This window comes from Rhizobium sp. BK602 (assembly GCF_014195095.1).
Classification (GTDB): domain Bacteria; phylum Pseudomonadota; class Alphaproteobacteria; order Rhizobiales; family Rhizobiaceae; genus Rhizobium.
The window spans coordinates 57,672-115,342 of sequence record NZ_JACIBC010000011.1; the positions used below are offsets into that span (position 1 = coordinate 57,672).

The 57,671-nt window shown below is 58.5% G+C and carries 55 protein-coding genes (2 of these 55 cut by a window edge); 29 read left to right on the plus strand and 26 right to left on the minus strand.

Annotation, left to right across the window (positions count from 1 at the left end; genetic code table 11):
* The 3 genes from FHX11_RS27285 to FHX11_RS27295 all read right to left on the minus strand — a co-directional run.
* Positions 1–243: the start of an ABC transporter permease gene (locus FHX11_RS27285; protein ID WP_184363720.1), read on the minus strand. The gene continues 879 nt to the left of window position 1, outside the view; 243 of the gene's 1,122 nt are visible here — the first part of the coding sequence; the start codon lies at positions 241–243; its stop codon lies beyond the left edge, outside the window.
* 9 nt (positions 244–252) lie between these two features.
* Complete coding sequence (locus FHX11_RS27290) at positions 253–1,239, minus strand: ABC transporter permease (RefSeq protein WP_184363723.1); 987 nt, start codon at positions 1,237–1,239, stop codon at positions 253–255.
* Positions 1,240–1,363: 124 nt separating this feature from the next.
* Complete coding sequence (locus FHX11_RS27295) at positions 1,364–3,307, minus strand: ABC transporter substrate-binding protein (protein ID WP_184363726.1); 1,944 nt, start codon at positions 3,305–3,307, stop codon at positions 1,364–1,366.
* A gap of 219 nt (positions 3,308–3,526) precedes the next feature.
* Here FHX11_RS27295 and FHX11_RS27300 point away from each other — a divergent pair, with 219 nt between their 5' ends.
* From FHX11_RS27300 to FHX11_RS27340, 9 genes are all read left to right on the plus strand, one after another.
* Entirely contained in the window at positions 3,527–4,234 is a 708-nt protein-coding gene (locus FHX11_RS27300) for a FadR/GntR family transcriptional regulator (protein WP_184363978.1), read from the plus strand.
* Between the two features lie 95 nt (positions 4,235–4,329).
* Positions 4,330–5,271, plus strand: a complete 942-nt coding sequence (locus FHX11_RS27305; RefSeq protein WP_184363729.1) for a dihydrodipicolinate synthase family protein — start codon at positions 4,330–4,332, stop codon at positions 5,269–5,271.
* 73 nt (positions 5,272–5,344) lie between these two features.
* Positions 5,345–6,931, plus strand: a complete 1,587-nt coding sequence (locus FHX11_RS27310) for an ABC transporter substrate-binding protein (protein WP_184363733.1) — start codon at positions 5,345–5,347, stop codon at positions 6,929–6,931.
* Between the two features lie 6 nt (positions 6,932–6,937).
* Positions 6,938–8,035 (plus strand): ABC transporter permease, encoded by a 1,098-nt coding sequence (locus tag FHX11_RS27315; RefSeq protein ID WP_184363736.1) that lies wholly within the window; start codon positions 6,938–6,940, stop codon positions 8,033–8,035.
* Between the two features lie 5 nt (positions 8,036–8,040).
* Complete coding sequence (locus tag FHX11_RS27320) at positions 8,041–8,976, plus strand: ABC transporter permease (RefSeq protein ID WP_184363739.1); 936 nt, start codon at positions 8,041–8,043, stop codon at positions 8,974–8,976.
* Positions 8,973–9,830, plus strand: a complete 858-nt coding sequence (locus tag FHX11_RS27325) for an ABC transporter ATP-binding protein (RefSeq protein WP_184363742.1) — start codon at positions 8,973–8,975, stop codon at positions 9,828–9,830. Before FHX11_RS27320 ends, FHX11_RS27325 begins: the two co-directional genes overlap by 4 nt.
* On the plus strand, positions 9,827–10,585 hold the full coding sequence (locus tag FHX11_RS27330) for an ABC transporter ATP-binding protein (RefSeq protein ID WP_184363745.1): 759 nt from the start codon (positions 9,827–9,829) through the stop codon (positions 10,583–10,585). The genes FHX11_RS27325 and FHX11_RS27330 overlap by 4 nt, the downstream gene beginning before the upstream one ends.
* A 21-nt stretch (positions 10,586–10,606) precedes the next feature.
* Positions 10,607–10,894, plus strand: a complete 288-nt coding sequence (locus FHX11_RS27335) for a type II toxin-antitoxin system ParD family antitoxin (RefSeq protein ID WP_246781166.1) — start codon at positions 10,607–10,609, stop codon at positions 10,892–10,894.
* A complete protein-coding gene (locus FHX11_RS27340; protein ID WP_184363748.1) occupies positions 10,891–11,220 on the plus strand; it encodes a type II toxin-antitoxin system RelE/ParE family toxin in 330 nt (109 codons plus the stop codon). Before FHX11_RS27335 ends, FHX11_RS27340 begins: the two co-directional genes overlap by 4 nt.
* Here FHX11_RS27340 and FHX11_RS27345 read toward each other — a convergent pair.
* The 3 genes from FHX11_RS27345 to FHX11_RS27355 are packed head-to-tail and all read right to left on the minus strand — an operon-like array spanning position 11,217 to position 13,191.
* On the minus strand, positions 11,217–11,996 hold the full coding sequence (locus FHX11_RS27345) for an inositol monophosphatase family protein (RefSeq protein ID WP_184363751.1): 780 nt from the start codon (positions 11,994–11,996) through the stop codon (positions 11,217–11,219). The genes FHX11_RS27340 and FHX11_RS27345 overlap by 4 nt on opposite strands.
* Positions 11,993–12,877, minus strand: a complete 885-nt coding sequence (locus tag FHX11_RS27350; RefSeq protein WP_184363753.1) for a glycerophosphodiester phosphodiesterase family protein — start codon at positions 12,875–12,877, stop codon at positions 11,993–11,995. The genes FHX11_RS27345 and FHX11_RS27350 overlap by 4 nt, the downstream gene beginning before the upstream one ends.
* Positions 12,878–12,918: 41 nt before the next feature.
* Positions 12,919–13,191, minus strand: coding sequence for a hypothetical protein (locus FHX11_RS27355; protein ID WP_184363756.1), 273 nt, complete (start codon positions 13,189–13,191; stop codon positions 12,919–12,921).
* Between the two features lie 149 nt (positions 13,192–13,340).
* Here FHX11_RS27355 and FHX11_RS27360 point away from each other — a divergent pair, with 149 nt between their 5' ends.
* Positions 13,341–14,489, plus strand: coding sequence for an ROK family protein (locus tag FHX11_RS27360; protein ID WP_184363759.1), 1,149 nt, complete (start codon positions 13,341–13,343; stop codon positions 14,487–14,489).
* A 30-nt stretch (positions 14,490–14,519) separates the two neighbouring features.
* Here the strand turns inward: FHX11_RS27360 and FHX11_RS27365 are convergent, their stop codons facing one another.
* Positions 14,520–16,604, minus strand: coding sequence for a bifunctional diguanylate cyclase/phosphodiesterase (locus FHX11_RS27365; protein ID WP_184363762.1), 2,085 nt, complete (start codon positions 16,602–16,604; stop codon positions 14,520–14,522).
* Positions 16,605–16,856: 252 nt separating this feature from the next.
* Positions 16,857–17,963 carry an ABC transporter substrate-binding protein gene (locus FHX11_RS27370; protein ID WP_184363985.1) on the minus strand — a complete coding sequence of 369 codons (1,107 nt, stop codon included), beginning with the start codon at positions 17,961–17,963 and terminating at the stop codon, positions 16,857–16,859.
* A 166-nt stretch (positions 17,964–18,129) separates the two neighbouring features.
* On the opposite strand from FHX11_RS27370, the gene FHX11_RS27375 reads away from it, so the two are divergent.
* Together FHX11_RS27375 and FHX11_RS27380 are read left to right on the plus strand one after the other, a co-directional pair.
* Complete coding sequence (locus FHX11_RS27375; RefSeq protein WP_184363766.1) at positions 18,130–18,933, plus strand: class I SAM-dependent methyltransferase; 804 nt, start codon at positions 18,130–18,132, stop codon at positions 18,931–18,933.
* Between the two features lie 176 nt (positions 18,934–19,109).
* Positions 19,110–19,436 (plus strand): type II toxin-antitoxin system RelE/ParE family toxin, encoded by a 327-nt coding sequence (locus FHX11_RS27380; RefSeq protein ID WP_184363769.1) that lies wholly within the window; start codon positions 19,110–19,112, stop codon positions 19,434–19,436.
* Between the two features lie 386 nt (positions 19,437–19,822).
* Here the strand turns inward: FHX11_RS27380 and FHX11_RS27390 are convergent, their stop codons facing one another.
* The 8 genes from FHX11_RS27390 to FHX11_RS27425 form a co-directional block, all read right to left on the minus strand.
* Positions 19,823–19,990, minus strand: coding sequence for a hypothetical protein (locus FHX11_RS27390; RefSeq protein ID WP_184363775.1), 168 nt, complete (start codon positions 19,988–19,990; stop codon positions 19,823–19,825).
* A gap of 88 nt (positions 19,991–20,078) precedes the next feature.
* Entirely contained in the window at positions 20,079–20,915 is an 837-nt protein-coding gene (locus FHX11_RS27395) for an AraC family transcriptional regulator (protein ID WP_184363778.1), read from the minus strand.
* Between the two features lie 58 nt (positions 20,916–20,973).
* Positions 20,974–21,195 (minus strand): DUF1127 domain-containing protein, encoded by a 222-nt coding sequence (locus tag FHX11_RS27400; RefSeq protein ID WP_184363781.1) that lies wholly within the window; start codon positions 21,193–21,195, stop codon positions 20,974–20,976.
* Between the two features lie 77 nt (positions 21,196–21,272).
* On the minus strand, positions 21,273–22,271 hold the full coding sequence (locus FHX11_RS27405; RefSeq protein WP_184363784.1) for an ABC transporter permease: 999 nt from the start codon (positions 22,269–22,271) through the stop codon (positions 21,273–21,275).
* Between the two features lies 1 nt (position 22,272).
* A complete protein-coding gene (locus FHX11_RS27410; protein ID WP_184363786.1) occupies positions 22,273–23,295 on the minus strand; it encodes an ABC transporter permease in 1,023 nt (340 codons plus the stop codon).
* The gene (locus tag FHX11_RS27415) at positions 23,285–24,835 is read right to left on the minus strand and encodes a sugar ABC transporter ATP-binding protein (protein ID WP_184363790.1); all 1,551 of its coding nucleotides are present in this window, start codon (positions 24,833–24,835) and stop codon (positions 23,285–23,287) included. Before FHX11_RS27415 ends, FHX11_RS27410 begins: the two co-directional genes overlap by 11 nt.
* Before the next feature lie 53 nt (positions 24,836–24,888).
* A complete protein-coding gene (locus tag FHX11_RS27420; RefSeq protein ID WP_184363793.1) occupies positions 24,889–25,896 on the minus strand; it encodes a sugar ABC transporter substrate-binding protein in 1,008 nt (335 codons plus the stop codon).
* A 230-nt stretch (positions 25,897–26,126) separates the two neighbouring features.
* The gene (locus tag FHX11_RS27425; RefSeq protein ID WP_184363796.1) at positions 26,127–26,390 is read right to left on the minus strand and encodes a DUF982 domain-containing protein; all 264 of its coding nucleotides are present in this window, start codon (positions 26,388–26,390) and stop codon (positions 26,127–26,129) included.
* A 296-nt stretch (positions 26,391–26,686) separates the two neighbouring features.
* Here FHX11_RS27425 and FHX11_RS27430 point away from each other — a divergent pair, with 296 nt between their 5' ends.
* The 4 genes from FHX11_RS27430 (at position 26,687) to FHX11_RS27445 (ending at position 31,778) form a co-directional block, all read left to right on the plus strand.
* Positions 26,687–28,024: an MFS transporter gene (locus FHX11_RS27430; protein WP_184363799.1), complete on the plus strand. Its 1,338-nt coding sequence runs from the start codon at positions 26,687–26,689 to the stop codon at positions 28,022–28,024.
* Between the two features lie 104 nt (positions 28,025–28,128).
* Positions 28,129–30,018 carry a sugar phosphate isomerase/epimerase and 4-hydroxyphenylpyruvate domain-containing protein gene (locus FHX11_RS27435; RefSeq protein WP_184363802.1) on the plus strand — a complete coding sequence of 630 codons (1,890 nt, stop codon included), beginning with the start codon at positions 28,129–28,131 and terminating at the stop codon, positions 30,016–30,018.
* Between the two features lie 74 nt (positions 30,019–30,092).
* A complete protein-coding gene (locus tag FHX11_RS27440) occupies positions 30,093–30,761 on the plus strand; it encodes a TetR/AcrR family transcriptional regulator (protein WP_184363805.1) in 669 nt (222 codons plus the stop codon).
* A gap of 129 nt (positions 30,762–30,890) precedes the next feature.
* Entirely contained in the window at positions 30,891–31,778 is an 888-nt protein-coding gene (locus FHX11_RS27445) for a shikimate dehydrogenase (RefSeq protein ID WP_184363808.1), read from the plus strand.
* A gap of 60 nt (positions 31,779–31,838) precedes the next feature.
* Here the strand turns inward: FHX11_RS27445 and FHX11_RS27450 are convergent, their stop codons facing one another.
* Entirely contained in the window at positions 31,839–32,783 is a 945-nt protein-coding gene (locus FHX11_RS27450) for a glyoxylate/hydroxypyruvate reductase A (RefSeq protein ID WP_184363811.1), read from the minus strand.
* A 23-nt stretch (positions 32,784–32,806) separates the two neighbouring features.
* Positions 32,807–33,220: a VOC family protein gene (locus FHX11_RS27455; protein ID WP_184363814.1), complete on the minus strand. Its 414-nt coding sequence runs from the start codon at positions 33,218–33,220 to the stop codon at positions 32,807–32,809.
* A 92-nt stretch (positions 33,221–33,312) separates the two neighbouring features.
* Between FHX11_RS27455 and FHX11_RS27460 the strand changes: the two genes are divergently transcribed.
* The 13 genes from FHX11_RS27460 (at position 33,313) to FHX11_RS27520 (ending at position 49,123) form a co-directional block, all read left to right on the plus strand.
* Positions 33,313–34,197, plus strand: a complete 885-nt coding sequence (locus FHX11_RS27460; protein ID WP_184363817.1) for a LysR substrate-binding domain-containing protein — start codon at positions 33,313–33,315, stop codon at positions 34,195–34,197.
* 204 nt (positions 34,198–34,401) lie between these two features.
* Positions 34,402–35,403, plus strand: coding sequence for an ABC transporter substrate-binding protein (locus FHX11_RS27465; protein WP_281411649.1), 1,002 nt, complete (start codon positions 34,402–34,404; stop codon positions 35,401–35,403).
* On the plus strand, positions 35,400–36,422 hold the full coding sequence (locus FHX11_RS27470) for an iron ABC transporter permease (RefSeq protein ID WP_184363824.1): 1,023 nt from the start codon (positions 35,400–35,402) through the stop codon (positions 36,420–36,422). The genes FHX11_RS27465 and FHX11_RS27470 overlap by 4 nt, the downstream gene beginning before the upstream one ends.
* Entirely contained in the window at positions 36,412–37,200 is a 789-nt protein-coding gene (locus FHX11_RS27475; protein WP_348649742.1) for an ABC transporter ATP-binding protein, read from the plus strand. Before FHX11_RS27470 ends, FHX11_RS27475 begins: the two co-directional genes overlap by 11 nt.
* Positions 37,197–37,928, plus strand: a complete 732-nt coding sequence (locus FHX11_RS27480) for a molybdate ABC transporter substrate-binding protein (RefSeq protein WP_184363826.1) — start codon at positions 37,197–37,199, stop codon at positions 37,926–37,928. Before FHX11_RS27475 ends, FHX11_RS27480 begins: the two co-directional genes overlap by 4 nt.
* A gap of 455 nt (positions 37,929–38,383) precedes the next feature.
* Positions 38,384–39,400, plus strand: a complete 1,017-nt coding sequence (locus FHX11_RS27485) for a diguanylate cyclase (RefSeq protein ID WP_348649743.1) — start codon at positions 38,384–38,386, stop codon at positions 39,398–39,400.
* A 122-nt stretch (positions 39,401–39,522) separates the two neighbouring features.
* Complete coding sequence (locus tag FHX11_RS27490; RefSeq protein WP_184363832.1) at positions 39,523–40,515, plus strand: IS481 family transposase; 993 nt, start codon at positions 39,523–39,525, stop codon at positions 40,513–40,515.
* A gap of 445 nt (positions 40,516–40,960) precedes the next feature.
* Positions 40,961–42,073: an NAD-dependent epimerase/dehydratase family protein gene (locus FHX11_RS27495; protein WP_184363835.1), complete on the plus strand. Its 1,113-nt coding sequence runs from the start codon at positions 40,961–40,963 to the stop codon at positions 42,071–42,073.
* Between the two features lie 88 nt (positions 42,074–42,161).
* Positions 42,162–43,892, plus strand: a complete 1,731-nt coding sequence (locus tag FHX11_RS27500; RefSeq protein ID WP_184363839.1) for a glycosyltransferase family 2 protein — start codon at positions 42,162–42,164, stop codon at positions 43,890–43,892.
* A gap of 54 nt (positions 43,893–43,946) precedes the next feature.
* On the plus strand, positions 43,947–46,103 hold the full coding sequence (locus tag FHX11_RS27505; RefSeq protein WP_184363842.1) for a hypothetical protein: 2,157 nt from the start codon (positions 43,947–43,949) through the stop codon (positions 46,101–46,103).
* Positions 46,104–46,173: 70 nt separating this feature from the next.
* Entirely contained in the window at positions 46,174–46,986 is an 813-nt protein-coding gene (locus FHX11_RS27510; protein ID WP_184363845.1) for a hypothetical protein, read from the plus strand.
* The gene (locus tag FHX11_RS27515; RefSeq protein WP_184363848.1) at positions 46,983–48,053 is read left to right on the plus strand and encodes a GSCFA domain-containing protein; all 1,071 of its coding nucleotides are present in this window, start codon (positions 46,983–46,985) and stop codon (positions 48,051–48,053) included. The genes FHX11_RS27510 and FHX11_RS27515 overlap by 4 nt, the downstream gene beginning before the upstream one ends.
* A gap of 326 nt (positions 48,054–48,379) precedes the next feature.
* On the plus strand, positions 48,380–49,123 hold the full coding sequence (locus FHX11_RS27520; RefSeq protein ID WP_184363851.1) for a capsular biosynthesis protein: 744 nt from the start codon (positions 48,380–48,382) through the stop codon (positions 49,121–49,123).
* Positions 49,124–49,152: 29 nt separating this feature from the next.
* Here FHX11_RS27520 and FHX11_RS27525 read toward each other — a convergent pair whose 3' ends face one another.
* The 8 genes from FHX11_RS27525 to FHX11_RS27560 all read right to left on the minus strand — a co-directional run.
* Entirely contained in the window at positions 49,153–51,453 is a 2,301-nt protein-coding gene (locus FHX11_RS27525; protein WP_184363854.1) for a hypothetical protein, read from the minus strand.
* A gap of 109 nt (positions 51,454–51,562) precedes the next feature.
* On the minus strand, positions 51,563–52,513 hold the full coding sequence (locus FHX11_RS27530) for a sugar kinase (RefSeq protein WP_184363857.1): 951 nt from the start codon (positions 52,511–52,513) through the stop codon (positions 51,563–51,565).
* Positions 52,513–53,571 (minus strand): sn-glycerol-3-phosphate ABC transporter ATP-binding protein UgpC, encoded by a 1,059-nt coding sequence (gene ugpC / locus FHX11_RS27535; RefSeq protein WP_184363860.1) that lies wholly within the window; start codon positions 53,569–53,571, stop codon positions 52,513–52,515. The genes FHX11_RS27530 and ugpC overlap by 1 nt, the downstream gene beginning before the upstream one ends.
* Before the next feature lie 36 nt (positions 53,572–53,607).
* Positions 53,608–54,429, minus strand: coding sequence for a carbohydrate ABC transporter permease (locus FHX11_RS27540; RefSeq protein WP_184363863.1), 822 nt, complete (start codon positions 54,427–54,429; stop codon positions 53,608–53,610).
* On the minus strand, positions 54,429–55,367 hold the full coding sequence (locus tag FHX11_RS27545) for a sugar ABC transporter permease (RefSeq protein ID WP_184363866.1): 939 nt from the start codon (positions 55,365–55,367) through the stop codon (positions 54,429–54,431). Before FHX11_RS27545 ends, FHX11_RS27540 begins: the two co-directional genes overlap by 1 nt.
* Positions 55,367–56,698, minus strand: coding sequence for a sugar ABC transporter substrate-binding protein (locus tag FHX11_RS27550; protein ID WP_184363869.1), 1,332 nt, complete (start codon positions 56,696–56,698; stop codon positions 55,367–55,369). Before FHX11_RS27550 ends, FHX11_RS27545 begins: the two co-directional genes overlap by 1 nt.
* Positions 56,699–56,749: 51 nt before the next feature.
* Positions 56,750–57,409, minus strand: coding sequence for a GntR family transcriptional regulator (locus FHX11_RS27555; RefSeq protein ID WP_184363872.1), 660 nt, complete (start codon positions 57,407–57,409; stop codon positions 56,750–56,752).
* A gap of 24 nt (positions 57,410–57,433) precedes the next feature.
* Positions 57,434–57,671 carry the final stretch of a dihydrodipicolinate synthase family protein gene (locus tag FHX11_RS27560; protein ID WP_184363875.1) on the minus strand. Its footprint extends 647 nt past the window's final position, so 238 of the gene's 885 nt are visible here — the last part of the coding sequence; its start codon lies beyond the right edge, outside the window; it ends in the stop codon at positions 57,434–57,436.

The window sequence follows — 57,671 nt, forward strand, 5'->3', positions numbered from 1 at the left end:
GCCATTGTCGGTATCGATGAAATGCAGCCTTTGCGGCGGGTGGAAGGTTGCCCGCGCATTCTGCAGGTATGGATCGTTGATGGCGAAGAAGCCGGGGACGAGGGCGACGATATACATCGCCACCGTGACGAAGAGGGCCACCATGGCAAGCCGGTGGCGGCGGAAGGCCCACCAGATGAGCTGCCATTGCGAGGCGACGGCTGCGCGGTCGGGACGCAGGTTTGTGACGGATATGTCGGCCATGGGCGGCTCCTATTCCAACCGGATTCGGGGGTCGACGAGCGCCAGCAGGATGTCGCTGATCAGCGAGCCGATCAGCGTCAGCGCGCAGATCAGCAGCACGAAGGCACCGGCGAGATACATGTCCTGCGCCATCAGCGCCTGCAGCAGCAGCGGCGCCGCCGTCGGCAGATTGAGGACGATGGCGACGACGACGGAGCCGGAGATCAGGTTCGGCAGCAGCCAGGCGATCGTCGAGATGAAGGGGTTGAGCGCGATGCGCAGCGGGTACTTCATCAGCAGGCGGAACTCGGAGAGGCCCTTTGCCCGCGCCGTGGTGACATAGGGCTTCGGCAGCTCGTCGAGCATGTTGGCGCGCATGACGCGGATCAGGCTCGCGGTCGAGGATACGGCCAGGATGATGACCGGCAGCCACAGATGCTTCAGGAGGTCGACCATCTTGGCGATGCTCCAGGGCGCCGTCTCGAATTCGGAGGAAAACAGGCCGCCGACATCCTGGCCGAACTCGACTGCCGCGACGTACATCAAGACCAGCGCCAGCAGGAAAGAGGGAATGGCGAGGCCAAGGAAGGTGAAGGCGGTGAAGAGATAATCGCCGATCGAATATTTCTTCACGGCGGAATAGACGCCGATCGGCAGGGCGATCGCCCAGGTGGCGATCAATGTTGCCAGCGCCAGCACCAGCGTCAGCGCCATGCGCTCCCAGATCAGTCCCGAGACCGGCTGCTGCCATTCGAAGGAGATGCCGAAATCGCCGCGTGACAGGATACCCCACATCCATTTGAGATATTGGATGATCATCGGCTGATCGAGGCCGAAGCGCTCGCGCAGTTGCGCCGCCGTGTTCTGATCGACGACCTCGTTCGAGGAGGCGAGGGTAGCGATGTAGGTCGTCACATAATCGCCCGGCGGCAGCTGGATCAGCACGAAGGCCAGGAAGCTGATGGCAAAAAGGGATGGGATCATCCACAGAAGCCGTTTGGAGATGAAGACCAGCATGAAGCGTCCTTATCCGTGTAGGGAACGCCGCTCTTTGCGTGGGAGGGGAAGGACCCATCGCTCGCGTCGAGAGCGGCGCGCTTGAGGGGAGCGCCGCCCATGGGGCGGCGCCGAACCGGCTGGATCAGCTCGTGAAGGTGAATTGCTGCGGCAGCGCCGGTCCCGGATTCGGCCAGGACCAGCTGTCCGGTTCCTTTTCCGGGACGTTGCGCAGATTGTTGCGGATGATGCCGAAGCCGCCGACCGCAAGGCAAAGCCCGACGGTCTCGAATTCGTCCGCGGCGATATCGAAGATCTGTTTCATGACCGCACCGCGCTTGTCGAGGTCGGCTGTGGAGCGGGCATCGTCGAAGAGCTTCATGCGCTTCTTCTGGCTTTCCGGCGGTTCCTCGCCCTTCTTGCCGTTCGAGGTGTACCAGAGGGCCCAGGGAATGGCATAGCGCGAGCCCTGCGGATGGAAGGCGAAGAAGTCACGCGGGTCGAGCATCGGATCGAGGCCTCCGGGGCCTGGCCAGACCTGCGCGTCATGGGCATTGTCGTCGCCGCGCGTGTAATAGAGCGCGCGCTCGATCGTGTTGACCTTCATGTCGACGCCGATCTGCGCCCAATGTGCCTTGACCAGCTCCAGCGCGTCGACGAGGTCGGGATAGAGCGTGGGGATGACGTCGACGGCGAAGAAGACTTTCTGTCCGTCCGGCCTGAGGCGGAAGCCGTTGGCGTCCTTCTTGTCGTAGCCCGCTTTGTCCAGCAAGGCGCCAGCCTTGTCGGGATCGTATTCGGTGAACTGCCGTGCGAGCTTTTCGTGATACCACGGATGTTCCGGGCGCGGCCCGGCCTGATAGCCTTGGCTCTGACCGAAATAGACGATGTCGATCACTTCCTGTCGGTTGATGCCGAGCGACAGTGCCTGACGCACCGATTTGTCCACAAACATCTTGCGCATGGCCGGATCTTTGTGGGTCATGTTGAAATAGATCTGGCATTGCTGCGAGGTGGAAGGCACAAGCGTCAGGAGGCGATAGTCGCCTTTCTTCATGTTCTGCGAGAGCGTCGGCTTGTTCGCCAGCACGCTGATATGGCGCTCCTGAATGTCGATCTTGCCGGAGATGACGTTCAGCATCAGCGATTCGACATCCTGCGAAATGCTGAAGTTGAGCTCATCGATATAGGGAAGCTGGTTGCCCTCGGTGTCGACCTGCCAGAAATACGGATTGCGGGTCATGACGACGCGCGTCGCGCCGCCGCTATAGGGCTCCTTGATGACCCATGGATCGAGCGTCGGCTTGTCGGGATTGCCCCAGCGTGACGGGATCTCGATATCGCCGCAGCGTGCACGGAAAAGCTCCGGCCAACTGCTGACGCCGGCCTTCTTCACGTCCTCGGCGATGTTGGAATTGTATTTCGGCAGGAACTGGCTGCAATAATGCTTCGGAAACAGCGTCGGATGCTGCCCGAGCGGTGTGGCTAGATTCTCCAGATAGAGCGCGTTGGCTGCGGCGAAGGTGAATTTCACCGTGAAATCGTCGATCTTCTCGACATTGACCGCCTTGCCGGCCACCGAAAGCTGCGCCGGCGTGGCGCTGTAAAGTTCGCTGTTCTTCACGCAGTCCTCGATGGCGAAGACGATATCGTCGGCCGTGAATGGATGGCCGTCCGACCAGCGCGCACCTTCTATGAGATGGAAGGTGAATTGCGAGGCGTCGTCGTTGACCTCCCAGCGCTCGGCGAGGTTGGGCAGGACCTTGGTGAATTCCATGTTCCAGCGCACCAGGCTCTGATTGCCCACCATGCGCAGGATGCCGTTATGGTCGGACGAGCCGCGCAGACCGCGCCGCAACGTGCCGCCATAGGTGCCAACCTTTTCGAAGGGGGTGACCACCATCGGCTTTTTCGGCAGCCGATCGGCAAGCGGTGGCAGCTTGCCACCCTTGACGAGTTCGGCGAGTGCCGGGGCTTCGCCGCCGGCTGCCGCTGCCGCCCGACCGGCAAGAGACAGGGCCGCCACTCCGGCCATTCCGCCAAGAACGGCGCGTCGTGTCACGCCGCGAGACAGTATTTCATCGCGCATCGATATCCTCCCGTTTGACGCCGGCCGCATATTTGCCTGCCGGCGCGACAAGCTCCCCAACTCGCCGCAAAAACGCCTTTCCCGGCGCCGGAAGCGACCATAGATACGTTCTCAGATAATTACAAGAGTTGACAGATATTTACAGATTTAGTAGCCCTTGCCCTGAAGAAATGGGGTGAAAGCCGTCATCTGGCGGCGGGGAAAAGGACGAGGATGAAACTGCCGGCCGCCATGGATACGGACGCAGGTGCGACGCGTTTCGGCGACATCATCTACGAGAGGATCGTCGGCATGATTGCGGATGGAAACTTCCCGGTGAATGAAAGATTGCCGTCGGAGGAAAAGCTTGCCGTCATGTTCGGGGCCTCAAGGCCGGTCATTCGCGAGGCTCTGGAACATTTGCGCAGCGATGGTCTGATCGTCTCGCGCAAGGGTTCCGGTTCCTATGTGCGGCAGAGGCCGGATTCGTCGATGCTGAAGATGGTTCCGGTCGGTTCGCTTGCCGATGTGCAGCGGTTTTTCGAGTTTCGCGCCGGCCTTGAGGCCGAAGCGGCGGAACTTGCCGCCCGCAATTGGCAACCGGCCGACAAGGAGCGCATCACGGCCGCACTTCTCGATATCGAGCAGTGTCTGCGGGACGGCAAGCTTGGTGCGGAAGAAGATCAGGCCCTGCACGACGCAATCGCCATGGCGACCGGAAACCAGTTTCACATCACGGTGCGCGAATGGTTTCGGCCGCATTTCGCCATCGGTCATTCCGTCACGCGCAGCCTCAGCCTGAAGCGGACGGAGGAGCAGATACGCAGCGTCCAGGACGAGCATGCGGTGATCGTCGAGGCGATCCTGGCACGGCGCGAGGCGGATGCGCATGACGCGATGAAGAGGCATATTTTGAACGCCCGCGCCCGCATGTTCCAGGGGGTGTGAGGGACAATTGGCGAAGGGCAATGCGGCTGTCGGCTCCGGCCGGTGCCGTCGTCCTCCGCGTCAATGATTGATCGAGATGGAACAAGGGGATGAAGATGAGCATCGCAACCATGCGCCAGGCGCTCAAGGGCGTGTCGGGTGTTCCTGTAACGGCCTATGACGCCAAGGGAGAGGTCGATGCCGGGATCACGGCGAAGGTCTATGACCGCGTCGCGACCGCCGGCATTCACAATATCGTTGCGGCGGGCAATACCGGCGAGTTCTACGCCCTGACGCCTTACGAGATCCGCCAGGTGCATGAGGCGGCGGTCGCAGGCGTTGCCGGCAAGGCGCCGGTGACGGCGGCGATCGGCAGGTCGCTGCGCGAGGCGATCGCCATGGCCAGGGACGCGGCGGCGATCGGCGCATCGGCCGTCATGTCGCACCAGCCCGTCGATCCCTTCGCGGCTCCCGCCGCCCAGATCGGCTATTTCTGCGATCTCGCCGAAGCCTCCCCTTTGCCGCTGGTCGCCTATGTGCGCGCAGACGGCTTCAGCGTCGACGATATGGTGCGGCTTTCCAGCCATGCCAATATCGCCGGCATCAAATTCGCCACCACCGACCTGATGCTGCTGTCGCGCGCCATCGCGGCCTCCGACCCGGCCGGCGCGCTCTTCGTCTGTGGTCTTGCCGAAAGCTGGGCGCCGACCTTTACGGCTGCCGGTGCGCGCGGCTTCACCTCCGGCCTCGTCAATGTGGCGCCGCAGCTGTCGCTTGCCGTCCTCGATGCGCTGGACAGGGGCGATTTCGCCGCCGCCCGTGCCATCGTCAATAAGCTCGAGCCGTTCGAGCGTATGCGCACGAAGTTCCGCAACGGCGCCAATGTCACCGTGGTCAAAGAGGCGGTGACCTATTCGGGTCTGAATGTCGGCCCCGTGCGCGTGCCGGGATTGCCTCAGCTCGATGAGAAGGATCGCGAGGAGCTGCATCGCCTGCTGCGGGAATGGCAGTCGAGCGATACGGCCGGGAGGCAGGCTGCCGCGCAGGCCGCGGGCTGAGCCCGCTCGATTCCAGCAGTTTCAAAGGAGGCATGCGGGCATCGCCTGCACGACAAGATTGGGAGGTCTTGATATGCTGAAAAGCCTACTGACGTCGGCCGCAATAGCCGCGGCCCTGGCCGTCGCCCAACCGTCCTTCGCGGCATCGCCACCGAACATGCTGGTGATCGGCACCAATCTTACCGGTATTCGCACGCTCGATCCCGCGCAGAACAATGCCCGCACGGTCTCCGAGCTGATCTCCAATCTCTACGACAATCTGGTGCAGCTGTCCCCGGACGATCTCAAGACGCTGAAACCGATGCTGGCGACCAAATGGAGTGTGTCGCCGGACGGCAAGATCATTACGCTCGCGCTGCGTGACGATGCGACCTTCCAGAGCGGCAATCCGGTGACGGCCGATGATGCCGCCTGGTCGATCCAGCGCGTCATCAAGATGGGACAGGTCGGCTCGACCGATATCGCGCTCTGGGGATTTACGACTGAAAACGTCGACAGGCTCGTGCGCGCCAAGGATGCGCACACGCTGGAAATCGAGCTGCCGCAGGCCGTCAATACCGATCTCGTGCTCTATTCCCTGGCCGGCTCGTCGATCGGTATCATCGACAAGAAGACGGCCCTGTCGCATGAGGCCAATGGCGATTTCGGTGGTACATGGCTTTCGGCCAATTCCGCCGGCAGCGGGCCGTTCGCGCTGGCGCAATGGCGGCCGAACGACGTTGCGATCTTCAATGCCCGCAAGAATTACTGGGGCGGGGCGCCGGCCATGGCGCGCGTGGTGGCCCGCCATATCCCGGAATCGGGCAATCTGCGGCTACAGATCGAAGCCGGCGACGTCGATGTCGGGCAATATCTTTCAAGCGGCGATCTCGACGCGCTGGCCAGCAACAAGGCCGTGGTGATCGACAATGTGCCCGGCCTCGGTTTTTACTATATTGCCCTCAATCAGAAGGACCCGGACCTGCAGAAACCCAAGGTCCGCGAGGCGTTCCAGCATGCCTTCGACTGGAAGGCGATTTCCGACAACATCATGCGCTATACCGGTTTTCCGTGGCAGTCGATGATCCCGCGCGGGATGATCGGGGCGCCTGACAATGCGACGTCGCGCTATGATTATGATCCGGCCAAGGCCAGGCAGTTGCTGGCGGAGGCGGGTTATCCGAACGGTCTGAAGAAGGTGCTCAATCCGTCCGGCGCGGCAACCCTGCCTTTCACCGAGGCGCTGCAGGCAAGCGCGCGCGCCGCCGGCATCGATCTCAATCTGGTGCCGGGCGAATTCATTCCCGCTTTCCGCGAACGTAAATATGAGGTCCTGCTCGGCAATTCCGGTGCCAGGCTTCCCGATCCTTTCGCGGTTGCCACCCAATATGCCTACAATCCCGACAATAGCGACGAGGCGCGTCTCGGCAGCTATTATCTCTGGCGGGCCGGCATGAAGGTGGACGACCTCAACACGCTTGTCGATCAGTCGATGAAGGAGCGCGATACCGCCAAGCGCACGGAAATCTTTGAGAAGATGGATGGCATCTACAGCGGCATGGCCTCGCCGCTGGTCATCTTCTTCCAGCGCACCGATCCCTATGTCATGCGCGCCAACGTCAAGGGCTATCACGGGCATACGACCTGGTCGACGCGCTGGCATGACGTGACGAAGGAGTGAGGAACCGTGGCGAGCGCTGACCTGACATCCAAACGCGGTTCGCATGGCGGCGTGGGGTCCGACGGCTTTGCCGACACCCCGCCGCATCCGCTGGCCGCCTTGCTGCGGCGGCTGGCCGGACGTGCCATTGCGGTCGTCACCACTTTGCTCGGCCTGCTCTTCCTGACCTTCTCGATGGGGCGCCTGCTTCCCGCCGATCCGGTTCTCGCCATCACCGGGGCGGAGGTCAGCAAGGCCGTCTACGACCGCGTCTATAATGAGCTGGGGCTGGGACAGCCGATCTGGATGCAGTTCCTGACCTATGTGGGAAAGGTGGCGACCGGGGATCTCGGCACTTCGGCTACGACCGGCCAGCCCATCCTGTCCGATCTCATGACCATTTTCCCGGCGACCATCGAGCTTGCCGTCATCGCCATGATCGTCGGCGTCCTGATCGGGGTCCCGCTCGGGGTGACGGCGGCCGTCCGGCGTGGCACGGTCCTCGATCACATCGCCCGCATTGTGGCGCTTGCCGGCCATTCCGTTCCGATCTTCTGGACCGGGCTGATGGCGCTCTTCATCTTCTATGCCAAGCTCCAGCTCGTCGGCGCGTCGGGCCGGGTCGACGTTCTCTATGAAGGGCTGGTGACGCCGGTCACCGGCTTCCTGCTGATCGATTCGGCCATGGAAGGGCAGTGGGACGTCTTCCAGAGCGCGCTCGGCCATATCATCCTGCCCGGAGCCATCCTCGGCTATTATTCCGTCGCCTACATCTGCCGCATGTCGCGCAGCTTCATGCTGGAGCAGCTCGGCCAGGAATATATCGTGACGGCGAGAGCGAAGGGGCTCGGACGCCGCACGGTCGTCTGGCGGCATGCTTTCCGCAATATCCGCGTGCAGCTGCTGACGATCATGGCGCTGACCTTCGGCGGCCTGCTGGAGGGCGCGGTGCTCATCGAGACCGTCTTCGGTTGGCCGGGGCTCGGCCAGTATCTGACACGTGGGCTGCAGATGAACGACATGAATGTCGTCATGGGCGCCGTGCTGACGATCGGCGCCGTCTTCCTGACCATCAACATTATTTCGGATGTGCTCTACCGCATTCTTGACCCGAGGACACGGTGACGCCGATGACGATTTCCGCCGAACACACAGATCACAGCAGCGCCACCAGCTTCCGCAAATGGCTCCTCGCACCCGAGCCGACGGGCTGGTTCCAGTCGTCCGTGCAGCAGTTCCATCAGGGCTGGCTGAAGTTCCGCCTGCATCCGCTCGGTCTTATCGGTCTTGCCATCATCGTTCTACTGATCGTCGTCGCCATCGCCGCGCCTTTGCTGACCGGCTACGATCCGATCGCGCAGGACATGGCGGGACGGCTTGCGCCGCCATCGGCCGAGCATTGGCTCGGTACCGACAATTTCGGCCGCGACGTCTTTTCCCGCATCGTCTATGGCGGGCGAACGACGCTCTATATCATCATGCTCGTCTCGATCATCGTCGCACCCCTGGGGCTGCTGATCGGCACCTGCTCCGGCTATTTCGGGGGGATTGTCGATGAAATCCTAATGCGGATCACCGATATCTTCCTGTCCTTTCCCGGTCTGGTGCTGGCGCTCGGTTTTGCCGCCGCACTCGGCCCCGGCATCACCAATGCGATCATAGCCATATCCTTGACGGCATGGCCGCCGATCGCCCGGCTTGCCCGCGCCGAGACGCTCAGCCTGCGCAAGGCCGATTTCATTGCCGCCGTGCGCCTGCAAGGGGCGACGCCATTGGCGATCATCACACGCCATATCCTGCCGATGTGCATCCCCTCGGTGATCGTGCGCGTGACGCTCAACATGGCCGGCATCATCATCACTGCCGCAGGCCTCGGCTTTCTCGGGCTGGGCGCGCAGCCGCCTTGGCCGGAATGGGGCGCGATGGCGGCCACCGGTCGCGAGTTCATGCTCGACAGCCCCTGGGTGATTGCCGCGCCCGGCATTGCGATCGCGCTGGTGAGCCTTGCCTTCAACCTCGTCGGCGATGCCCTGCGCGACGTGCTCGATCCGAGAGGTTCGCAATGAGTTCTTCCCTCATCGATGTGAGCAATCTCGAGATCGCTTTCGGCGGCGGCGCCGTGAAGGCGGTACGCGGCGTCAGTTTTTCCCTCGGACAGGAAAAGCTCGGCATCGTCGGCGAATCCGGCTCGGGCAAGTCGACGGTCGGCCGCGCCATCATGCGGCTGCTGCCGCCCACGGCGGTCGTCAAGGCCGAGCGGATGACCTTCGCCGACGTGAACCTGCTGACCGCCGACGAGCGCATGATGATGGCGATACGGGGAAGGCGGATCGGCCTGATCCTGCAGGACCCGAAATATTCGCTCAATCCGGTGATGCGCATTGGCGAGCAGATCGCCGAGACCTACCGCCTTCACTATCCGAAGGCGAGCGCGAAGCAGGCATATCGCCAGACGCTCGATATGCTCGAGGCCGTCCAGATCCGCGATGTCGAGCGGGTTGCCCGCCTTTATCCGCATGAAATATCCGGCGGCATGGGCCAGCGCGTGATGATCGCCATGATGCTGATCGCCGAGCCGGAGGTCCTGATCGCCGACGAACCGACATCCGCGCTCGATGTCACCGTGCGGCTGGAGATCCTGGCTCTGCTGGACGAACTGGTGGCCCGGCGCAATCTCGGTCTGATCTTCATCAGCCACGACCTGAACCTCGTGCGTAATTTCTGCGACCGAGTGCTGATCATGTATGCCGGAAGGGTGGTCGAGGTCCTGGAGGCGTGCGATCTCGACAAGGCGAGACATCCCTATACGCAGGGGCTGCTCGCCTCCCTGCCGTCGATCGACGCTCCGCCGGCACGCCTGCCGATCCTCAAGCGCGATCCGTCCTGGCTCGACGGCAAAACTCTGGAGCAGTCGCGGTGATTGAAATCGACGACCTCACCATCCGTTTCGGCGCTGGCCAGAGGCCGGTTGTCAGACATGTCGGTCTTGCCGTCGAAAAGGGAGCGGCATTCGGTCTGGTCGGCGAGTCCGGCTGCGGCAAATCCACGGTGCTGCGCGCCGTCTCAGGGCTCAATCCGCATTATGAAGGCACGATCAGGCTGAATGGCGAGCCGCTCCATCGACACCGGGACCGGCCATTCTTCCGTCGCGTGCAAATGGTGTTTCAGGACCCTTACGGATCGCTGCATCCGCGCAAGACGATCCGTTCGCAGCTGAAAGAGCCGCTCCGCAACCAGGGTCTTGCGACCGGATCGGTGGATGTCGACGCCCTGCTGCGTTCGGTCGGCCTCGATCCCGCGCTGAGCTTCCGCTTTCCGCACCAGCTCTCCGGCGGCCAGCGCCAGCGCGTCGCCATCGCCCGCGCCCTGGTTCTCAATCCCGAGGTGCTGTTGCTCGACGAACCGACCTCGGCCCTCGACGTTTCGGTGCAGGCCGAAATCCTCAATCTGCTGGACGACCTGCGCAAGGAGCGCGGCCTGACCTATCTGCTCGTCAGCCACGATCTGGCCGTCGTTTCCCACATGTGCGACCGCGTGGCGATCATGGAAGCGGGTGAGATTGTCGAGCAGGTCGAGATCGAGACGCTGCGAAAGGGCGCGGTCGAGCATCCCTATTCGCAGCGTCTGCTCAGGGCGAGCAGGATGTATGGCAAGGGGCGGGAGGCGCTTGCGTAGATTTCAAGCGGCGGAGGCCAGTTGCCAGATATTCTTGCCAATTTTTGCCATTACCGCTATCGTGCCGACATGAGCACCATGAACATTTCACTGCCGGAGAGCCTCAAGCACTTTGTCGATGAGCAAGTGTCGGGACGCGGCTATGGCACGAGCAGCGAATATATCCGCGAATTGATCCGCCGCGATCAAGATCGGCTTGGCCTGCGCAAACTTTTGCTCGATGGAGTATCGTCCGCGGCCACCGAACCGGCCGACGCGGATTATTTTACCAGCTTGCGTGATCGCGCGCGCAGCCAGCCCGGCAAATGAACGGCAAGACGATTATCCCGCGGGAATTGGCCCGTCTGGATGTCGAGACGGCCGTGGACCATTATGCGCGCGAAGCCGGAATGGAGATCGCGTTGGGCTTTGTCGATGCTCTGCAGTCGGCTTACGAGCACATCGCCCATCATTCCGGCTCCGGCTCATTACGATATGCCTACGAACTGGGGATAGCCGATCTTCGGACTGTTTCGCTGCGACGATACCCATATCTGGTTTTTTATCGTGACCAAGCGACACATATCGACGTCTGGCGCGTGCTTCACGCCAAACGCGATATTCCGCAATGGATGCGGGAACTGGAACAGCCCTAACTATCCGATCTGATCTCCGGCCAGAGCGGCTCGGTCGCGGCCAGCAGAGTGGGCGTTCCCGCCGCGATCCACGGTATGCGGCTTGCCGAATCCTCGCCGATCCGCACCTCCAGCCCGGCCTCGCGCGCCAACACCGCGCCGCCGGCGATGTCCCACATCGTCGTTACCTTCTGCAGGTGCCCGTCGAAAATGCCGCGCGCGGCAAAGAGCAGCGAGATCGAGGTCGAATGCAATGCTTCGACCACCCAGCCGGCACGCCTGAGGCCGGTTTGCAGCCGGGCGGCGGCGTCAAGATCGTCGCTGAGGCTGTCGCCGAGCGACATGACGCGAACATCCTCCATCGGCACGGTGCGGGCCAGCGGCTTGCCGTTCATCAGCAGGCCGGTGCCATCGGCCGCCGCATAGATCTCGCCCATGACCGGCATGGCGACGACGCCGAGTTCGGGCCGGCCTTTGCGCACGAAACCGAGCGAGATTCCCCAGAGCGGCGAGCCGCGCAGGAAGTTCGAGGTGCCGTCGATCGGATCGATGATCCAGTAGGCGGCTTCGGATTGTCCGCCGAATTCCTCGCCGACGACCGCCTCGCCAGGGAAGGCGCCGGCAAGCCTCTCGCGGATCAAGGTTTCGACGGCCGTATCAGCCTCGGAGACGAAATCCTGCGCGCCCTTGGAATGGGTTTCGACGGTCTGGCGCGCGGCAAAAAAGTCCAGCGCCAGTGCGGTAGCCTCCTCGATAATCGCACTGGCTCGGAAGACGCGTTCATGAAGGACGCTCATCGCGACGCGCCCTTTGCCGGGCGGCCGGCGAGCCAGCGTTTGAAGTCGGCCACTGTATCCGTCTGAATGGCGCCGACGCCGGCTTCGGCAAGCACGCCCCAGACGCGGTTGGGATCGGTAAGCGCTCTGCTGTCGTTGAAATCGCGGCTGTGGGCAACATCCAGCGTGTTGATCCAGAGGCGAATGTTCTGGCGCTCCAGCTCCTCGCGTCCGCCGTCCAGATCGGCGATGTCGGAGAACTTCACTTCGACCATCGGCGTGCGCAGCGCTTCGATCAGCCGCAGATCCTCGGCGAAGCGACCAGGGCGGATGCGGAACATCGGCATGTGGGGAATGGTGCCGAACCAGTCGGCGTCGAGCACCGGGAATTTGCCGGATGCCGGCTCGACATCGGTCTTGATGATGACCTGGCCCTGTGCACCGAGCCGCTTGACCGTGGCGATCACCAGCGGCAGGTCACGGGGATATTTGGTGTCGATATTGACGAAGACGCGTCCGCGTGCCTCCTCCAGTGCTTCTTCGAGCGTTGGAACGCGTTCGCCGGTCACCGCCGCGGCTGCTCCTCCTCCGCCTTCGCGAAGCCGCGCGCTGCGGATGGTGGCGAGATCGCTGGCACTCACGACCCCCGTACCGCTGGTGGTCCTGTCCAGTGTCGCATCATGGATGACCACGAGCTTGCCGTCCGCTGTCACCTGCGTGTCTATTTCGACGATCTCGACGCCGAGTTCCGCCGCCGCGCGGATCGATGTCAGGGAGTTTTCCGGCGCGGCCGTCCACAGGCCGCGATGTGCGATGGTGAGAATATCCGGGTTTTCGCGCGAGATGAGCGAGAAGATGTCCGGAAAACGGACGGAGATGGAACGGGCGGTCTGGCTGGGCATGGAGGCAACTTTCAGGTCTTGGTTGGTCTGGAGGGGGAGGGTCAGATCTTGCCCATTCCGGCCGCCATCAGATCGGCGCGCAGGATGCGGCTGGCGAGGACGGGATCGTAATGATCCATGTTCGGCAGGATCTTCGTCAGCGCGACATTGCCGACGACACCGGTGGAGGAGAGGAGCGGATAGGCGCCGCCGGCGAAATCATACATGGTGACGGTGTCTTCGGCTTTATCCAGGTTCTTCAAATTCGTATCGGCCGCATGTGCTGGCAGCGTTGCAAGCGCCAGAAAAATGGCGCCTGCGGCAAGACGTTTCATGATTATGCCGATCTTCCAACGAGAAGGACTATGTTCTCGTCACAATTAATACACTTTAAGTGTAGTATTTATGACAAGTCCGGCGAAAAGATGATCAGGCCTTTGCAAGCCGGATTGCGACCGCTCGTGCGAGCGGCTAAGCCAGAGCCATGACACCTCCGACCGCCTCCGCGATGAAGTTCGACAGGTCGCCGCTTGCCAGCGACAACGAACGGATGATCCTCGATATCGTGCGACGCCATGAGCCGATTGCGCGTTCGACGATCACCGGTCATACCAATCTGACCCAGCAGTCGGTGCATCGCCTCGTCGAGACGCTGATGGAGGGCGGGTTCCTGCGTGCCGGTGCGCCCTTGAAGGGAACGCGCGGCCAGCCGAGCCCGACGATCGAACTGGTGCGGGAGGCGGTCTATTCGGTCGGCGTCTCGATCAATACCGATTCGGCGACCCTGTGCCTGGCCGATTTCGCCTGCAATGTGGTTGCGGAAGAGGCGCTTGAAATGGTGCCGAGCGACCGTCAGGCGACCACGGCCGCGCTTTTGCAGACGCTCGAATCTATCCTGAAAAAACATTCCATTGCGCGTGAGCGCCTTCTGGGGCTCGGCTTCTCGATGTCGGGCTTCTTTGTCTCGGACAATCGCGAGTTCAATGCGCCCGAGCCCCTGCGCGACTGGTCGCTCATCGATCTGCGCCCAGATCTTGAACGCGCCTTTGGCCTGCCCGTTTGGCTGGAGAACAATGGAACGACGGGTGCCATCGGCGAGAGCCTGCGCGGCGCCGGCCTCTGGTGCTCCACCTTCGCCTATCTGTCCTTCAATTATGGTTTCGGCGGCGGCCTGATCCTGGATGGCAAGCCCTTTCACGGCTTTCACGGTAATGCCGGCGAATTCAGCACCATCTTCACGCCGGATGAATCGCTGAGACGGCCCGCCCTGCAATATCTGATCGCGACGCTGCGCGACAATGGCATCGACATTCATTCGATCAATGAGCTGCAGCAGCGGTTCGAGCCGTCCTGGCCCGGTGTCGAGGCATGGCTGGACAGGACGATGCCACAACTGGACCGGCTGATCGCGACCCTGACCGGGGTGATCGATCCGCAGGCGATCGTCTTCGGCGGGCAGTTGCCACAGGCGCTCGGGCGCATGATGATCGCACGCGCCCATATGCCGTCGCAACGCGCTCACCGCTATGGCGTCGGCTCGCGGGATGCACGACTGGTGCTCAGCGAGATGCAAGGCGACGCCGCGGCGATCGGGGCCGCGCTGCTACCGCTGAAACTGCGTTATTTCCTCTAACCGTTCAGTCGCGTGCGGCCCTTAGCCGCCTCAAGCGATCGATCGGCGCCTGACGCGAACGGGCGGGATGCGGCCCGAAAACGATGCCGGAAAATCTGCGCCGATGGTTTGGTCCGGCAAAAATATCTGCCCGACCGGCTTGGGGCGTCCGAGGAAAAAGCCTTGGGCTTCGTCGCAGCCTTCAACGCGCAGGATTTCGAGCTGATGATTGGTTTCCACGCCTTCGGCAAGCACCGGAATTGCCAGGCTGCGGCCAAGTGTCAGGACGGCCCGCACGATGGCTTTCGCCTGAACGCTTCCCTCCACCTCGCTCATGAAGGAGCGGTCGAGCTTGATCTTGTCGAAAGGGAAGGAGCGCAGCGTATCGAGTGACGAATAGCCCGTGCCGAAATCATCTATCGCGACGGTGACGCCGAGAGCCTTGATCCGGCGCAGCATGTGCAGCGTGCGGCTCTTGTCGGCGATGATGGTGGACTCGGTGATTTCCAGTTCCAGCCTGTTCGGCGCCAGGCCCGTCTCCTGCAGGATATCTTGCACCAGGCGGGCGAGGTCGGCATGCGCGAACTGCACGGGTGAAAGATTGACGGCGATCTTGTAGGGCTTGCCCCATGAAGCGGCCTGCGCGCAGGCCGTGCGCAGCACCCATTCGCCGATCGATAGGATTGTGCCGCTTTCCTCGGCGATCGGTATGAATTCCGCCGGCGGCACCTGACCGCGCTCCGGATGGTTCCAACGCAGCAGCACTTCGTAGCCGCAGGCCTCGCCGGTCCGGACCGAGGTCTGGACCTGATAATGCAGCTCGAGCTGATCGAGTTCCACGGCCCGGCGCAGATCCTGCGCGAGCGTGTGACGTGCACGGGCGGCTTCATCCATCCTGGATTCATAAAAGCATACGACACGGCCGATATCGGCCTTGGCGCGGTACATCGCCAGATCGGCATTGCTGACGAGGCGCTCCTGGTCGAGGCCATCGTCGGGATAGACGGCAACGCCGATGCTGGCACCCGTCACCGTCTCGAAATCGTCGATCCGGATCGGCTCGAACATGGTCTTTTCCAAACGGGCCACGAAATCGAGAAGATCGTTCTGCCGTTTGAAGCGCTTGACCGCCGCAAACTCGTCGCCGCCGACGCGGGCAGCGAACTCGCCGTCCTTCACCAGTCGCGCCAGCCGGCGCCCGATCGTCTTCAGGGCCTGGTCGCCTGCCTTATGCCCGCGAAGATCGTTGATCTCCTTGAAGCGGTCGAGATCGATGCCGATGACGGCAAGTTTGGTCTCTCCGTCCGCCTGTTCCATCTCCTGCTTGAGGTGCTCGCTGAAGCTGCCGCGGTTGGGAAGGCCGGTCAACAGGTCATTGAGCGCCATATGCTGGAGCTTTTGGATGGATTCCCGCGTGGCGCGTTCGTCGATCATGTAGCTGGCAACGCCGGTGCCGACGATCAGCAGGCCGACACCCGCAACGGCAATGGCCATCGCCTCCAGGACATGCGGGTCGGTTGCTGCCGATCCCGTTGCCATCGGCGTGACGGAAAGAGCGGTCATGGCGGTGAAGTGCAGCGTGACGACGGCAAGTACGAAGAGAAGGAGAGCGATGAGCGGCGAGTAGCGCCAGGGGCGGCGGATGGCCTGGCTGAGAGCCGCCGCCGCCAGGACCGTCGAAAGCACGATCGACGCGATCACGTAATCCGCATTCCATTCGATGATGCCGTCGACGCGGTAGGCCATCATCCCGGTGTAGTGCATGGCTGCGATCGCCAGGCCGATGATGGCGCCGCCGATTTCCGGAGCGGATCGGACACTGCGCAGCGATACCGTCGCGGAACCGACGGCAGATCCGGCAACGGCCACAAGCAGGGAGGCCATCGTCAGGATCGGATCGAAGGTGATCGGCGCCTGGACCTCATAGGCGAGCATGGCGATGAAATGCGTGCACCAGACGGAAGAGCCGGCGGCCACCGCGGTCAGAAACAGCCAGCCGCCACGCTGAAGACCCTGCGTCATCTCCGATCGCCGCAGCAGATTGAGCGTTATCCACCCGCCGCTGACGCAGACGAATGCAGCAAGGAGAACGAGCCACAGATTATGCTCCGTGGCGATACATGAAACGACGCGCACTAAAAAAATCCCAAGTCCATAGGCGACGACCATAGCCGGTTGGTGGGGCGTTCGCCAGACCGATAATCAGCGGCCAATTCTTTCACGGGCAAACAATAAAGATCGGGTAAAGAGGATAGGGACGCTTCGGGACAACGATGCCTTTGACGACAATTTTCATCGTTCTGTCACAAATGATACGTCTCGCGCTACGGTCTTGAAGCCGTCGCGGATAAAACCGGCGGATGGCCTGGCACCCGCCGGTTTTATGGATCAAAGGCTGGCGCTCAACGACACGAAGTAACCGGAGCGGTATTCGACCGGCAGGAAGCGCTCATGCAGTTCCTTGAACGTCGCTTCCGGATCGAGATCCTTGAACAGTTCCGGGTGCAGCCACTTGGCGATCTGCTGAATGGCGACGAACTGATAGGGATTGTTATAGAACTGGTGCCAGATGGCATGGACGTTGCCGCTCTTGACGGCCTTGATATCGGTGAAGGCCGGGCGGTGCATCAGCTTTTCAAGCTTCGAGGCAGCCACCGCCTTGTCCGCGCCGGGACCGACACCGACCCAGGCGCCGCCGGGGACATAGAGTTCCCAATTGGCGCCGGTGACGATCACCTGATCCGGATTGGAGGCGATGATCTGTTCCGGATTGACCGTGCCGAAGGTGCCGGGAATGATGTCCTTGGCGAGATTGACGCCACCGGCCATCTCGACCATCCGGCCGAAATTCTCGTTGCCGAAGGACATGCAGCAATCGTCGCTGTAGCCGCCCGCGCGCTCGATGAAGACCAGCGGCTTCTTGATGTCGCCTGCCTTGGCGAGTACGTCGGTGACGCGGGCCAGCTGCTCATCGTGGAATTTCACGAATTCCTCGGCGCGTGCTTCCTTGCCGAACAGCTTGCCGATCAGGCGCATGGAGGGCGTGGTGTTTTCCATCGCCTTTTCGCGGAAGTCGGCATAGACGAGCGGAATGCCGAGCTTGGCGAGCTTTTCGATATAGCCGCTTTCTTCCGTCGCGGACTTGGCGTCGATGTTCATGATGATGACGTCGGGCGTGAGCGTCGCCGCCTGTTCGATATCGAAGGTGCCGTCCTTCATGCCGCCGAAGGTCGGGATCTTCTCCATCTCCGGAAATTTCTCGAGATAGGCGTTGTAGCCGTCTAGATCGGCCTTCTTGAAGTCATCGCGCCAGCCGACGATGCGCTTGAACGGAGCGTCGGTATCGAGAGCGGCGGTAAAGTAGATCTGCCGGCCCTCGCCGAGAATGACGCGCTCGACAGGAACGCTGACCTGGACGTCACGCCCGGTGATATCCTTGACGGTGACCTTTTCTCCGGCGATAGCCATGCCGGTGAAAAGACCAAGCACGAGCATGGTGACCGAAGCCACTTTATGGACGTTGAACACTTGCCTCTCCTGAGCGATAAATTTGGTCTGAGCAATCAATTTGGGCGCGATTTATGTTTTTATGACTTTTACAGTCAAGAATTATCTTTTAGAAGGCTTCTATTCTGGGCTGTGCCCTTGGGAAAAATAGGAAATGCAAACAATTAACCTGCGCTCCAATCACGATCTGCGTGACGAGATAAAGGCCTATTGGTCGATCCGGGCCGAGACTTTCGACAGCCAGCCCGGCCATGAAATCTTTTCCGAGGAGGAGCGGGCCGCATGGCATGCTCTGTTCCGGCGTCATGTCGGAGAGGGCAGGGGACGCACGGCTTTCGATCTCGCCTGTGGTACGGCGGTGGTCTCTCACCTGCTCGACGATCTCGGCTACAGGGTAACCGGCATGGATTGGGCGGAGCCGATGCTGGAGCGCGCGCGCGCCAAGGCCAAGACGCGCGGCCGCTCGATCCGCTTCCTGATGGGCGATGCCGAAAACACCATGGAACCGGACGGCACCTACGACGTGGTCGTCAACCGGCATCTGGTCTGGACACTCGTCGATCCGCTCGCCGCCTTCCAGGAATGGCATCGTGTGTTGAAGCCGGGCGGCAAGCTGCTGGTCATCGATGGAGACTTCGTCAATCCGACCCTTGTGGCAAGGATCGCAGGCAAGTTCGCCGCTTTCCTCGCACGCTTCGGCAAGAAAGATGGGCGAGCGCAAAATGGACCGGGCGCCGATCTGGCCGAAACCCATCGCAGCATTCTGTCCCGCGTCTATTTCGCCGATGGTGCCCGTGCGGAAGCGGTGGCGGCGCTCCTGCGGGAGGCGGGGTTCACATCGGTCGTCATCGACACGGATATGAGCGCCATCCATCGCACGCAGCGCAAGAATTTCGACTTCCTGAAGGGCCTGGAGCGTGCCGCGCAGCACCGCTACGCCATTTGCGCCAGCAAATAGGACGGAGTGCTTCTGTTCGTTGGACGACGGCGCCGAATTCGAAATCGTGGAGATAATCCGCCTTGGCAGTCGCGCAATTTCAAACTTGAAAATATTGCAAATGTGCTATATTTTCTCTGTACTATTCGAGGAGGATATGCCGCGATGGAGTTTGAAGCCGAGCCCGGTCAAGCGCCGTGAGCTGGACGGTGGAAACGCTCGACGCGACAGTCGATGATGAAATAGCCTCCATGCCAAGTGATATGCAGGCAGCGTTTTTGCGGTTGGCCGAGCGTATCGAATCCGTTGGGCTGGAGCGGATAAGAGAGCCACATGTCAAGCATCTACGTGGAAAGCTATGGGAGATGCGTTTCGGTGGCCGCGATGGCATTGGGCGAGCCATCTACATTGCTGCCGTCGGCCGGCGGGTCATTGTCGTCCATGCTTTTGTGAAGAAAAGCCAGAAAACCCCGAAAACGGCTCTTGAATTGGCCGAACACAGGGCGAAGGAGATTAAGGGATGACCAGTCTCGCAAAACTTAAGGAGCGGCTTCTAGCCAATCCAGACGTAAGATCGGAATATGATCGGCTGGGACCAGTCTACGCGCTTGTCGGTGCCATGGTAGAGGCGAGGCATGAGGCAGGTTTGACACAGGAGCAAATAGCGGAACGGATGGGTACGACCCAGTCGGTCGTTGCTCGGCTGGAAAATGCTCACCATATGCCGAGCTTCGATTTGGTGACACGTTACGCGTCCGCGCTCGGTCGTCGTGTTCGGCTCGATTTGGTGCCCGCCGAATAAAGGTTACGATCACTGGCATGTACTGGCGATATTTCGCATGCGTTTATATCGGTTGAAGGCACGAAAGATACATCCGCCGCGGCACGTCGATGCCGCGGCGGATGGTTCTTAACTTTCGCCATGCGGCCTTGCCGCCATGGCACTGTCCGCTTCCTTCAGCGCCTGAGCGCATTCCTCGCAGCAAACCTCGACGGTCTTGCCGCCGAGCTTGACCTTGATGGACTGGGCATCGAGTTCGCAGTCGCAGGCGCAGGCGGCGCAAGTGCGTTGGGTCATTTCCATTCCTCCGTTCGATGTCCCCGGTTTGGGGATGAGGCAAGGAAATCATCTTGGCGATATTGGCGCTGTCGGATTCTTTAGCGATCTATCTCGCGCGCAGATGGGCGAGCCGTTGAAACTCGGCCGGGGTACGGTCATAGGCCTGTTTGAACGCGGCGCTGAAATGGCTGTGGCTCGAGAAGCCGAGCTCCAGGCCAAGGGCGGTCAGGTCGTCATACTCGCCAAGCAAGTCCAGCGCCCGCGCCAATCTCAGGCGTAGCTGATAGCGGTAGAGTGGAATGCCTTCCACCTGCTGGAAAACCTGTGTGAGGTAAACCGGGGAAACGCCGACGTCGCTCGCTATATCGGCGAGCGTCCATCGGCGTGCGAGATCGGAAGACAGGACGAGCTTGGCGCGGTCGACCAGTTTCTGCCGGCCTGTCGTCGCGCCAGCGGCATGCGAGGTCCGCTCGCCGAGCGAGCGCCGCACCAGGGTGAGCGCAAGCGTTTCCGCTTCGAGTGTCTCGGCGACGCCGCGCCTCAGACTGTGTCTCAATAAGGCAAGCAGAGCCTGCGCGCGCGGATCGATCCGCCGCCGCTGGCGGCGAAAGATCAGTGCATCTGCCGTCTGGGCCTGCTCTTTCGGCGCCAACTCTTCCAGCAAGGCCTCGTCTATGGCGAGATCGATGCAGGCATCGCCGCCTCCGACAGGATGGCTGATCGTATAGGCCTGTCCGCTGTTGAAAAACACGACCTGGTTTGCCTCAGCCACCACGTCCTTGCGACCGACATGGCGCAGGAATACCCCGCGATAGGGATAGACGAGGCTGGTCGAGCGGGCGCACTCCTCGGCGCTTTTGTGCCGGCATGCGCCATCGCAGACGACATCTCTGATCGTGACTGTCTTCGTCTTGAGCAGAAGATCGATTGAAAAGCCCGACATGGCATAATCCGATATCAGCCGCGCGGACGCATCCGCAACCTGTGATGTTCTAACACATCTACCTGTAGCGTGTGTAGATATGGTCGTGACTATAGGCTTGCCCGCGTGACAGGCCGATATCCTTCAGCTGGTCATCGGACAGTTCCAGCAAGGCATTGCGGTTGCTGCGTGCCTTCAGTTTCGCGGCAATCCAGATCGAGATGGCAAGCAGCCGCCGCAATAGCGGGTAGGCTGTCTGTTCAGAGCGGCGAAAGGATGTGGCAATCGCATTCGTGGTCATTGTCGTCTCCATCGAGGTTGTTTCGATGAGGCAGTGTGACCGTTCGCGGCAAAGCGCGCTGTCGAATTATTTAGCGATTATCCGTTGCCGGCCTTCTTGTTGAGGAAGCTGAAGGCGAGCACCGCGAAGATCAATATGCCCGTGCCGACCTGCTGCCAGTAGAAATTCAGTCCCGTCAGCAGCAGGCCGTTGGCGACGATGCTGAGCAGCAATACGCCGAGCACGGTTCCCGCGACATTCGGCCGGCCGAGCGGCGAAAGCGTCGTGCCGATGAAGGTCGCACCAATGGCGTTCAACAGGAAGGCATTGCCGGAAAAGGGGATATAGACCGTGACCGTCGCCGTCAGGATTAGGCCGGCAATGGCGGCGATGAGGCCGACAAGGACAAAGGTCACGGCGACATGACCGCGAAGCCTGATGCCGGAATAGCGCACGACGCTTGGCTGGATGCCGATCGACAGCACCACGCGGCCGAAGCGCGAGCGGGCAAAGAGCGTGGCGGCCACCGCGATGATGATGATCGCGATGACGAGCGGCACGGGAATGCCGGCAATCGCGCCGTGACCGAGGAAGCGGAAGGCGTCCGGCACGCCGGCCGGCGGCAGGTAGACCGGATTGCCGCCATTCGTCAGAAGCTGCTGGATGCTGCGGCCGATGAAAAGCGTGCCGAGGGTCGCGAGGAACGGCGACATGCCGATCCCCGAGATCAGAATGGCATTGAAGGCACCGACCGCCGCGCCGGCCGTAAGGCCTGCCAGCACGGCGAGCGCCACCGGCTGGCCGGCAAGCACCAGCGAGACGAAGGCGAAGCTCGCGAAATCGACCGCCGTTCCCACCGAAAGGTCGATGCCACCGGAGGAGACCGCGAAGGTCATGGCGATCGAGACGATGGCAAGCAGGGTAAAATTGTTGACGAGAATGCTTTGCAGGTTGCCCGGCGTCAGGAAGGTCGGCGTCGCGGCTGAGAAGATGGCAAAGACGAACAGGAGCGCCAGGATCAGGCCGTATCGCGCCAGCACGGCGACGGCGCGACGCGGCCAAGCCTGGGATGGGGCGGCGGAATTCGAAAGCGACATGTCAGATCTCCCGCTTGCGCAACAGGGTCGTCGCGGAAACGACGATCAGGATGAGAAGGCCCTGAATGCCGTTGACCAGCGTGCTCGGCAGGTTGAGAAGCTGGAAGCCGTTGACGAGGAAGCCGACGAGCAGGGTGGAGAGCAGCGCGCCAGGGATCGTCGGAACCAGCCGTCGTGAAAAGACCGAACCGAGCAGGGCGGCGGCTACGACCGGCAAGAGCATTTCGCCGGAGCCGGTGGTGCTGCCGCTGAGATAGGAGACGGAGAGAATACCGGCGATGCCGCCGCAGAGGCCGCTGGCGAGGAAGGCGCCGGCCAGCAGGCGCTTGAGCGGCAAGCCGGCGGCGCGCGCCGCATCCGGAAACTCGCCCACGGCATAAAGCCGGAGACCGAGCGGCGTATATTGCACGATCGCCGCCACGATCGCGGTGAAGCCGAGGAGCACATAGGCAAGGACCGGAATGCCGAAGCTGTCGGAGGCCGATAGCAGCGTCAGGACATCGGTGGAGGCCGGCAGGACGGTGTTCTGCGTCAGCACCAGTTCCAGGCCGGCGACGATATTCATCACGGCAAGCGTGGCGAGCAGCGGCACGATGCCGGCGAGCACGACGGCTGCGGCATTGACTGCGCCGATCGCAAGGCCGGTCGCCAGCGTTGCGGCAATGGCCACGGCATCGCTATAACCGAGCTGCGTCAGCGTCGCATAGACGGCGGCGCTGAGGCCCATATTGGCGGCGAGCGAAAGGTCGATGCCGCCGGTAACGACGTTGGCACCGCCGGCGATCAGCACGATGGTGAGCCCGATCGCCAGTACGCCGGAGATAGCGGACTGGCCGAGTACATTGCCGATATTGCCGAGGGTGAGGAAATAGGGCGCCGTCAGCGAGAAGACGGCGAGGATCAGGGCAAAGGTGATCAGCGAGCCGAAGCGCAGGGTCGCCGCGGCGATATTGCCGCCTGTACCGCTCGTTGTCTTCGCCGTCTCGAAACCGGCGTCGGGGGCGTATTGAATGTCAGCCGACATGGCGCAATCCTTGCGAGGCGCCGGACGATTCCGCCAGTACCTCGTCCGTTGTTGTTTCCGACGAGACGAATTCGCGACTTATGCGGCCGCGGAAGAGCACGAGAATGCGATCGGTGATGCCGATCAGTTCAGGCAGATCCGAGGATAGTACGATGATACCGGCACCGCGGGCAGCGAGCTCGCCGATCAGCGTGTAGATTTCCACCTTGGAACCGATGTCGACACCGACCGTCGGCTCGTCGAGCAAGTAGATTTCGGAATGGCGGCTCAGCCACTTGGCGATCGCCACCTTCTGCTGGTTGCCGCCCGACAGCGTGCGCACCAATGCTTCCCGTCCGGCGGCCTTGATCTGAAGGCGTTTGATGAGATCATCTGTATCGCGGCGCTCGCGTTTGCGGTTTAGGAAGCCGAAGCGGGTGTAGCGGGCGAGGCTCGATAGCGTGATGTTTTCGGTGAGGCTGAGATCGAGCGCGACGCCGTGGCCTCGCCGGTCTTCCGGCACCAGGGCAATCTGCCGCTCGACCGCTTCCGTGGGACTGACGCTGCGCGCCGGTTTGCCCGCGACCGCGATATGACCGGCGGAGGCTCTTTCCAGGCCGAAAAGCGTGCGAACCAGATCCTTGGCGCCGGAGCCGAGCAGGCCGGTGATGCCGAGTATCTCGCCGCGACGAAGGGTGAAGTTGATGTCGGTGAAGCGGCTCGCCGCCGTCAACCCCTCGACCTTGAGGATTTCCTCTCCAAGCTCGATCTGGCGCTTCGGGAACATATCGGCAATGTCGCGCTCGACCATCAAGCGGGCAATGGCGCCGGCCGATGTCGCGGCGATCGGCAGAGAGGCGACGTCGAGGCCGTTGCGCATGACGGTTACATGGTCGCACAGCTCCTCGATCTCGTTGAGATAATGCGAGATGTAGATGATGGTCACGCCTTCGTCGCGCAGACGTCGGATCAGCCGGAAGAGGATATCGGCTTCGCGCCGGATCAGCGCCGCCGTCGGCTCGTCGAAGACCAGCACCTTCGGCTGGTTGAGAAGGGCGCGGGTGATCTGCACGATCTGCTTTTCGGCCGTGGACAGCTCGCTGATCAGGGCCTTGCTGGGCAGATCGATCCCGAAATAATTGGCAAGCAGCTCGCTGGCGCGCCGCTGCATGCGGCGGCGGTCGAGAAAGGGCGTGCGGCCGATGCGCGGTTCGCGGCCCAGGAAGAGCGCTTCCCCGACGGTAAAGGTCGGCACCAGCAACCGGTCCTGGTGGATGAAATGAATGCCGAGTTCTTCGGCCAGATGCGGTGTCAGGTGATCGAAGGATTGCCCCTCGACTTCGGCGTGGCCTTCATCCGGCCTGTGCAGACCGGCGAGCAGCTTGATCAGCGTCGATTTGCCGGCGCCGTTCTGGCCGACGAGACCGTGCACGGTGCCCCGACGCACGGCAAGCGAGGCACCGGCGAGCGCCTGCGCGCCGCCGAAATGTTTCACGACCCTGTCGACGCGAATGACATAGTCATCCGAGTGTGCGGGTGCCGAAGGCGAAGATGCCGTCATGGGGGCTCCGATCAAGGCTTGGCGAGGCGGTCGGCCGCCTCGCCAATGGCAAATCAGCCGATGCCGAGTTTCTTGACGACCTCGGCGACGTTGGCCTTGTTGGCCAGAAGCGCCGGCACGTAGGTCTCGCGCGGCAAGGTCTGTCCCGCCAGAAGCTTGGCGACGTTGCGGATCGCGGTGCGGCCGATTTCGGCCGGCTGCTGTGCCGCGTCTGCGCCTGCCGGCGAATTCGGGTCGGCGACCAGTTGCAGCACTTCCGGGCTTCCATCGACGCCATAGGTGCGGATTTCGGTGCGGCCGGCGGCGGCAATCGCCTGCGTCGCACCAAGCTGCGGAATATCCCAGGCAGACCAGATCGCCTTGATCGAGCCCTTCTCGGGATATTTGTTCAGAAGCGCCGTGACCTGCGCAAATGCATCCTGGACGGTGTTCGGAATGACGTCGCGCAGTTCCGGCTGGATGATCTTCACCTTGGGGAAATATTTGATGACGTTGACGAGCTGGTCGTAACGGATCGCGCAAGGCGTGACGCCGTAAAAGCCGTTGAAGACGAGGATGTTGCCTTCGCCGCCGATGTCGGAAACGAGCTGGAGGGCTAGGTCCTTGCCGATGCCCCAATTGTCCGAGGTCGTGTTGTTGATCGAGTTGGTCGAACCGACATCCACGGTCAGCACCGGAATTCCGGCATCGCGCGCCTTCTTCAGCCAGGGGTCGATGACGCTGAGCGTGCCGAGGATCTGCACGATCGCATCGGGCCTCTGGGCGATCAGCGTCTGAAGCTGCGAGACCAGCTTGCCGTCGTTGCGGCCGGCGTCGACGGCGATCGGCTCGCCGCCAAGGCGTTTGACCTCGGCGATCTGGGCATTATAGGCCTGAAGATCGAAATAATGGTCGGTGCCGGTGGCGCTGATGGCGATACGCTTGCCCTTCAGCGACAAGCCATCGTCGGCTGCGGCAGCCTGGCTGGCAAAAAGGCCGGCGCCGGCGAATGTCGCGCCCGTGACGGCCGCGAGTTTCAGGATTTCCCGACGGCCAAGGCCGGTTTTGTGTTGTTCTGTCATGGAATGAACCCTCTCGGTGTTTATTCCCCATAAAATATATGGATTTATTGGGGTTGAGAGAAACAGCATTCCAAAAGAACGCGATCGAAAGAAAAGTTCTCCGAGAAGGAGCGGGGGTATGGCGACCACAAAATTCCGGGCCGCCGGCCTCTGGTCCGCGCCGAGGGAAGAGGGAGGAATGGCCGTTTCGCAATTTGAGAAGGAGCGGCCGGCTGGGCGCGTGTGCGGCCTCAGCGAACGATGGAAATATGCGAAATCCTCTCTTCGTCGGCGGCGCGGATCAGGGCTTCGCGGACGGCTTCGGGAGGAACGACATTGTGCAGGGCGTCGAGACAGGTTCTGACAGCCACGACATATTCCTCGCCATCGTCGGTCGGCCAATCCGAAATCAGCATCATCGCCGCGTCCCGGACCGATCTGATCAGCCTGTATTTTTTTCGGCCGCGCACGACGAGCCTCAGCGCGGGAAACTGATGCGAAGTGTGCCATTTCATAACGCATGGTCTCCGGATCGTTAGATTATCGCTAACCACGCAAGTTCCGTTCCAAAAACGATTCCACCGACGAAATCCACATCTCCATGCTGCGGATAGGGGCTTGCGGCAGGCGGCCGCAAATTGAGAGTTTACAATACTAACTAGTTCGTACATTATTGTCGCGGGAGCTTGGGAGGAGATTGATCGATGGCCGGTCTCGCGTTGAAAGACCGACGTCGCATGCCAATTCCCCCATTCGCCGCCGGCTTGCTCAGCAGGGCGGATCATTCAAGGGACCATCGGGAGGAGAGGTCATGCAGACATCGACAGGAATAAGGACACCGAAGCGCGCGGCGCTTGCAAGCTGGCTGGGCAGCGCGGTGGAATATTACGACTTTTTCGTTTACGGCACGGCGGCGGCGCTGATCTTTCCGAAGATCTTCTTTTCCGCCGAAAACCCGCAGGCCGCTGCCATGGCGTCGTTCGCGACCTTCGGCGTCGCCTATATTACCCGTCCGCTCGGTGCCGTTGCCCTGGGGCATATCGGCGACAAGTTCGGCCGCAAGAAGGTCCTGACCTTCACCCTGCTTCTGATGGGTTTTTCGACCTTCATCATCGGATGTCTGCCGACCTATGACCATGTCGGCGTTCTCGCGCCGATCCTTCTGGTCATCGCGCGCTTGCTGCAGGGGATTTCCGCGGCTGGCGAGCAGGCTGGCGCCAACTCCATGACGCTCGAACATGCCCCGGAAAATCGCCGGGCGTTTTTCACCAGTTTCACCCTGAGTGGCACCCAGACCGGCCTTATCCTCGCGACGCTGGTCTTCATTCCCATCGCCAGATTGCCGGAAGCGGATCTGCTTGCCTGGGGATGGCGCATACCCTTCTTCCTGAGCTTCGTTGTCGTCATCGTCGGCTTCTGGGTGCGGCGGACGCTTGCCGAGACGCCCGCCTTCGTCGAGGAAGCCAAGAAGGGTGAGGTGGAAGGCGTGCCGCTGGTGACGCTGTTCAGCAATTACTGGAGCGACGTCGTTCGCATCATCTTTGCGGCCCTGATTTCCGTTGTCAGCACGATCTTCAGCGTCTTCACTCTGTCCTATGCGGTCAATACGATGCATATCGACCGCTCGCTGATGCTGACGGTGCTGGTGCTCGCAAATCTCGCCGCGCTGGTGGCAATCCCGCTCTGGGCACTGCTGGCGGACCGGATCGGCCGCAAGCCGGTCTTCATCTTCGGCGCTCTCGGCTGCGCCGTGCTGATCTGGCCCTATATCTGGGCGATCAGCCAGGGCGACCTGCCATTGATCTTCATCCTCGGCATCTTGCTGTCGGGCATCGTCTACAGCGCCTCGAACGGGGTCTGGCCGGCGCTCTACGCTGAAATGTTCGATACGCGGGTGCGCCTCTCCGGCATGGCGATCGGCACGCAGATCGGCTTCGCGCTTGGCGGCTTCGCGCCGACCATCAGCGCGGCATTGCTGGGCACCGGCCCGACCGGGTGGATGCCCGTCGCGATCTTCACCTCGATCACCGCCGTCATCGCGGCAATCTCCGCCGCCACGGCGCTGGAGACTTACAAGACGCCGATGACGCAACTCGGCAAGCAGAAGAGCCAGGGCGTGCCCGCCTCCGTCGGAAAGCAGTCCATCTGAAGTCATGACGGCGCCGCTCTCTTGATCGGGAGCGGCGCCGTCACCCTTTAAAGGCGGCGGAAATTCGGTCCGAGCCGCAACAGTTTACCGGAGCGGGAATTGAGATGAAGACCTCGATTGCGACTGTATCGATCAGCGGTGACCTGAAGCAGAAGCTGGACGCGATTGCAAAAGCCGGTTTCGACGGTGTCGAGATCTTCGAGAACGATTTCCTCGCCTTCGATGAAAGTCCGCGCGACATCGGCCGGATCGTCAGGGACTACGGGCTGGAGATTACCCTCTTCCAGCCCTTCCGCGATTTCGAAGGCATGCCCGAGCCGCTGCGCAGCCGCACCTTCGACCGTGCCGAGCGCAAATTCGACATCATGCAGGAGATGGGCACCGATCTGGTGCTGGTTTGCTCCAACGTCTCGACGGCTGCGCTGGGTGGGCTCGACCGGGCTGCGGCCGACTTCCACGAACTCGGCGAACGTGCCGCCAAACGCGGTCTGCGGGTGGGCTACGAGGCGCTCGCCTGGGGACGTCACATCAACGACCACCGCGATGCCTGGGAGATCGTCCGCCGCGCCGATCATCCCAATATCGGCCTGATCCTCGACAGCTTCCACACCCTGTCGCGCAAGATCAGCGTCGAGTCCATCCGATCCATTCCGAAGGAAAAGATCTTCATCATCCAGCTTGCCGACGCGCCGCTGATCGACATGGATCTTCTCTATTGGAGCCGGCATTTCCGTAACATGCCGGGCGAGGGCGAATTGCCGGTCCTCGATTTCATGCGCGCCGTGGCCGCGACAGGCTATGACGGCTATCTTTCGCTCGAGATTTTCAACGACCAGTTCCGAGGGGGATCACCGACCGCGATTGCCGTGGATGGCCGACGCTCGCTGATCCATCTCGGTGACGAGGTCAGGCGCACAGAAGGCGAAAACGCGCTTTCCGTCCCCGCCATGCCAGCCAAGGCGGAGGTCGAGGGTGTCGCCTTCATCGAATTCGCCGTCGACGAAACGGAGGCATCGCAGCTTGCGGGCCTGATCGCGACACTCGGCTTCAAACGGGTAGGGCGTCACAGGACGAAGCAGGTCGACCTCTATCGCCAGGGCGAGATCAATCTCGTCATCAATACCGAAGAAAAGGGGTTTGCCGGTGCCTCCCATCTCGTCCATGGCAAATCGGCCTATGCGATGGGCCTCTGGGTCAAGGATGCCGGGGCGGCACTGGCGCGCGCAATCGCGCTCGGAGCCGAACGCTTCCAGCAGCCGCTCGATCCCGGCGAGATCGAGATGCCGGCCATCCACGGCGTCGGCGGCGGCCTCATCTATTTCCTCGACCGGACATCCGAGCTCGGACGCATCTGGGAGCTGGAATTCGTGCCCGTCGAGGACACGGGAAGCGCTATACCGGCCGGCCTGAAGACGATCGACCACGTCGCGCAGACCATGCGCTACGAGGAATTGCTGACATGGCTCCTGTTCTACACCGCGATCCTCGATGCCCGCAAAACGCCGATGGTCGACATCATCGACCCCGCCGGCATCGTGCGCAGCCAGGTGGTCGAAAACAGTTCCGGCTCCTTGCGCATCACCTTGAACGGTGCGGAAAATCGCAACACGCTCGCCGGCCATTTCATCGCCGAGACGCTCGGATCGGGCATACAGCATCTGGCCTTCACCACGGCCGATATTTTTGCCACAGCCGATGCGCTCGAACGCAACGGCTTCGTCACCTTGTCGATCTCGCCCAATTACTATGACGATCTGGAGGCCCGCTTCGGTCTCGATCCTGACTTCACCGATCGTCTCAAGTCGCGCAATATTCTCTACGACAAGGACGAGCACGGGGAATATTTCCAGATGTATAGCCCGACCTATGGCGAAGGGTTCTTTTTCGAGATCGTGCAGCGCAGCGGATATCGCGGCTACGGCGCGGCAAACGCCATTTTCCGCATCGCCGCCTTGCGACGGCATCTCAGGCCCGCGGGCATGCCGAAGCTTTAGGGCCCGATTTGACTGGTCGGTAATGCTGGCGATACTCGTGTGAACGCTTCGATTCCCCTTGAAACGAGTCCAGCATGCAAAAGAAGCTTTCGGCGAAGGTGGTCAGCCGATCCAGAAAGAACGATCCCGATGCGACCAAGGAGAATATTCTCCGCATAGCGTCGGAAGAGTTCGTCGCCTCAGGATTTGCCGGCGCCCGCGTCGATGAGATCGCCGAGCGCACCAAGACCTCGAAGCGGATGATCTATTACTATTTCGGTGGCAAGGAAGGGCTGTACCTCGCCGTGCTGGAGCGGGCCTATACCAAGATCCGCAGCCTTGAAGGCGCACTCGATCTGCAAAACATGCCGCCGGCTCAGGCCATGCGACGGCTGATCGAAAGCACCTTCGACCATGACGACCAGAATCCGGATTTCGTCAGGCTGGTCAGCGTCGAAAACATTCATCGTGCCGAGCATATGAAGCGCTCCAGCGTTCTCTCGCAGATGAATATCGTCGTCATCGACATCATCTCCGACATCCTGCGCCGTGGCTATGAAGACGGCAGCTTCGAGCGGGAGATCGATCCGATCGACCTGCATATGATGATCAGCGCCCAATGTTTTTTCCGGGTATCCAACCGTCATACGTTCGGTGCCATTTTCGACCGCGATCTTTCCGCGCCCGACATCAAACAGCGTCATCGGACGATGATCTGCGATGCCATCATCGCTTACCTGAAAACGCCCGCGACCGCCGGCTGATCCTCTTATTCTAACAACGAACCGACCGTAGCACGACGCCGTGAATTGACAATACGAACTAGTTCGTACATTTTATCACTCGTCATTCTTTGACTTGATGAGGCTCTGAAAAGAGCAGGGAGGATAGTTGTGTCGGAAGCATTGATCGCGCCGCAGGTTCTGCAGGTTGGCCTCATAGGAGCCGGTATTGGCGGCTCTCTGTCGCCGGCCATGCATATGCAGGAAGGTGCCTGTCTCGGGTTGGACTATACCTATGACATCATCGACCTGCAGGTGCTCGGCCGTGGCGTGGCGGACCTGTCCGAGCTTATCGGCAACGCCGAGAAAAGCGGTTTCGCCGGCCTCAACATTACCCATCCCTGCAAGCAGGCGGCCGTGGATCTGGTGGATGAACTGTCCGCCGATGCCGCCGTACTTCGCTCGATCAATACCATCGTCCTTCGCAACGGCCGGCGCTTCGGCCACAATACCGATTGGTGGGGCTTTGCCGAAAGCTTCCGCCGCGGCCTGCCGGGGGCGTCGCTGGAGCGGGTGGTGCAGCTTGGGGCCGGCGGCGCGGGCGTGGCCGTCGCTCACGCGGTTGCCGGCCTGGGCGCCAAGTCCATCGAAATTTACGATCTCGATCCGGCGAGGGTGAGCGCGCTGATTTCGCAGATAGAAGCGGCGCATCCGCATTGCACTTTTGTCATCGGCAAGGATCTGCCGGACGCATTGCGCGAAGCGACCGGCCTTGTCCATGCCACGCCGACCGGCATGCTCGGCCATCCCGGATTGCCGCTCGATGAAGCGCTGATCAACTCCCGTTTCTGGGTCGCCGACATCGTCTATTTTCCGCTTGAGACCGAGCTTGTCAAAGCGGCAAGAAGCAAAGGCTGCCAGGTGCTGGATGGCGGCGGCATGGCGGTCTTCCAGGCTGTCGGTGCCTTCGAACTCTTCACCGGCCGGCGGGCTGATGCCGAGCGGATGATTGCCCATTTCAAATCGTTGCAGGCGCGGTCATCTGCCCGCAATGGTTAGATTGGCGTTCGGTCAAGGCGAGGCATGCCGCAAGGCCCCGCCTCGTCGCGGGATGAGCGATCAATAGCCCCGAGCGATATCGATGGTGCGCGGAATGGCACCTGTCTGCCGATAGGACCGGATATTGTCGGCAACGATGCGGCTTGCCGATTGCAGGTCGGTCGGCGCGGAAATATGCGGCAGGACGGTGATGCCGGGATGATCCCAAAACGGTGAGCTTTCGGGCAGCGGTTCCTGCTCGAAGACATCAAGAACGGCATGGGCGAGCCGTCCCTCGTCAAGTGATGCCAGAAGCGCCGGTGTCGTGACGATCCGGCCGCGGGCAAAATTGATGAGCGAGGCGCCTTGCTTCAAAAGGCCCAGCCGTTCGGCGTCGAGGAGGCCTACTGTGTCTGCGGTCAGCGGCAGTAGGCAGACGAGGATGTCCGACTGAGCTAGGATCTGCCGCAGCCCTTCCTCGCCATGAAGACAGTCGATGCCATCGATCGACTTCGCCGATCTGCTCCAGCCGGAGACCGGAAAACCCGCCTCGGTCAGCCGCCTGGCCGCTGCCGTTCCCAGGGCACCGAGGCCCAGAAGACCCATTCTGACCGTGGATGGCGGCCGATAGGCCTGTGGCTGCCATAGCATTTCCGATTGCCGGCGGCGGTAAAGCGGCATGTCGCGCTGCAGATAGTAGGTCCAGGCGAGCACGGCTTCGGCCATCACCCGCGACAGCTCGGGGTCGACGAGCCGGACGATCGGCGCCGCACCGGCACCCAGCTCCGACACCAGTCTTTCCACTCCCGCCCAGAGGCTGTGTATCCAGACAAGCCCAGGCAACGCCGCGACATCGGTCGGGTCGGGATTGGCGACGATGGCGATCTCCGCTTCGCTGCGGTCGTCAGCGCTCATGTCGCGGAACGGGATGATGCGCTCTTCGGGCAGGAGCGCCGCGATCTGGTCGCGCCATTCCATTTCCTCCGCCGCATCGAGACGGGTGACGATTGCGATCGGTCTGCTCATCGTAAAAGCTCCTAAAGAACGCTCTAATGCGCGAAGACGCTGTCGAAATCCTTGAAGCCCTTGACCTCGATCGGATTGCCGCTGGGATCGAAGAAGAACATGGTGCGCTGTTCGCCGGGCTGTCCCTCGAAACGGACGACCGGCGGAATATCGAAGGCAATGCCGCCTTTTTCAAGCCGGTCGGCCAGGGCGAACCAGTCATCCAGAGGCAGGACGACGCCGAGATGCGGCATCATCACCATGTGGTCGCCGACCTTGCCGGTCCGCGTGACCTCGAAAGGCTTGCCCAGATGCAGCGAAATCTGGTGGCCGAAAAAATCGAAATCGACCCAGGTGTCGGTCGAACGGCCTTCCTCGCAACCGAGAACGCCACCGTAAAAGGCGCGCGCCTCGTCCAGATCGGTCACATGATAGGCCAGGTGGAAAAGAGATCTCATCGCTTGCTCCTCGCTTCGGATTGACCCTTCCATAGGACGGTCATAAGAAAAGAAAAACTACTTTTTTCTTTCGCAGAGCATAAGGATATCTGTTGGATACGCGCTTCCTTCGCAGCCTGATCGCGGTTGTCGAAACCGGCTCGATCGCCGGTGCGGCGCGGCGCGAGAAGCTGACGCCCGCCGCCATCAGCCAGCGGATTCAGGCTCTGGAGCTCAGCCTTAATTGCAGCCTGTTGTCGCGCGGTGCTCACTCGGTGCGCCCGACGGAAACATGCCTGGCGCTTCTGCCGCGTGCCCGGCTCATCCTGCGGGAGGCCGATCGTTTGGGGGACGATATTGCCGGCGGCGAACTGGCGGGGGAATTGAGGATCGGAGCGATCTCGACGGTGCTGACCGGCCTGCTGCCGTCCGCCATACGCGAGACCGCCCGGTTGGCGCCGCAGCTTAAATTGCGGCTGGTCCCCGGCGCGTCGCATTTCCTCTATGAACAGCTCCTGGCCGGCGAACTCGATATGGCGATCCTCGTCGAGCCGCCTTTTGCCTTGCCGAAATCCTTGGTCGGCCACGTGCTGCGCCAGGAGCCGCTGCTTTATCTGACGCAAGCGGATGTGAGCGGCGCGGAGATTGCCCGCCATATCGCCGATACGCCGTTCATTCGCTACGATCCGACCTCATGGGGAGGGCGCCTGGTGGCACGCTATCTCGAGGCCTCGAAGCTCTCGCCGGATATCGTCTGCGACCTCGATGCGCTCGAGACGATTGCCATCCTGGTATCGCAGGGCCTCGGCAATGCGCTGGTGCCGTCATGGCCGGGATTGAGTGCGGACGGCTTGACCATCGTCCCTGTTCCAGCCGGCGAGGACTATGTCCGCAAGATCGTGCTCTTGCACGCCGCCGTTCCGGCCAGACCGCAGGCGGTATTGCTGATGCGTGACGTCCTGGCGGGCGGTGGCAAGGGATCGTTCGGATCGGCATAGGGGGCCACTGCATCATATGAAGGCGATGGTTGTCGTCGGCCGGTCAAGGCCTTGCTCGGTGATCGTAATATTTGACGGAATATAACGTCGTTGTATACGGAGGGATATCATGCTAGCGGTCGGTCTCTTTCCGAAGGATCTGCATCCATGGTTGCCCGTTTTGAAATTTTTGCCAAAATAACCTTTCTTATCAGCTGCTTACTGTTGTCGACGCCGGCCTGGGCCGATCGCATCGTCACCGACCAGATCGGTCGCCAGGTCCATATTCCCGACACCGTCAACCGCGTCGTCATTCTGCAGCATCAGACGCTCAACATTGCCGTACAGCTCGATGCCATGGGCAAGGTGGTCGGCGTTCTCGATGAATGGAAGAAGCAGCTCGGTGCCAACTACGTGCGGCTTGCTCCGCAGCTTCCGGGCCTTCCGATGCCGGGCGGCCTTACGAAGGTGAATATCGAGGAACTCCTGAAGCTGCGGCCCGATGTGGTGTTTGTCACCAACTATGCCCCGGCCGATATGATCAAGCAGATCGAAGATAGTGGCCTCGCCGTCGTCGCCATCTCGCTTCTCGATGTGTCGCCGCAAGAAGCAGTGAAACTCAATCCGGTGGTCAAGGACGAGCCGGTCGCGATCGATGTCGGTTTTGCGAGCGGCGTGCGGCTGATCGCCGATATCCTCGACCGCAAGGAAAAAGGCGAAGCGATGATCGCGGCCACCAAGAGGTCGCGCAAACTCATTGCCGATCGCCTTGCCGATCTCAAGCAAAGCGAACGCGTGCCGGTCTATATGGCCAATCCCGATCTCTCCACCTATGGGCACGGCAAATATACGGGCTTGATGATGGAGCGCGCCGGCGCCCGCAACGTTGCGGATTCGATCGCCGGATTCAAACAGGTGACGATGGAAGACGTGCTGGCCTGGAACCCATCCGTCATCTTCGTTCAGGAGCGCTATCCTGCCGTCGTCGACGAGATCAGGAAGACGGCGTCCTGGCAGACCATCGATGCGGTGAAGAGCGGGCGCATCTATCTGATGCCCGAATATGCCAAGGCATGGGGCTATCCGATGCCGGAGGCCATGGCGCTCGGCGAACTCTGGATGGCAAAACAACTCTATCCTGAGCGCTTCCAGGATATCGATATGCAGGCACAAGCGGATGCCTATTATCGGGAGTTCTACCGCACCGACTATCGCCTCGGGCAATGAGCGGCAATGTTCCCCCGCGACTGATCATCGCGATCTTGGCTGGGCTTCTATTGCTTGCCGCGGTCGCCTCTCTGGGGATCGGCCGCTACGATATCCCGTTTGGGCGCGTCATCTCGATACTATGGTCGCCGCTTTGCCAGCCCGACGTGCCGGTGACGCCAACGGAGGCGAATGTCGTCTTCACGGTACGCATGCCGCGCATCCTCCTGGCGCTTCTTGCCGGCGCCGGTCTGGCCCTGTCAGGCACGACCTTGCAGGGTGTCTTCCGTAATCCGCTGGTTGGGCCGCAGGTGATGGGCGTCTCATCTGGCGCGGCTTTTGGCGGGACACTGGCGATCCTGCTCGGCTTTGCGCGTTACGGCTTGCTGGCGAGTGCCTTTACCTTCGGGCTCTCAGCCCTGGTTCTCGTCTATGGGCTCAACGGCATCGTGGCGCGCCGCAATATCCTGGCATTGGTTCTGGCCGGTGTCGTGATCACCGGCTTTTTCGGTGCGTTGGTAAGTTTGACCCAATATCTGGCCGACACCGAAGACAAGCTGCCGGCCATGGTCTTCTGGCTGCTCGGAAGCTTCGCCACCGCCAATTGGGAAAAGCTATTTCTGATCGCCGGCCCAGTGCTGACCGGCGCCATTCTGCTTCTGGGGCTGCGCTGGCGTATCAATCTCCTGTCGATCGGCGACGAGGAGGCACGCGCGCTGGGCGTCAATGTCGAGCCGCTGCGTTGGACGGTCCTGGTTCTCGTCTCCGTGATCGTTGCGGCGCAGGTGGCCGTCAGCGGCATTATCGGCTGGGTCGGCCTCGTCGTCCCGCATATGGCGCGCATGCTGGTCGGCGCAGATCATCGGGTGACCATGCCGGTGTCGCTGATGCTTGGCGGGCTTTATCTTCTGATAATCGACACCGTTGCACGAACAGCCACCAGCACCGAAATCCCGCTCGGAATCCTGAGCGCTCTGATCGGCACGCCGGTCTTCGCGCTGGTTCTGAGACAGACCCAGAGAGGCGGCCGTGGCTTCTGATCCCGTCATGCTGTCCATTGCCGCTGCCAGCCACTCCTATGACGGCAAGCGCTGGCAGTTCCGGGATCTCGATCTCGATCTGAAGGCGGGAGAGATTGCCGCCATACTGGGTCCGAACGGACGCGGTAAATCGACCTTGCTGCGGGTGATGGCGGGGCTTCTCAAGCCGCGATCGGGACGATTGCACTTGAACGCGCATACCGGCTTCGTCCCGCAGGAATTTGCCGGCTCCTTTCCGTATTCGGTGTTGGATGTGGTTCTGATGGGACGCGCGCGTCATATCGCGCTCTTTGACATGCCAGGCAAGAGCGATCGCGAAAAGGCGATGGAGGCGCTTAGCGCCACCGGCATGGCGGATCACGCCCATCGCGACATCAATGCTCTGTCCGGCGGCGAGCGCCAACTCGTGCTGATCGCGCGGGCGCTGGCCGGCGAAAACGCCGTGCTGCTTCTGGATGAACCGGCTTCGGCGCTCGACCTGAAAAACCAGGAGGTGGTGTTGTCGCTGCTTGCCGCGCTGGCCGACGACAGCAAGCTTGCGATCGCCTTAACCACGCATCAACCGAACCATGCCGTCGCTGTCGCCGACAAGGTCCTGCTGATGCTCGACCATGCCGAGACCATTTTTGGAACCGTGAAGGACGTCATGACCGAGGCCAATCTGGAAGCGCTCTACGGCATCCCGATCCGCTCGGCGCATCTGGGCGACGGACGGCATGACGAAACCGCCTTCATGCCGCTGTTCCAGCAAAGAGATCGAAAGGGAGGGCGTCGATGAGCGACCCCGTTCAGCTTCTGTCCGCCGGCAGCATGCGCCATGCCTTTCCCGCGATCGTCATGGCCTTCAAACAGCAAAGCGGAATTGCGGTTTCCCTGTCGCTTGGCCCGGCCGGCCTTTTGCGCGAGCGGATCGAGGCGGGCGAGCCGTTCGATCTTTTCGCTTCCGCCAATATGGAGCATCCGCTGCGTCTCGCATTTGCCGGAATTGTCGAGGACGTCATCTGTTTTGCGCGCAACCGGCTTTGCGTGCTCGCCCGCGCCGATCTCGGTCTTACGACCGAGAACTTTCTCCATATCCTCGGCGAGCCAACGGTCAAGATCGGCATCTCGACGCCCGGAGACGACCCCTCCGGCGACTATGCGTTCGACGTCTTCGACCGTATCGGCAAGATCCATAAGGGCATGGACGAGACCTTGAAGGCGCGAGCGCGGCAGCTCGTCGGCGGCCGCGATTCGCCACTCATGCCGCCGGGAAAAGGCGTCGGCCATCTCATCGCCGAGGGCGCGGCTGACCTTTTCCTCAGCTACTATTCCGGCGCCCGCATGCTGGAGGAAGATCCGGCGTTCAATGTGGTCGAAATCCCGCGGCAATTCGCCCCGACAATCGAATATGGCCTGGCGCTGCGCAAGGATGCGTCTGACGATGCGCGGCGACTGAGGCATTTTATCGTGTCCGATCAAGGGCAGGCGATATTGAAGAGCTTTGGCTTCCTGGCTGTCGAATGAGCTGTTCGCCGTGTCTCGACGATGCCTACCTCCGGCGGAACGCATCGATTGCGGACCGACGAGAGGGCCGCGCCGCGATGTCGGGCTGCCATGGGGCGCGACAAAAGCCGGACGCCTTCATCATACGAATTGCGACAAGCTCGATGAGATAGATGCTGCGCGGTTGTGATTTTTTGGTATTATCACACGCAAGTAAGGTGGGGCTTGCGATCGATGCCTCGATGATTGAGCGATGATTGAGCAATGTTGGATATTTACCCCGGTTGGGCTAATTTGAAGCAGTGCATTGGGCCGCAAGGTCGGCGCTAACCGCCGCCTTGCAGGCCAAAGTGAACGGGGCCGTGTCTTGCGGCTCTTAAAAAAGAGCAATGGCTATTATGGAAATACAAACGCATCTGCCCTCATTCGTTCGCATCCTGGGCCAGGTGGCTATAATCGTCTACGCATATTCCGGAGTGATCCGGACCGTCGAGCGCGGCGCTCTCAAATCCCTGGCCGTCGGGCTTCTTTTTGGCCTGGGCGGCATCCTGTCGATGAGTGATCCGATTCTGTTGGCGCCGGGCATCCTCCACGATGGCCGCTCCATCCTGCTCGTTCTGGCGCCACTGTACAGCGGTCCTCTTGGGACCGTGGTCGCTGCCGTCATGATGGCTGTCTTTCGGTTGGCGATTGGCGGTATCGGCGCCGTTGGAGGGTCTGCCAGCATCTTGATCGTCGCGCTGACGGGATATCTCCTGACGCTCTTGCCGCGGCAATGGCTGGGGTCTGGCTGGAAGCAATCGGCTCTGTTCGGTTTCTCGACGATGACGTCGCTGGTCGTTCTCCTGTTCCTGCCGTCCCAACTTGCGTGGGAGCTTCTCGTTTCGGCAACCCTTCCGGTCACAATCGTCAATATACTGGGTGTGATCCTGTTGTCCGATCTTCTTCAGAGAGAGCGATATCGCGTCGGCATCCAGCGCGCGCTGGAGAATGAAGCCAGCGTCGATCCGCTGACGAAGCTTCCCAACCGTCGTGTCCTGCAGCGGGAGGGCGATCGCTGCAGCAAGGAAGCCGGAAGCCGGCGCACCCCGTTCTCGATCATCATGCTTGATATCGACCACTTCAAGAAGATCAACGACACCTGGGGGCATTCCTGCGGCGACACCGTCCTGGCGAAAGTCGCGGATGTGATCCGCCGGACGGTGAGAAAAACCGATGTCGCGGCCCGTTATGGCGGGGAGGAGATCGTCGTTCTTCTGCCCAACACCGACGAAAACGCCGCCATGATCGTCGCTGAAAAAATCCGCCGGGATATCGAAGCAGCCGATCTGGCATTCGATCGCGACATCATCCATGTCACCGTCAGCATCGGCATCGCATGTTCCAACGAGCCCACGACGGACTTCAAATACGTCCTGGAGGCCGCGGACAAGGCGCTCTATCGCGCAAAGGCCGGCGGCCGGAACCGCGTGGAACTGTCAGCGGCGGCTTGAGGTCCAGCGGGCTGGGTGGAATGTCGAGGCTGCTGTCAACGCGACCTGCGAAGTGCTGAAGCCTGGGTGTTTGATCCTAGGCTTTGATGGAGCATCCTTGTCTTCCGAATCAAGGATGCGCTATGGGCCAGGTTCTTCATGGGAGCGCCACGACGACAGAGGCAGTCCGTCGAGCGATACAACATAGTCAAGAGAGCCTGAGAACGCTTTCGAAGCGTTACGGGATCAATCAGAAGACCGTCGCCAAGTGGCGGAAGCGGTCCTCGGTTGCGGACCTTCCGACCGGCCCGAAAGAGCCGAGATCGACGGTGCTCTCCGTCGAGGAGGAGGCCGTTATCGTTGCCTTTCGCCGGTTTGCGCTGCTGCCGCTCGACGACTGCCTCTATGCACTGCAGCCGACAATCCCGCATCTTACGCGGTCTTCGCTGCATCGTTGCCTGCAGCGTCACGGCATCGGCCGCTTGCCGGATGTCGACGGCGACAGGCCGGCGAAGAAGAAGTTCAAGAGCTACTCCATCGGCTACTTCCACATCGACATTGCCGAGGTGCGCACCGAACAGGGCAAGCTGCACATGTTCGTTGCCATCGATCACACCTCGAAGTTTGCCTTCGTCGAACTGCACGAAAAGGCCACCACCGCCATCTCGCGCGAATTCCTCCTACGCTTGATTGCGGCCATCCCCTACAAGATCCACACCGTGCTCACCGACAACGGGATCCAGTTCACCACACCCGGCGCTGGTGGCTCGGCTGTCCCGCTGATCAAAGAGGCGATCGCCAATGGCGAACGCTTCTGGGCTCATGCTTTCGAATACACCTGCGCCACCAGCGATATCGAGCACCGCACGACCAAGCCGAAGCATCCATGGATCAACGGTCAAGTCGAGAGGATGAACCGAACCATCAAGGATGCCACCGTCAGACGCTTCTACTATGAAAGCCACGATCAACTTCGTCAGCACCTCGCCGACTTCGTCGCCGCTTACAATTTCGGCCACAGTCTCAAGACCCTCAAGGGCCTTACACCCTACGAGTTCATATGCAAAGCATGGGCTTCACAGCCCGAACGCTTCACCCTCGATCCGCTCCATCAAATGCCGGGACTAAACACCTAGGCTAAGGCCTGCGCGCTGCTAACTTATAAGCCTCCGAGCAGCGATGCGATGGCTATGATCCCCGAAGATTTGCGCAACTCCATGTCGAGCGCCGAGGATTTCCGCGATCATATCATCGTGTCGGATACAGATTGGATCATGCTAACACCGCAATGCTGCTTCAGCGTTGGAATAGTTGGATACACTGATTTTACGTCGCGAATCGGACCTTAAAGGGGCGACGATAGCGATGCGGAACGCGGGATTTGGGCGCCATGCCTGGTAATGTTCACATCCAGCAGGCCGGTAAATCAGCAGCCTGATCCCTGTCTATCCTAAGGGGCGTACTCCAGGGCGAAGACATTTTCGTTTGGTTGAGAAGCCGAAACTATAGTTATGCATATTAAATCTTCAGTTATGCATATTAAATATTGACAATGGAAAGCAAAATTTGAATGAAATGCGAATGTTGCGTTTAGTCAAAAAACCGGAGGAAATTTTGCGTATTCTTGTTACCGGAGGGGCTGGGTTTATCGGATCATATTTTGTGAGGCGTCTGGAGATGTCTGCAGAAAATGAAATTTTGGTCTACGACAATCTTCACCCTCAGGTACACGGAAACGAGGCCGTTCCGCCAATTTTTGGGCCGAAGGTTGAATTTATTAGAGGTGACGTGCGCGATGCTTCGTTGTTGAGGGAAACCATCAAACGCTTTCGACCCAATGCCATAGCCCATCTTGCGTCAGAAACTGGTACGGGACAGTCTCATGATGAGATTAGCCGATACGCCGATGTCAATATTATGGGTACGACTTATCTGTTTGAAGGCATTAGAGCGATGGGCCGAGAACTGGATTGGTTTCTACTGACTTCATCTCGAGCAGTCTATGGCGAGGGTGCTTACATTAATTCACAACATCGTTTGATGGCTAATGTCGTTAGGCGTTTAGGGGACCTCGAGGCTGGTCGTTTTGGAGTCTACGACTCAAATGGTCTAGAATTAACATCCATACCATCATCCTCTATAATCACACCTACTCCGCTTTCAGTGTATGCGGCTACCAAGCTCACGCAAGAGCATCTAGCAAGAAGTATCCTTTCAACGTCGAATGCCCGCCTACTTATTTACCGTTTTCAAAATGTTTTCGGTGCTGGTCAATCTTTGATAAATCCGTATACTGGAGTTTTATCTATTTTCATATCAAGGTTACTTCAAGGTAAACCAATTGGAATTTATGAGGACGGGGAAGTTTCACGCGATTTCATTTATGTAGATGACGTCGTGGCGGCAATGATTGCAGGCATCAGCAGAGATGTGAGGCCTGAACGGCCGTTGGACATAGGCTCCGGAAATGCCTCGAAAATTTATGATGTAGCAATCAAGTTGGCCCGTCTGGCAGGATATGAAGGTTTTGATCTTCCAATTACAGGCGAGTTTAGACCTGGCGATATTCGCCACGCTGTTGCTGATACTTCTTATAGTCGTTCTGTATTAGAATGGTCTCCTAAGGTTTCACTGGAAGAAGGGTTGGAGCGACTTTATGTGTGGGCAAAAGATAGGATTTCTTTTCCATCATGAAATGAGATTTATCAAGAAGATGTGATATTCGCGCAATTTGCTATTGTGTGAAGTTTGATAGTTGCTTAAGGCGCGCGAGGGTGAAGTAATGCAGATTCGATGGTTGGCACCATTTGCAAAACGTCGGGAGGAGTTTGAGCTTCCAGCAATTTCGGGAGCTGTTCGGAACCTTTTTGATGCTGAGCTTTATCTTGAAGCAAATCCCGATGTCAGGGCAGCTGGTGTCGATCCGCTGACGCATTATCTGCGGCACGGTGCAGCTGAAGGAAGAGATGCTCCGCTAGGTTTCACGCCTGAGGCAATTGAGAAGAAAAAAAATGGTGAAGCGGTTGCCAATTATATTCGCTCCCGTATGCCGAAGCCTGATGTGCTTCCTATCTTTAAAGTCCATATCTCCAACGCAATTGCCGCGCTTTTTGATGTTGGAGCTTATTTTGAGGTCAATCCGGATGTAGACACCGGGGTTGATGCGCTACAGCATTATTTGGAAAATGGTATAGTTGAAGGTCGGGAAGCCCCCCCCGGATTTACTACAGAGGCAATTGCTGCAACTGGAACGGGAGAGCAAGTTCTTGAGTTGCTTCAATCAAGGCGCCCCAGGCGGATTCGTCTGCAATATCAGCCATCACAGATCACAGGATTGAAGTCTACCGTGGATACGCTGTCGATGATGTTATCGACGCGCATTGCTCCTAGCGTTGCAGCAGTCTTTGATGAAAGCGCGTATCTGGCATCGAATCCTGATGTTAAGGCTGCGGGCATAGAGCCTTTACAGCATTATCTGGATCACGGCATTTCGGAGGGACGAGCTCCGCCGACCGGCTTTAACAACAAGATTCTTCGCCTTTCGAAAGCCGGCGATTCTGCTGCTATTAGAATTCGTTCAGCACAGTTGCTGGCTTTGCCCAAAGGGTTGGGTGCCATTGTTCTTGATGATGATTTACTGAAAGAGAATCTTGGCGTTGAATATTCTCTACCATTCGACGAAACTATCGCCGCGGGTATCGTTTTATATAACAATGAAGTTGAAGAAATTCGGCGTCTCGTTAAATCTATTAGGAAAAGTCGAGGTATAGAGCGTATAGATGTTCGCGTGATTGTTATAAATAATGGTGCGGAACTTCCATTAGAAATGGAGCGGCTTCTTGTAGAGAATGGGGTTTTTCTTCTCGAAAATAAAGATGGGAATTTGGGCTCCTCTGCGGGGCATACTCGTCTTATGAATTATGCATTTAAGGAGATGGGTTGCATCGCCTACATGACCTTAAATCCTGATGGGTTCTTCCACCCAAGAGCACTTGAACGTATGTTGCGCATGGCCAACAAGCATAATTGGATGGCAGCAATTGAAGCTGCTCAACTGCCCAATGAAAACAGTAAATATTTTGATCCCCATACATTCGACACAGAGTGGGCTGTTACAGCCTGTGCGCTTTTCCCTCGAAACGTGTGGGAAAAAGCTGGCACATTCGACCCTAATATCTTTTTATATTGTGATGATGTTGATTACGGGTGGATGATCAGGAGGGCGGGTTTTTTTGTTAAATACTGCCCTTACGCTTATTATTTCCATGACTATGCGAGCAGAACAGCGGTATCGAGCTTTTTTCGACAGAATAGTTGGGAGGCGGGGCGTTACCTCGGGCACAAATGGGGCAATCCGCAATTTCGCAAACGGTGCGAAGAGCGGCTTTTGGAAGGAGGCTTTTATAGCTCCCTAGAGGATATGCCTAAGATCGATGATCTTCCACGACTATCCCCTCCATTAGGTGTGGCTAATTTTGATAACGAATTCCTTTTTGCTCAAAGCCGCTGGTGATTTATCGTGAAGACAACAAGAACTTCCCTCCCTCAATTGTGTCTTAAGGACAAGGTGTCCATCCTGATCCGTTTTCATGATATTTCCAAGCTAGAAGATCTATCGATTTGCTTACTCTCTCTTAAGGCACAGACATACGAGGCTGTCGAGCCCATCATACTAACCCAGAGATTTTCCCCTGATCAAATTAGGGCGGTTGAAGAGGTTTTGGGCGATTACGAGTGGAGCTCTGTCGTTAATGCTCGTGTAGTTAATGTGAACCTAAAAGAGCCTGCCGATTTGCGGACTCATTTGCTGAACGTCGGAATTAAAAACACTGTAGATGCTCGCTTTCTTGCGGTTTTAGATTACGATGATTTTGCTGGACAAGAACACTGCAATCGTCTGATAGCGCGATTGAAAGATACTGATGCTGCGATTGCGTATTCTGGCATGATCGTTATTGAGCAAGTTATCTCCAAATTTTATAAATATACTGTTTCAAGGAAATTCGTTGTTCGAAATGATTTTCGAATACAAAAACTTCACGACGGGCCTCATTATCAAATGGCCTGCTTTATGGTTGATCGCCTAAAGGTCAAGGCTGAGGATTTAAAATTCGATGAAAACATCGTCTATGAAGAAGATTATAACATCCATCTTAGGTTGTCTTTGAAATATCCGTCGGACTTCTCCGTGGCAGGAGAAAAAGTGCCGGCGCTCATGCGTGCAATACGTCGCGATGGTTCAAACTCGGTAATTTCGACCTATGACACAAAAGAGGAGGTAGATCGTAAAAGAGCGCTTTGGAGAAACGGAAAGCGCGTGAACTCCAGAGTTCGACATGATAATTACAAACCAGAATTTGATCCTTTTGTAATGCTCTGGACTGAACCACTGCCCATAAGGGGAGGGACGGCCTATAATTGGGTGGTTTACAGCATGGGTCTGGGGATGTCACAACTACCCAAGCGTTTTGATTATGGCCATTTGAGGGTAGCGCATTCTGCGCGTTATTCGCCACTTATTTCGACATTCGGCCAAAAGAACTGGGCATTCCGAATGGATTATGAATCTGTCAGAATGCTAGAGCATTTATTAGGCCCGAATCTCGACTGGAACAAAGATTCTGTTGCTATTTGGAAAGATTTGATGCGAGGTAAAGGGGTTGCGTTCGAGCAACAGCTGATCCTTTTGGATAAGAGTTATGACGTATTCCCGTTTCGGACTGTTCTAACATTCGGCGTCAATGGTGCAGTCGCTGCTTATGCCAAAGAAAACAATATCTCTCATGTCTCACTTGAGTTAGGCCCTACACGTCAGCCATTTGTGGAAACCGGGCATTGCGACCCTTTCGGGGTTAATGGAGATAGTGTTTTATCGAAGCTGCCTTCGAATTTTCTCCTGCCCAAACTTGAATCGGAAGATTGGCTTGACACTTTCGTCGCGCGCAGCGGGATCAATGTTCCAAAGATTCCAGAAATTGTTGAGCAGATGATGGAAAGAGGCGCCAAGCGTGTCGCGCTTATTCCATTGCAGCTTGCAGATGATGCAAATTTTTTGTTGCATGCCGAGCAATATACGTCATTTCGGGATTTTTTGGTTGAGGTCATCCCAGCATTGGTTGCAAGCGGGTGGGCTTGCCTTATCCGGCCACATCCGTTTGCCAATAAAAGTGCATACACTGAGGCGGATAATAATCTTTGCCGAGAATGGTGCGATGCACAGGAATCGGAGTGGATCGTATGGTACGATAACGAGCTCACCCAAACCGAGAAATTGGGACTATTAGCAGGAGTTGATGCTGTAGTTACCGTGAATAGTTCTGTTGGATTTGAAGCGATGTTAATGGGTACGACAACGGTAACGATGGGGCGCGCTTCTTTTGTATTGCCCGCGCATATGCCGACTCTGGAAGATCTCCAATCTGGTGGCGATCTTGAGCGGTTCCGTGATTTACAAAGGCGGTTGGTTGCTTTCAATTTGTTTCATCATCAAGTCCCTATAGGCGACATTTTCTTTCCGGCAACACTTATGCGTAGGCTTGATGAAGCGGCAAAGATGCGCGCCGTTTATGAGGAAACCGGCGCGGAGGGCCTTGCGGCTCATCTAGTGGAAAACGTGCGTAGCTCGCTTGTTGATTATTTCACTATGGGAAGAAATCCTATGTCGGCGTCTCCACCCGCCATATTGCACAATGCACCACTTTTAAATGCTGTGCCTACGCTGTAGTATTAGTTAAAATCCCTCGATCTGGGCTAATGACTTATGTGGTCATCTGCGGAGTATGGTAAGGTGGGTAATGGCTGAGAATAAGCTTTTGGTATTTATTGGCAACAGTCATTTGCAAGCATTGCGCGCTGCGGCCGTTTCCAAAACAAGTATTGCGAATGCCTTACCCGACGTGAGATGGATATTCATTCCAATCGATGCGAGGAATAAGTGGACTTCTCCCTTGATTGTCACAGACGCCAAGGGAGAAGAGAAAATAAATCAGGCAATTGGTTATGCTCTCGAAAAAGAGGGTTTCTTTAACAGAGATGTTCAGCGAGTTTTCATTTCGGCGCTATCGGGCAATATTCATAACGCTATGGGTCTGATTGAACAGCGACAAAAGTTCGATGTGATTATTCCTGGCCGTTCTGATTTGCCTGTCGCACGCGATGCTAGGATTGTACCAGTTGAGCAGTTTTTAGCTTATTTTCGAAAGCAGTACGAACCTTTTTTTAATTTCTTTTCGTTGGCGGCCAGACATGCAAAGCCTGATCAATTAATTTGGTTGGAGCCACCTTCGCCGATAGAATCAAATGAACATATCACTAAGAATATGGACCAATGGTTTAAGGAGAATTATTCTAAAGAAGATCTCAGGCCAAGCCTGCCACTATTGCGATATAAGTTGTGGCTGCTGAATAGAATGGTCTTGCAGGAAGGAGCTTCGGAAAGGCTATGGACCTTTCTTACCGTACCGTCATCAACTCAAGATGAGACGGGTTATCGAGTGAGGCAGGCATGGAATAACGATGCTACTCACGGTTCTGCCTGGTATGGAGAAGAAGTTCTGAAGAACGTTTGGTTGCAGCTCGGTAAGTTCGTCGAAGGAGTGAATAAATGAAAAAAAAACATCCTTACATCGACTTACCTGATTATGCTTTCTGGTCTCGTTCCGTTGGTAAAGTTGCTGTTGAAGATATCGATCCGGTCGTATTTAGCCCGAAGTTCATAAAGAGAGAGCACCGTATTGCAACCGCAGGGAGTTGTTTTGCGCAACATCTTGCGCGGCGCCTGAGCTTAATTGGGTATAACTATTATATATCTGAAGATATTAGCCCAGTATTTGGAGATGCGGTAGCAAAGGAACAGGGTTATCGTGTTTTTTCGGCGCGTTATGGAAATATTTATACCGCGCGGCAACTTCTGCAGTTGTTTAAGCGAGCGTATGGCACGATAACTCCAGAGGATGATCACTGGAACACAAAACATGTTTATGTTGACCCCCTGAGGCCCACAGTACAGCCTGGAGGATATAAGACCTTATCAGAGCTGAGAGGAGATCGCGAACATCATTTGAAATGTGTACGCGAGATGTTTGAGGGGTTGGATGTATTTATATTTACTCTAGGGTTGACGGAGAGCTGGATTAGCACGGTAGATGGTATTGTTTATCCGATCTGCCCCGGTGTTTCAGATGGAGTATTTAACCCAGATAAGCATAAATTTCATAATTTTACTTATGATGAGATTTTATCGGACATGCGGGAGTTCATTGATTTATTGAGGGGCGTTAATCCCCTTTCTCGCGTGATTTTGACAGTATCTCCAGTTCCTTTGGCAGCTACGAAGGAAAAGCAGCATGTTTTGGTAGCCACTACGTATTCGAAATCTGTTTTGCGCGTAGTATGTGAAACCATTTCTCAGGAGTATAAGGATATCTACTATTTCCCTTCTTATGAGATTGTCACAGGGCAGCATGCTGCGGGAGCTTATTATGCGTCGAATCTGCGTGACATTGCCGAGATTGGAGTGGATCATGTGATGCGTGTATTTAGTCGCCATTTTCTCGCGTCTTCCTCGCAGGAGGCTGCGCCTATAGTAAAGACAAACGATTCTGATTTTCGGATAAGACAGGCATCGGAAGCTTTTGTTGAAGTAGAATGTGATGAGCAGCTCCTAGAGGGCTGACGCCGTGGAGGAACTAATAGTTATCGATGACTATTTTTCTCCGATCGCGATTTTATCAGGTTGTATGTAGGACGGCTCTGCGGCAAGTGGACTTTCTAACTTACTTCAACATGCTCGGCTGCGAACTGTGTTGCGAGTTGTCTGGGCGACGATGTTAACTATCATAGTGAAGGTTTCTTGAGATGTTCCTGATTTTCACGATGGCGTGTTACAAGAAGTTGAAATTATCATTATCGTTTTAACGGACATTTTGCTTCATGGCGATGGCTAGCTTGCGACCGCGAAGGTATCTAATCGCAGATGCCTTAATTAGTAAAAAGAACGTTATGAGCGCGGTTATCCTTCGTGATATGCGTACGCGTTTTTTTAATCATGGACTTGGATTTATAATTGTCCCGATTTGGCCTTTGATTCACATGGGCGTCTTAATATTAATTCATGCCGCTGCGGGACATGGTGCTCCGCTTTATGGAGAAAGTGCTGCGCTCTTCTATGCAACGGGACTCGTCCCCACTTTAGCGTTCATGTATGTGTCGCGTTTTATGGGATGGTCGGTTACGCAGAATAGGCCAATGATGGCTTTCCCAATCGTAAGGTCGCTTGACGTTATGTTTGGACGGGCTTTTTTGGAATTCATAGCCGCCTGTATAACGCTTATGGCGATCATGATTATATTGTGGGCAACAGGACAAAATCCGTGGCCGTTTGACCTGGAGCGCGCGGTCGGTGCGTATTTGGCAGTAATATTTCTTGCTTTTGGATGTGGTATACTTGTTGGTGTCCTTGGAATGATGCAGCCATTTCTATTAACGGTTTGGCAGATTGTTCTAATATGCTTGTATATTTCTTCAGGGACGATGTTTGTTGCCTCGAACTTACCAGACAGTATCTCATATATCTTATCTTTCAATCCAGTTCTACAGTGTGTTGAATGGATGCGTACTGCATTTTACGCAAGTTATAGCGACAAGTTAATAAATGAAGAATACGTTGTTAGCTTCGCCGTCGTTGCTCTTTGTTTAGGACTTGCTATCGAACGTTTACTGAGAAGACGGTTGTTGGAGGGCTAAGGGCCTGCTTTTGGGGCTTTCATGCTTTTCTAGGACACTGCAACTGTGCATGCCGATCCTTCGGAAGTTCCGTTGCCTGCAGTAGAAAAAAACATCCGCCCAGTTATGGAGGTAGCATTGGTCCCTGTGATTTCCATGTATTTCAGGGTTGGCCGTTTAGTTCCGTTCGTCATGTAATTCCAGGTTACTTCACTGATCGTGGGGGTGCGCCACATGTTATGTGTCCAAGTTAACGTTTGCTCGGTCACTATATTGCCAGGATCGATGGACGCTGAGCCATTGAAGGTAGCAAACTTCGTTGACTTACCATCATTTATACTGAATCCACATTGCTTCAATGACGGTAAGGAGGGAGATGATGCGAAATCCAAGGGAATTATTCCCGGGTAGGCAACCGTATTTCCTTCAATTTTGCCTGATTTTATCACGAGATCGCCAGTCGAATCGTTGTGCCAGCCGACTGAATTATTTACTATTAGTGCACAGCCTATATATATATTAGTGCTCCCGCGTTTAGTCCAAATTGCTCTTGATGGATTTCCATCGGGAGCAATGCCGCGAAAATCATGTATGAATACTTGATTTATTATGGAATGGCGTACCGTACTTTCAAATACTATGCCGTGGCCAGCAGTGCCACCATGAAATGTAAGTGTACCAAATTGCAAGTTGGTTGAACTAGCGAGCAGTCGTACCGAGCCTTTGTTTCCTTGTGCGGCTCTATTTTCATATTCCGCTACGTAGAGAATGTCGGTCGTTTGAAAATCAAAGTCGGGTAAGGAACCATTGCCGATGTTTTGGTTTCGAATATTAACTTTGTTGAGTTGCCCAAGGACATGCCCTCGCACTTTTATGCCGCCAAGGCAGCCTTCGGAGGTCAAATTGTCTGAACGAATGCGTAGAAAAACATCTCCTTGGAGCCTTATGCCGCAGCCATTTTTATGGGTGTGACTATGGATAAACCCCAGTTCACAACCCGCAACAGCGTTATTTGACGTCTTATCCGCCCACACCATGCCAGTAATGTTTTCGGTAGGAAACATGAGCGAGGGCATCTCCGTTCCATAATACATTTCGTCCGGGTAAAAGCAGAGTTCTGCCGTGACATTGTCGATAAGAATGTCGCCGGGGCCCCGAAACACAAATCCTTCGTATGAACAATTGCTTACATTGAAGTCTCGAATATTTCCCGCCTGATTATTCAGGGCATTATATGACCAATCTGAGGGAGGCGGCCGAGCGACGTTTCCAAGCTCTGAATAGAAGCCAATGCCTGCACAATACTGTATTCCGACATCTTGAATAACGTATCGCCGTCCGTACAAACGGATGCCACCACCATCCCATTTATCGGTTCCGACACCTGCAAAACGGGTTCCGGATGATCCTCCATAGTTATTCTGACGATTGCCATCGATCGTAATTCCGGTGATACTGAAACCCCATGTAATCTTCGGATCTGTGATGAGTTTAACCGTGCTATCAACTAAGCCAAAAAAACCTTTTGTTTGTAGAATAGCTTTTCGATCATTTGCGATTCCGGCTCCGTTTTGGAGCTTGATAAATGACTGGCTTTTCCCATACCCACTCAATACCGATTGGGTATAAATGTTGATTGTTTGAGAAGTGTAGATGGTGCCAATTGGCAGTTGTACAGCAACTCCGAGTAGACTGCCCACATCGATTGTGGCTTGTAAGGCCGGTCCGCTATCAAATGCCGCGACGTTAATTTGCGCGCCCAGCATTTCTGGTCGAAGCAATGGAACATCTATAAGCCAATAGCCGCCGTTCGTATTGTCGGTTGAGCCATCCGGCATGAAGCGATCGTTGGAGCGAAAAAATGAGAGCTTTGGGAAATCTGTAATGTCCGCCAAGCTGATCCGGCGATACTTTGCCGCTGCGTTTCGCGACATCGTTCTCAGATCATAAAATTGAATGCTGATTCTTCTACTCCGCGCCGGGATTGCTGCTGATATGGCAGTGGAAACGTCCGCAAAGGAAGCTTCAATTTGAAGGTTGTTTTGGGCGGCACCAAGATCAGGAATATCTGCAAGATTATCTGTGCGTTGTGAAGCTCCGTTGGCCAGGGCAAGAGAAGATAGCGATGCTTCGTCCAATTCGACGATCAAATTGCCGCGGGTAGAACTTTTACTTATAAGACCAGAGCCTACATTGATTGGTAGGCCGGTCGCTTCGAGGTATGATGCGGTTCGATGTGCGTCCGTCGAAGTGCCGGCATCTTCAAATGAAGAGCGGCCATTTGTCCTTGAGATACCAACTCGTTCGACAATCGCACCGGAAAATAGCCTGAGAAGCGAGCGTCGATCCATTGCATGATATCCAGAACTGGTTTCCTAGAAGGGTAAAAAGAGGGCCAATGCGTTTATTGTCAACGCAATTTTATCGCCTGCTTCTGGAGGCAACCATCGAGAGCGCAGCTCAACCCTGCGCCTGAAGGACGGCCCGAGCCATCACCTGCGCCCGAGTCGGAGCGCCCGAGCGTCCGCCGAAGACCTCGCATTTGAGCGCGGCGGCGATGGAGGAGAGGTGGATCGCGTCTCTCGGCGTCTTGCCCTCGGCGATGGCCAGCGCAAAGGCGCCATGGAAGATATCGCCGGCGGCAAGCGTGTCGATGGCCTTGATCGCGAGCGCGGGCCAGTGGGCGATCGTGCCGCTGTCGTCTTCGAACCAGTAACTGCCGGCGGCACCGGCGGTGACGCAGATAAAGGCATGGCCGAACCGCTGCTTCAGGCGTGCCACCATATCGGCAACATCTTGAGCGCCGGTCAGGCGCTCGGCGGCCGGTTCGGAAAACACGATATGGCTTGCCGCCGGTGCAAGCCGCTCGATGATGCCGTCCGGCGCGACATCGCCGTCCAGAATGGCCGGTTTGCCCGCGTCTCTTGCGGCTTTCAGAACCTGCAGCGCCAGCTCTGGCCAGCGCACATCGACGAGAACGGCGTCGACGGCGGCGATATCCTGCGGCGTGACCGCTCTTACCGTCTCGTGCAGTTTCGGATCGTAGAAGGGCACGATCAGCCGTTCACCGTCATCGTCGATCAGGATGGTGGAAAGCGCCGAGCGCGCGCCCTCGACGCGCAGCATGCCGTCCGTTTCGATCCCGGCGTCGTTAAGATCGCGGACGATCCGTTCGCCGGTCTCGTCATCTCCGACCGCGCCCCACAGGCTCGCCTTGCCGCCGAGCCGGGCGACCGCATAGGCAGCGCTCGACGCCATGCCCTCGGCAATCTGCAGCATGTCATAGGGCAGGACCTTCCCCTGGCCCGATGGCAGATGACGGACGCGGAACAGCGTGTCGAGAACGGCGGCCCCGACACAGAGGACATGTTTGGGCGCGCCCGCCGGCTGATCGAAAACCGAGAAGGACATCAAAGCCGTTTGCCGCTCGCCTTGTCGAACAGATGCACGCTGCCCGCATCGATCCCGATATCGATCGTGTCGCCGAAGCGGATATCGAGCCGCTCGCGGAACAGGCAGGCGATGGTCTCGCCGCCGCAATCGAGCTTGGCGTAGATTTCCGAGCCGGTGCCCTCGACGATCTGCACCCGTCCGGCAATCCCGCCGCTGGCGGCGCGAATATGCTCAGGGCGAATGCCGTAGACCAGCGGCCGGCCGCCGTGCTGGGAGATGGGCAATCCAGAGGGCAGCGGCAGGATGAGGCCCTTGTCGCTGTGGAACACGCCTTCCTCGATTTTCCCATCGATGAAATTCATGGCCGGCGAGCCGATGAAGCCGGCGACGAATAGATTGGCCGGGCGGTCATAGAGATCGAGCGGCGCACCGACCTGCTCGATCAGGCCACCATGCAGCACGACGATCTTGTCGGCCATCGTCATGGCCTCCACCTGATCATGCGTGACATAGATCGTCGTCGTGCCGACCCGCTGATGCATGGATTTGATCTCGCCGCGCATCTGCACGCGCAGCTTGGCATCGAGATTGGACAGAGGCTCGTCGAACAGGAAGACCTGCGGATCGCGAACCAGCGCGCGGCCCATCGCCACGCGCTGGCGCTGCCCACCGGAAAGCTGGCGCGGCAGGCGGTCGAGCAGCGCCTCGAGCCCGAGGATGGCGGCTGCCTTTTCCACCTTCTCGGTGATCTCCACGGGGCTGGCCTTCTTCAGTTTCAGCGCAAAGCCCATGTTCTCGGCGACCGTCATGTGCGGATAGAGTGCATAGTTCTGGAAGACCATGGCGATGTCGCGGTCGCGTGCCGGCAGGTTGCTGACCTCGCGGGCGCCGATGCGAATCTCGCCGTCGCTGACCTCCTCCAGCCCGGCGATCATGCGCAGCAATGTGGATTTGCCGCAGCCGGACGGGCCGACAAGGACCACGAATTCGCCGTCGGCAATGTCGACGCTGATATCATGGATGACCTTGACCTGGCCGAAGCGCTTCTGGATGTTTTGAATGTTGACGGGTGCCATGATTGGATCCTGTTCGAATAGGGTAGGGTGCCGCGATCAGCCGCCCTTGACGGCGCCGGCGGTCAGTCCGGCAACGATCTGCTTCTGGGCAAAGATCGTCAGAACCAGCACCGGCAGCGTGACGATCAGGGCGGCGGCGGCCAGCGGCCCCCAGCTCACCTGCTCGAAGGACAGCATGTTGTAGACGGCGACCGGCAAGGTGCGCGTCTCTCGGCTGGCGAGCACGATGCCGAAGACGAAATTGTTCCATGAGAAGATGATCGAGAGGATGAAGGCGACGACGATCCCCGGCTTGGCGATCGGCAGCGCCACCAGCCGGAACACCTGCCATGGCGTCGCGCCGTCGATGCTGGCGGCCTCTTCCAGCTCCATCGGCGTCGTCTCGAAATAGCCGATCATGATCCACACGACGATCGGGACGGTGACCACCAGATGGATGATGATCTGCGGCCAGAGCGTTCCCAGGAGGTTCAGCCACTGGAAGAGCAGGAAGAGCGGGATGAGGAAGGAGAGGCCGGGCGTCATGCGGGCGATCATGATGACGACGGCCGATTTCTCCGCCTTCAGCCGGGCGATACCGTAGCCGGCAGGAACGCCGATCAGAAGCGCGAGCAGGGTGGCGGCACCCGTCACCAGCACGGAATTCCAGAAGTAGAGGAAGAAATTATTCTCCTCGAAGACCTTCACGTAGTTCGACCAGGCGAAGCGCTCGGGGATGAAGATCGGCGGATAGGCGCCATTGTCGATCTCGTATTTCAAGGACAGCGAGATCATCCAGAGGAAGAAGAGGACCACCGGCGAGATCATCACCAGCGCCACAAAGAGAAGACCGATGCGGTCGAGCGTCTTGCGTTTCATCACCGCGCCTCCGTATCCGACCAGTTCGTGCGTTGCCTTGCCATCAGCAGGACGAAGGACAGCGCGACGATGAGGATGAAGAAGATGACCGCCATGGCCGAGCCGTAGCCGACGTCGTAATAGGCGAAGGCGGTGTTGTAGAGATAGATGTTGATCGTCTCCGAGGCCGTTCCGGGGCCGCCCTGCGTCATCGCATAGATGATGTCGAAGCTTTTGACCGCGTCGATGCTGCGGATGATAATCGCAATCATCAGGAAGGGCGCGATCATCGGCAGAGTGAGATAGCGGAACTTCTGCCAGGCATTGGCGCCGTCGATCTCCGCACTTTCATAGGGCTCGCGCGGAACGGCGGCGAGACCGCCGAGCACGATCAGCATGACGAGCGGCGTCCATTGCCAGGTCTCCACCAAAACCAGCGAGGGAATGACGCTGAACTGGTTGTAGATCCATTCCTGCGGGCCGATGCCGATAAACGAGAGGAGATAGTTGAGCACGCCGAGCTGCGGATGGAACATCATGGTCCAGACAAGCGCGATCGCCACCGGCGTCGCCATCATCGGCATGACGAAGATGCCGCGCAGGAAGCCGCGCAGGGGAAATTGCGCATCGAAGATCAGCGCGGCAAGGGTTCCCAGGAAAACCGGCGCGATGACCGAAAGGCCCGTGTAGAGCACCGTATGCCACAGCGCCTCCCAGAAGCGGGCATCCGTCGCCAGCCGGGCATAATTGGCAAAGCCCGCGAAGCTCTGGGATTGCCCCAGCGTCCAGCTGTTCACGCTCATCCAAAGGGTGAAGACCCATGGAAAAACGATGACTGCGGCGATGACCACCAGGGCCGGGATGACGAAGGGCCAATAGTTGGGAACAAGCCCTTTCCTGGGCTTGTTCCTCTTCCCGGCGGTGTTCGTCGCGGTATTGTCGATACTCACGGAGGCCATTACCCCTCACTTCGGGCAAGCACGGGCTCGAATTGAGCCGTTGCGGTCTTGAGTTCGGCCGCCGGGTCGGCGCCGCCGATCATGTTGGTCAGTGCCACGCCATAGATGTCACGGAATTCGGTGACCGGAATGATGACGGGAAGGCCGAGCGCGGAGACCTTGCCGGAGCCGACGACGGCATCCAGCCAGGCCCCAGGCATCTTGACGCCTTCACGCACCTTCTGATCCTCAAGAACGGACTGGCGGAACGGCACGCCGGCGCCGGCCTGCAGCAGGCGCGCGCCCATGTCGTGCGAGATCACCCATTGGCAGAAGAGATAGGCGGCTTCCTTCTTCTGGCTGGCCGCCGTCACGCCGATGCCGTCGCCGAAGGTGGCGGCCGCCTGTCCGGCAGGGCCCTTGGGAATGACGCTGTAGCCGACCTGGCCGACAACACGGGATTTCTCCGGGTTTTCGATTGGCGGGGCGAAACCGACGCCGTCGAACCACATGCCGATCTTGCCCTGCAGGAAAGCCGATTGCGATTCCGCCCAGTTGAAGCCGGAGACGCCGGGAGGCGCTGCCTTGGTCATCAGACGCTGATAGAGCTTGGCGGCCTCGACCGCTTCCGGCGATGTCGTGCGCAGCTTGCCGTCGGCGGAGAGCGGCGTCATGCCGTAGCCGAGCATGAAGGCTGTCCAGACCGGCGTGTTGGCATTCTTGAGGCCGCGGGCGACGAAGCCGTAGGTATTGGTCGATTTGTCGGTCAGCGCCTCGGCGGCGGCGGCCATGTCCTCGAACGTCTGCGGATAGGCGAGCCCCTTCTTTTCGAAGAGGGTCTTGTTCCAATAGACGATCCAGTAATCCACCGAGAAGGGCAGGGAGCGAAGGACGCCATTGGAGTCCTTGGCGAATTTCAGGCCGGCCTCGGCAAAGTCGCTTTCGACCAGCGACGGGTCGGTCAAGGACGGGTCCTTCAGGAAGCCGCTGATATCGGCGAGCCAGCCGCCCTTTTCGAACTGCCGCTTCTGCACGTGATAGCTCAGATGCACCACGTCGAAGCTCGGCTTGCCGGAGCTGAGCTCGATCGTCGTCTTCTGGCGCTGCTGCTGTTCCGGCGTCGCCTCGGCATTGACCTTGATGCCGGTCAGCGCTTCGAACTCGCTCAGATATTTGATGATGATTTCGCTGCGTGGGCTCTTGACCAGGTTGACCTCCAGCGTGGTCCCGGAAAAGCGCTTCCAATCTACCGCCGCCGATGCGGTGCGCACGCCAAGAAGGCTTGCCGCCCCCAGGGCTGCCGTGCCCGCCATGAAGTGGCGGCGTGTCGGATTGATGAATGACGATGACATGTGGTTCCTCCTCTTATGGCCGAAAATCTCCTCATTCGCGGCCTGTTTCATTCAGATTTTCAAAGCGCGGTCCCTCGCTCCGGTGATATGCGAGACGAGCGATGCGACGGCATCTTCCGCGGATCGCCTTTGGATCGCTTCAAGCACTTGCAGATGCTCGTTCATGACCGGTCCGACATGCCCGTTGATCCGGAAGCGGTCCTGGCTGATCAGGCGCATCTTGATGGAATTGACGCGATAGGCGTTCGAAATAATTGTGTTGCCGAGTGCGTCAATGAAAACGTCGTGCATGCCCCAGTCGACCGATTGCGCGTGAAGCTCGAGTTCCTGAGACGTGTTGCCGGACTGGATGGCGTCGGCAATGTCGCGGTGTTGCTTCAAAAGCACGGCGATGGCCTCATCCGAGGCCGTCTGCGTGAAGAGCGCCACCGCTTCCTTTTCCAGGAAGATGCGCAGCTGAAACGCCTCGCGAATGAGGTTGAGGTCGATATGGGCGATCTGCAGCCCGCGCTGCGGCACGGTCTTGATCAATCCTTCGGCCTCAAGGCGCGGGATGAGTTCGCGGATGGCGCCCAGCGGCAGGCCGGTCAGTTCGACGAGCCTGCGCTGCGAAACGAATTCGCCGGGACGCACGTCGCGAGCGAGCAGATGCTGGGTAAAGCTCGCATAAGCCTTTTCCCGCAACGTCGGCTGCTCGTTCATACCGTCCATTCGTCCCCTCCCTGTCCGGTTCGCTCAGGCCGCCCTGGATCTGAAAAGCGTATCGAAAGCGCCGATGAGCTGATTCCGTCCTTCGCCGGATATTGAAACGAGCGGCGGGCGAACCGCAAGCCAGATTTCCTCTCCCGAGATATGGGCCACCATGGCCTTGACCGCGGCCGTCACCGGAAATTTCAGGAGTTCGGGAACGAAGCTCTCGACGCGAGGATCGTCCTTTCCCTCTTCGGCCATCAGCCTGATTTCACGCGGCACG

Bases quoted from the DNA above. Each gene is read 5' to 3' on its own strand.
- FHX11_RS27450 (WP_184363811.1), bottom strand. From the start codon at position 32,783: ATGAGCAGACCGATCGCAATCGTCACCCGTCTCGATGCGGCGGAGGAA.
- FHX11_RS27295 (WP_184363726.1), bottom strand. From the start codon at position 3,307: ATGCGCGATGAAATACTGTCTCGCGGCGTGACACGACGCGCCGTTCTT.
- FHX11_RS27345 (WP_184363751.1), bottom strand. From the start codon at position 11,996: ATGAGCGTCCTTCATGAACGCGTCTTCCGAGCCAGTGCGATTATCGAG.
- FHX11_RS27425 (WP_184363796.1), bottom strand. From the start codon at position 26,390: ATGAAATGGCACACTTCGCATCAGTTTCCCGCGCTGAGGCTCGTCGTG.
- FHX11_RS27355 (WP_184363756.1), bottom strand. From the start codon at position 13,191: ATGAAACGTCTTGCCGCAGGCGCCATTTTTCTGGCGCTTGCAACGCTG.
- FHX11_RS27410 (WP_184363786.1), bottom strand. From the start codon at position 23,295: ATGTCGGCTGACATTCAATACGCCCCCGACGCCGGTTTCGAGACGGCG.
- FHX11_RS27325 (WP_184363742.1), top strand. From the start codon at position 8,973: ATGAGTTCTTCCCTCATCGATGTGAGCAATCTCGAGATCGCTTTCGGC.
- FHX11_RS27415 (WP_184363790.1), bottom strand. From the start codon at position 24,835: ATGACGGCATCTTCGCCTTCGGCACCCGCACACTCGGATGACTATGTC.
- FHX11_RS27545 (WP_184363866.1), bottom strand. From the start codon at position 55,367: ATGGCCTCCGTGAGTATCGACAATACCGCGACGAACACCGCCGGGAAG.
- FHX11_RS27495 (WP_184363835.1), top strand. From the start codon at position 40,961: ATGTTGCGTTTAGTCAAAAAACCGGAGGAAATTTTGCGTATTCTTGTT.
- FHX11_RS27490 (WP_184363832.1), top strand. From the start codon at position 39,523: ATGGGCCAGGTTCTTCATGGGAGCGCCACGACGACAGAGGCAGTCCGT.
- FHX11_RS27340 (WP_184363748.1), top strand. From the start codon at position 10,891: ATGAACGGCAAGACGATTATCCCGCGGGAATTGGCCCGTCTGGATGTC.
- FHX11_RS27370 (WP_184363985.1), bottom strand. From the start codon at position 17,963: ATGCTCGTGCTTGGTCTTTTCACCGGCATGGCTATCGCCGGAGAAAAG.
- FHX11_RS27305 (WP_184363729.1), top strand. From the start codon at position 4,330: ATGAGCATCGCAACCATGCGCCAGGCGCTCAAGGGCGTGTCGGGTGTT.
- FHX11_RS27480 (WP_184363826.1), top strand. From the start codon at position 37,197: ATGAGCGACCCCGTTCAGCTTCTGTCCGCCGGCAGCATGCGCCATGCC.
- FHX11_RS27455 (WP_184363814.1), bottom strand. From the start codon at position 33,220: ATGAGATCTCTTTTCCACCTGGCCTATCATGTGACCGATCTGGACGAG.
- FHX11_RS27530 (WP_184363857.1), bottom strand. From the start codon at position 52,513: ATGTCCTTCTCGGTTTTCGATCAGCCGGCGGGCGCGCCCAAACATGTC.
- FHX11_RS27390 (WP_184363775.1), bottom strand. From the start codon at position 19,990: ATGACCCAACGCACTTGCGCCGCCTGCGCCTGCGACTGCGAACTCGAT.
- FHX11_RS27405 (WP_184363784.1), bottom strand. From the start codon at position 22,271: ATGTCGCTTTCGAATTCCGCCGCCCCATCCCAGGCTTGGCCGCGTCGC.
- FHX11_RS27550 (WP_184363869.1), bottom strand. From the start codon at position 56,698: ATGTCATCGTCATTCATCAATCCGACACGCCGCCACTTCATGGCGGGC.
- FHX11_RS27360 (WP_184363759.1), top strand. From the start codon at position 13,341: ATGACACCTCCGACCGCCTCCGCGATGAAGTTCGACAGGTCGCCGCTT.
- FHX11_RS27525 (WP_184363854.1), bottom strand. From the start codon at position 51,453: ATGGATCGACGCTCGCTTCTCAGGCTATTTTCCGGTGCGATTGTCGAA.
- FHX11_RS27510 (WP_184363845.1), top strand. From the start codon at position 46,174: ATGGCTGAGAATAAGCTTTTGGTATTTATTGGCAACAGTCATTTGCAA.
- FHX11_RS27440 (WP_184363805.1), top strand. From the start codon at position 30,093: ATGCAAAAGAAGCTTTCGGCGAAGGTGGTCAGCCGATCCAGAAAGAAC.
- FHX11_RS27350 (WP_184363753.1), bottom strand. From the start codon at position 12,877: ATGCCCAGCCAGACCGCCCGTTCCATCTCCGTCCGTTTTCCGGACATC.
- FHX11_RS27395 (WP_184363778.1), bottom strand. From the start codon at position 20,915: ATGTCGGGCTTTTCAATCGATCTTCTGCTCAAGACGAAGACAGTCACG.
- FHX11_RS27515 (WP_184363848.1), top strand. From the start codon at position 46,983: ATGAAAAAAAAACATCCTTACATCGACTTACCTGATTATGCTTTCTGG.
- FHX11_RS27470 (WP_184363824.1), top strand. From the start codon at position 35,400: ATGAGCGGCAATGTTCCCCCGCGACTGATCATCGCGATCTTGGCTGGG.
- FHX11_RS27420 (WP_184363793.1), bottom strand. From the start codon at position 25,896: ATGACAGAACAACACAAAACCGGCCTTGGCCGTCGGGAAATCCTGAAA.
- FHX11_RS27520 (WP_184363851.1), top strand. From the start codon at position 48,380: ATGAGCGCGGTTATCCTTCGTGATATGCGTACGCGTTTTTTTAATCAT.
- FHX11_RS27320 (WP_184363739.1), top strand. From the start codon at position 8,041: ATGACGATTTCCGCCGAACACACAGATCACAGCAGCGCCACCAGCTTC.
- FHX11_RS27375 (WP_184363766.1), top strand. From the start codon at position 18,130: ATGCAAACAATTAACCTGCGCTCCAATCACGATCTGCGTGACGAGATA.
- FHX11_RS27435 (WP_184363802.1), top strand. From the start codon at position 28,129: ATGAAGACCTCGATTGCGACTGTATCGATCAGCGGTGACCTGAAGCAG.
- FHX11_RS27430 (WP_184363799.1), top strand. From the start codon at position 26,687: ATGCAGACATCGACAGGAATAAGGACACCGAAGCGCGCGGCGCTTGCA.
- FHX11_RS27400 (WP_184363781.1), bottom strand. From the start codon at position 21,195: ATGACCACGAATGCGATTGCCACATCCTTTCGCCGCTCTGAACAGACA.
- FHX11_RS27540 (WP_184363863.1), bottom strand. From the start codon at position 54,429: ATGAAACGCAAGACGCTCGACCGCATCGGTCTTCTCTTTGTGGCGCTG.
- ugpC (WP_184363860.1), bottom strand. From the start codon at position 53,571: ATGGCACCCGTCAACATTCAAAACATCCAGAAGCGCTTCGGCCAGGTC.
- FHX11_RS27555 (WP_184363872.1), bottom strand. From the start codon at position 57,409: ATGGACGGTATGAACGAGCAGCCGACGTTGCGGGAAAAGGCTTATGCG.
- FHX11_RS27310 (WP_184363733.1), top strand. From the start codon at position 5,345: ATGCTGAAAAGCCTACTGACGTCGGCCGCAATAGCCGCGGCCCTGGCC.
- FHX11_RS27290 (WP_184363723.1), bottom strand. From the start codon at position 1,239: ATGCTGGTCTTCATCTCCAAACGGCTTCTGTGGATGATCCCATCCCTT.
- FHX11_RS27500 (WP_184363839.1), top strand. From the start codon at position 42,162: ATGCAGATTCGATGGTTGGCACCATTTGCAAAACGTCGGGAGGAGTTT.